This is a genomic window from Parapedobacter defluvii, assembly GCF_014642075.1.
GTDB lineage: Bacteria > Bacteroidota > Bacteroidia > Sphingobacteriales > Sphingobacteriaceae > Parapedobacter > Parapedobacter defluvii.
Genome location: NZ_BMIK01000007.1, coordinates 173014 through 230684, shown reverse-complemented (window position 1 = coordinate 230684; position 57671 = coordinate 173014). Strand labels below are relative to the sequence as shown.

Annotated in this window: 51 protein-coding genes and 1 riboswitch (2 of these 52 only partly in view); of the genes, 26 read left to right on the top strand and 25 right to left on the bottom strand. The window is 49.9% G+C overall.

The genetic code is table 11. The features are described from left to right. Window positions 1-99: the beginning of a S41 family peptidase gene (locus IEX60_RS12420; protein WP_188751084.1), read on the bottom strand. It extends 1635 nt beyond the left edge of the window; the window shows 99 of its 1734 coding nt (coding positions 1-99); it begins with the start codon at window positions 97-99; the stop codon falls past the left edge of the window. A 163-nt stretch (window positions 100-262) separates the two neighbouring features. Between IEX60_RS12420 and pdhA the strand changes: the two genes are divergently transcribed. The 6 genes from pdhA to dnaA all read left to right on the top strand — a co-directional run bounded on the left by pdhA (window position 263) and on the right by dnaA (window position 8870). Then, the gene (gene pdhA, locus IEX60_RS12415; protein ID WP_188751082.1) at window positions 263-1258 is read left to right on the top strand and encodes a pyruvate dehydrogenase (acetyl-transferring) E1 component subunit alpha; all 996 of its coding nucleotides are present in this window, start codon (window positions 263-265) and stop codon (window positions 1256-1258) included. 42 nt (window positions 1259-1300) lie between these two features. Next, complete coding sequence (locus tag IEX60_RS12410; protein ID WP_188751080.1) at window positions 1301-2983, top strand: pyruvate dehydrogenase complex dihydrolipoamide acetyltransferase; 1683 nt, start codon at window positions 1301-1303, stop codon at window positions 2981-2983. A 114-nt stretch (window positions 2984-3097) separates the two neighbouring features. Then, a complete protein-coding gene (locus IEX60_RS12405; protein ID WP_188751078.1) occupies window positions 3098-3592 on the top strand; it encodes a hypothetical protein in 495 nt (164 codons plus the stop codon). A 117-nt stretch (window positions 3593-3709) separates the two neighbouring features. Continuing rightward, a complete protein-coding gene (gene gcvP, locus IEX60_RS12400; protein ID WP_188751076.1) occupies window positions 3710-6592 on the top strand; it encodes an aminomethyl-transferring glycine dehydrogenase in 2883 nt (960 codons plus the stop codon). A gap of 47 nt (window positions 6593-6639) precedes the next feature. After that, window positions 6640-6736: riboswitch (TPP riboswitch) on the bottom strand. A gap of 77 nt (window positions 6737-6813) precedes the next feature. Beyond that, on the top strand, window positions 6814-7197 hold the full coding sequence (locus IEX60_RS12395; protein WP_188751074.1) for a transmembrane 220 family protein: 384 nt from the start codon (window positions 6814-6816) through the stop codon (window positions 7195-7197). Between the two features lie 245 nt (window positions 7198-7442). After that, window positions 7443-8870 (top strand): chromosomal replication initiator protein DnaA, encoded by a 1428-nt coding sequence (gene dnaA, locus IEX60_RS12390; protein ID WP_188751072.1) that lies wholly within the window; start codon window positions 7443-7445, stop codon window positions 8868-8870. A gap of 63 nt (window positions 8871-8933) precedes the next feature. Here the strand turns inward: dnaA and IEX60_RS12385 are convergent, their stop codons facing one another. The 5 genes from IEX60_RS12385 to lpxK all read right to left on the bottom strand — a co-directional run bounded on the left by IEX60_RS12385 (window position 8934) and on the right by lpxK (window position 12790). Further along, the gene (locus IEX60_RS12385; RefSeq protein WP_188751069.1) at window positions 8934-9329 is read right to left on the bottom strand and encodes a DUF4890 domain-containing protein; all 396 of its coding nucleotides are present in this window, start codon (window positions 9327-9329) and stop codon (window positions 8934-8936) included. Between the two features lie 110 nt (window positions 9330-9439). Then, window positions 9440-9979 (bottom strand): 5' nucleotidase, NT5C type, encoded by a 540-nt coding sequence (locus IEX60_RS12380; RefSeq protein ID WP_229717547.1) that lies wholly within the window; start codon window positions 9977-9979, stop codon window positions 9440-9442. Window positions 9980-10090: 111 nt separating this feature from the next. After that, window positions 10091-11020 (bottom strand): NAD-dependent epimerase/dehydratase family protein, encoded by a 930-nt coding sequence (locus IEX60_RS12375; RefSeq protein ID WP_188751067.1) that lies wholly within the window; start codon window positions 11018-11020, stop codon window positions 10091-10093. A 68-nt stretch (window positions 11021-11088) separates the two neighbouring features. After that, on the bottom strand, window positions 11089-11703 hold the full coding sequence (locus IEX60_RS12370) for a Crp/Fnr family transcriptional regulator (protein ID WP_188751064.1): 615 nt from the start codon (window positions 11701-11703) through the stop codon (window positions 11089-11091). A gap of 16 nt (window positions 11704-11719) precedes the next feature. Beyond that, window positions 11720-12790, bottom strand: coding sequence for a tetraacyldisaccharide 4'-kinase (gene lpxK, locus IEX60_RS12365; RefSeq protein WP_188751063.1), 1071 nt, complete (start codon window positions 12788-12790; stop codon window positions 11720-11722). Window positions 12791-12846: 56 nt separating this feature from the next. Between lpxK and mqnB the strand changes: the two genes are divergently transcribed. From mqnB to IEX60_RS12345, 4 genes are all read left to right on the top strand, one after another. After that, window positions 12847-13458, top strand: coding sequence for a futalosine hydrolase (mqnB, locus tag IEX60_RS12360; protein WP_188751061.1), 612 nt, complete (start codon window positions 12847-12849; stop codon window positions 13456-13458). A 100-nt stretch (window positions 13459-13558) separates the two neighbouring features. Further along, window positions 13559-14545, top strand: a complete 987-nt coding sequence (locus tag IEX60_RS12355) for a pyruvate dehydrogenase complex E1 component subunit beta (protein ID WP_188751059.1) — start codon at window positions 13559-13561, stop codon at window positions 14543-14545. A 171-nt stretch (window positions 14546-14716) separates the two neighbouring features. Then, complete coding sequence (locus IEX60_RS12350; protein ID WP_188751057.1) at window positions 14717-15151, top strand: DoxX family protein; 435 nt, start codon at window positions 14717-14719, stop codon at window positions 15149-15151. A gap of 64 nt (window positions 15152-15215) precedes the next feature. Beyond that, window positions 15216-16382 carry a trans-sulfuration enzyme family protein gene (locus IEX60_RS12345; RefSeq protein ID WP_188751055.1) on the top strand — a complete coding sequence of 389 codons (1167 nt, stop codon included), beginning with the start codon at window positions 15216-15218 and terminating at the stop codon, window positions 16380-16382. A 2-nt stretch (window positions 16383-16384) separates the two neighbouring features. Here the strand turns inward: IEX60_RS12345 and IEX60_RS12340 are convergent, their stop codons facing one another. From IEX60_RS12340 to IEX60_RS12305, 8 genes are read right to left on the bottom strand one after another with little or no spacing between them, the layout of a single operon-like run. Continuing rightward, window positions 16385-17539, bottom strand: a complete 1155-nt coding sequence (locus IEX60_RS12340; RefSeq protein WP_188751053.1) for a DUF5005 domain-containing protein — start codon at window positions 17537-17539, stop codon at window positions 16385-16387. A gap of 16 nt (window positions 17540-17555) precedes the next feature. Further along, window positions 17556-18716 carry an MFS transporter gene (locus tag IEX60_RS12335; RefSeq protein ID WP_188751051.1) on the bottom strand — a complete coding sequence of 387 codons (1161 nt, stop codon included), beginning with the start codon at window positions 18714-18716 and terminating at the stop codon, window positions 17556-17558. 11 nt (window positions 18717-18727) lie between these two features. Then, window positions 18728-19891, bottom strand: a complete 1164-nt coding sequence (locus IEX60_RS12330) for a DUF5005 domain-containing protein (protein ID WP_188751049.1) — start codon at window positions 19889-19891, stop codon at window positions 18728-18730. Beyond that, window positions 19878-21389: a RagB/SusD family nutrient uptake outer membrane protein gene (locus IEX60_RS12325; protein WP_188751047.1), complete on the bottom strand. Its 1512-nt coding sequence runs from the start codon at window positions 21387-21389 to the stop codon at window positions 19878-19880. The genes IEX60_RS12330 and IEX60_RS12325 overlap by 14 nt, the downstream gene beginning before the upstream one ends. 11 nt (window positions 21390-21400) lie before the next feature. Continuing rightward, window positions 21401-24499 (bottom strand): SusC/RagA family TonB-linked outer membrane protein, encoded by a 3099-nt coding sequence (locus IEX60_RS12320; RefSeq protein ID WP_188751044.1) that lies wholly within the window; start codon window positions 24497-24499, stop codon window positions 21401-21403. Window positions 24500-24521: 22 nt separating this feature from the next. Continuing rightward, window positions 24522-27269 (bottom strand): GH92 family glycosyl hydrolase, encoded by a 2748-nt coding sequence (locus tag IEX60_RS12315; RefSeq protein WP_188751042.1) that lies wholly within the window; start codon window positions 27267-27269, stop codon window positions 24522-24524. 14 nt (window positions 27270-27283) lie between these two features. Then, window positions 27284-28138 (bottom strand): hypothetical protein, encoded by an 855-nt coding sequence (locus IEX60_RS12310; protein WP_188751039.1) that lies wholly within the window; start codon window positions 28136-28138, stop codon window positions 27284-27286. 13 nt (window positions 28139-28151) lie between these two features. After that, entirely contained in the window at window positions 28152-30806 is a 2655-nt protein-coding gene (locus IEX60_RS12305; RefSeq protein ID WP_188751037.1) for an ROK family protein, read from the bottom strand. A 291-nt stretch (window positions 30807-31097) separates the two neighbouring features. Here IEX60_RS12305 and IEX60_RS12300 point away from each other — a divergent pair, with 291 nt between their 5' ends. The 3 genes from IEX60_RS12300 to IEX60_RS12290 all read left to right on the top strand — a co-directional run bounded on the left by IEX60_RS12300 (window position 31098) and on the right by IEX60_RS12290 (window position 33090). Then, window positions 31098-31832 carry a GntR family transcriptional regulator gene (locus IEX60_RS12300; RefSeq protein WP_188751035.1) on the top strand — a complete coding sequence of 245 codons (735 nt, stop codon included), beginning with the start codon at window positions 31098-31100 and terminating at the stop codon, window positions 31830-31832. A gap of 7 nt (window positions 31833-31839) precedes the next feature. Further along, window positions 31840-32256, top strand: coding sequence for an OsmC family protein (locus IEX60_RS12295; protein WP_188751033.1), 417 nt, complete (start codon window positions 31840-31842; stop codon window positions 32254-32256). A 303-nt stretch (window positions 32257-32559) separates the two neighbouring features. Then, window positions 32560-33090, top strand: coding sequence for a YceI family protein (locus tag IEX60_RS12290; RefSeq protein ID WP_188751031.1), 531 nt, complete (start codon window positions 32560-32562; stop codon window positions 33088-33090). A 31-nt stretch (window positions 33091-33121) separates the two neighbouring features. Here IEX60_RS12290 and IEX60_RS12285 read toward each other — a convergent pair whose 3' ends face one another. Together IEX60_RS12285 and IEX60_RS12280 are read right to left on the bottom strand one after the other, a co-directional pair. Further along, a complete protein-coding gene (locus tag IEX60_RS12285; RefSeq protein ID WP_188751029.1) occupies window positions 33122-34186 on the bottom strand; it encodes a DUF2157 domain-containing protein in 1065 nt (354 codons plus the stop codon). 35 nt (window positions 34187-34221) lie between these two features. Further along, on the bottom strand, window positions 34222-35412 hold the full coding sequence (locus IEX60_RS12280) for an aspartyl protease family protein (RefSeq protein WP_188751027.1): 1191 nt from the start codon (window positions 35410-35412) through the stop codon (window positions 34222-34224). A 127-nt stretch (window positions 35413-35539) separates the two neighbouring features. Between IEX60_RS12280 and IEX60_RS12275 the strand changes: the two genes are divergently transcribed. From IEX60_RS12275 to IEX60_RS12260, 4 genes are read left to right on the top strand one after another with little or no spacing between them, the layout of a single operon-like run. Then, on the top strand, window positions 35540-36469 hold the full coding sequence (locus IEX60_RS12275) for a CPBP family intramembrane glutamic endopeptidase (RefSeq protein ID WP_188751024.1): 930 nt from the start codon (window positions 35540-35542) through the stop codon (window positions 36467-36469). Then, a complete protein-coding gene (locus IEX60_RS12270; RefSeq protein WP_188751022.1) occupies window positions 36450-36671 on the top strand; it encodes a putative signal transducing protein in 222 nt (73 codons plus the stop codon). Before IEX60_RS12275 ends, IEX60_RS12270 begins: the two co-directional genes overlap by 20 nt. A gap of 6 nt (window positions 36672-36677) precedes the next feature. Continuing rightward, entirely contained in the window at window positions 36678-37499 is an 822-nt protein-coding gene (locus tag IEX60_RS12265; protein WP_188751020.1) for a phosphatidate cytidylyltransferase, read from the top strand. A 19-nt stretch (window positions 37500-37518) separates the two neighbouring features. Further along, window positions 37519-38187 carry a DUF2461 domain-containing protein gene (locus IEX60_RS12260; RefSeq protein ID WP_188751019.1) on the top strand — a complete coding sequence of 223 codons (669 nt, stop codon included), beginning with the start codon at window positions 37519-37521 and terminating at the stop codon, window positions 38185-38187. A gap of 19 nt (window positions 38188-38206) precedes the next feature. On the opposite strand, the gene IEX60_RS12255 is transcribed toward IEX60_RS12260, so the two are convergent. Then, on the bottom strand, window positions 38207-39409 hold the full coding sequence (locus tag IEX60_RS12255; protein ID WP_188751015.1) for an anhydro-N-acetylmuramic acid kinase: 1203 nt from the start codon (window positions 39407-39409) through the stop codon (window positions 38207-38209). Window positions 39410-39480: 71 nt separating this feature from the next. On the opposite strand from IEX60_RS12255, the gene gcvH reads away from it, so the two are divergent. Together gcvH and IEX60_RS12245 are read left to right on the top strand one after the other, a co-directional pair. Beyond that, window positions 39481-39861, top strand: a complete 381-nt coding sequence (gene gcvH / locus IEX60_RS12250) for a glycine cleavage system protein GcvH (protein WP_188751012.1) — start codon at window positions 39481-39483, stop codon at window positions 39859-39861. A 60-nt stretch (window positions 39862-39921) separates the two neighbouring features. Beyond that, window positions 39922-40476, top strand: coding sequence for a VanZ family protein (locus tag IEX60_RS12245; protein ID WP_188751010.1), 555 nt, complete (start codon window positions 39922-39924; stop codon window positions 40474-40476). Here the strand turns inward: IEX60_RS12245 and IEX60_RS12240 are convergent. Continuing rightward, window positions 40423-41088, bottom strand: a complete 666-nt coding sequence (locus tag IEX60_RS12240; protein ID WP_188751008.1) for a ComF family protein — start codon at window positions 41086-41088, stop codon at window positions 40423-40425. The two genes, IEX60_RS12245 and IEX60_RS12240, sit on opposite strands and share 54 nt — an antisense overlap. Before the next feature lie 13 nt (window positions 41089-41101). After that, on the bottom strand, window positions 41102-42166 hold the full coding sequence (rlmN, locus tag IEX60_RS12235; protein ID WP_188751006.1) for a dual-specificity RNA methyltransferase RlmN: 1065 nt from the start codon (window positions 42164-42166) through the stop codon (window positions 41102-41104). 136 nt (window positions 42167-42302) lie between these two features. On the opposite strand from rlmN, the gene IEX60_RS12230 reads away from it, so the two are divergent. After that, complete coding sequence (locus IEX60_RS12230) at window positions 42303-43478, top strand: amidohydrolase family protein (RefSeq protein WP_188751004.1); 1176 nt, start codon at window positions 42303-42305, stop codon at window positions 43476-43478. Window positions 43479-43504: 26 nt separating this feature from the next. Here IEX60_RS12230 and IEX60_RS12225 read toward each other — a convergent pair whose 3' ends face one another. Both IEX60_RS12225 and IEX60_RS12220 read right to left on the bottom strand, forming a co-directional pair. Further along, window positions 43505-44077 (bottom strand): phosphatase PAP2 family protein, encoded by a 573-nt coding sequence (locus IEX60_RS12225; protein WP_188751002.1) that lies wholly within the window; start codon window positions 44075-44077, stop codon window positions 43505-43507. A gap of 109 nt (window positions 44078-44186) precedes the next feature. Beyond that, window positions 44187-46505 carry a hypothetical protein gene (locus IEX60_RS12220; RefSeq protein WP_188751000.1) on the bottom strand — a complete coding sequence of 773 codons (2319 nt, stop codon included), beginning with the start codon at window positions 46503-46505 and terminating at the stop codon, window positions 44187-44189. 273 nt (window positions 46506-46778) lie between these two features. Here IEX60_RS12220 and IEX60_RS12215 point away from each other — a divergent pair, with 273 nt between their 5' ends. Together IEX60_RS12215 and IEX60_RS12210 are read left to right on the top strand one after the other, a co-directional pair. Continuing rightward, window positions 46779-47237 carry a VOC family protein gene (locus IEX60_RS12215; protein ID WP_188750998.1) on the top strand — a complete coding sequence of 153 codons (459 nt, stop codon included), beginning with the start codon at window positions 46779-46781 and terminating at the stop codon, window positions 47235-47237. A 24-nt stretch (window positions 47238-47261) separates the two neighbouring features. After that, window positions 47262-47576 carry an MmcQ/YjbR family DNA-binding protein gene (locus tag IEX60_RS12210; protein WP_188750996.1) on the top strand — a complete coding sequence of 105 codons (315 nt, stop codon included), beginning with the start codon at window positions 47262-47264 and terminating at the stop codon, window positions 47574-47576. Here IEX60_RS12210 and ligD read toward each other — a convergent pair. The 3 genes from ligD to IEX60_RS12195 all read right to left on the bottom strand — a co-directional run bounded on the left by ligD (window position 47573) and on the right by IEX60_RS12195 (window position 52110). Beyond that, on the bottom strand, window positions 47573-50263 hold the full coding sequence (gene ligD, locus IEX60_RS12205) for a DNA ligase D (RefSeq protein WP_188750993.1): 2691 nt from the start codon (window positions 50261-50263) through the stop codon (window positions 47573-47575). The genes IEX60_RS12210 and ligD overlap by 4 nt on opposite strands. A 63-nt stretch (window positions 50264-50326) precedes the next feature. After that, window positions 50327-51052 carry a LytR/AlgR family response regulator transcription factor gene (locus IEX60_RS12200; RefSeq protein WP_188750991.1) on the bottom strand — a complete coding sequence of 242 codons (726 nt, stop codon included), beginning with the start codon at window positions 51050-51052 and terminating at the stop codon, window positions 50327-50329. Then, the gene (locus IEX60_RS12195) at window positions 51049-52110 is read right to left on the bottom strand and encodes a sensor histidine kinase (RefSeq protein ID WP_188750989.1); all 1062 of its coding nucleotides are present in this window, start codon (window positions 52108-52110) and stop codon (window positions 51049-51051) included. Before IEX60_RS12195 ends, IEX60_RS12200 begins: the two co-directional genes overlap by 4 nt. A 242-nt stretch (window positions 52111-52352) precedes the next feature. Between IEX60_RS12195 and IEX60_RS12190 the strand changes: the two genes are divergently transcribed. From IEX60_RS12190 to IEX60_RS12175, 4 genes are read left to right on the top strand one after another with little or no spacing between them, the layout of a single operon-like run. Then, on the top strand, window positions 52353-53675 hold the full coding sequence (locus tag IEX60_RS12190; protein WP_188750988.1) for a TolC family protein: 1323 nt from the start codon (window positions 52353-52355) through the stop codon (window positions 53673-53675). After that, on the top strand, window positions 53672-54889 hold the full coding sequence (locus IEX60_RS12185; RefSeq protein WP_188750986.1) for an efflux RND transporter periplasmic adaptor subunit: 1218 nt from the start codon (window positions 53672-53674) through the stop codon (window positions 54887-54889). The genes IEX60_RS12190 and IEX60_RS12185 overlap by 4 nt, the downstream gene beginning before the upstream one ends. A gap of 2 nt (window positions 54890-54891) precedes the next feature. Next, window positions 54892-55644, top strand: coding sequence for an ABC transporter ATP-binding protein (locus IEX60_RS12180; RefSeq protein ID WP_188750983.1), 753 nt, complete (start codon window positions 54892-54894; stop codon window positions 55642-55644). 18 nt (window positions 55645-55662) lie between these two features. Next, on the top strand, window positions 55663-56889 hold the full coding sequence (locus IEX60_RS12175) for an ABC transporter permease (protein ID WP_188750981.1): 1227 nt from the start codon (window positions 55663-55665) through the stop codon (window positions 56887-56889). Here the strand turns inward: IEX60_RS12175 and IEX60_RS12170 are convergent. Further along, window positions 56864-57671, bottom strand: the end of a protein-coding gene (locus IEX60_RS12170) for a hypothetical protein (RefSeq protein WP_229717546.1). Its footprint extends 968 nt past the window's final position; 808 of the gene's 1776 nt are visible here — the last part of the coding sequence; the start codon falls outside the window, past its right edge — the gene reads right to left on this strand; its stop codon occupies window positions 56864-56866. The two genes, IEX60_RS12175 and IEX60_RS12170, sit on opposite strands and share 26 nt — an antisense overlap.

Here is a 57671-nt window from a genome sequence, read left to right as displayed (position 1 = left end):
CAAATCATCTTTGACCGCAACGAAAGCAGAAAGAAACAGTACAGCAACAGCCAAAACCGTGATGCGCTTTACATCGAATACATGCTTGCTCGGATTCATTTGTGGTTACCAAAAAGTCAAAAAGTAAATAAAGTTAACACAATTTGTAACGAATACCAATAGTCAACCGCAGGAAAATAGATATGCTGCCTTAGCCGATTGCATATCACAACAATTTTATCTAAGTTTGCCTTCCAAAAATCTGTAATCTATAAATGTTGAAATGAGTTCGACACCGATAAAGAAAGAGACCTACTTGGAGTGGTATAAATTGATGCTACTCATGCGTAAATTCGAAGAGAAGGCCGGGCAGTTATACGGGCAGCAAAAAATACGGGGCTTTTGCCACCTCTACATAGGTCAGGAAGCCGTTGTGGCTGGGGCCATGTCGGTGTTGCGGCCAGAAGATTCGATGATTACCGCCTACCGTGACCACGCACACGCCATTGCAAAAGGAGTGTCACCGAATGCCGCAATGGCGGAACTTTTCGGTAAAAAAACGGGATGTTCCAAAGGTAAGGGAGGTTCGATGCACTTTTTCAGCAAGGAACATAAGTTTATGGGAGGGCATGGAATCGTTGGGGGCCAGATTCCACTCGGTGCAGGCATTGCATTTGCCGAAAAATATAATGGGACCGACAATGTGTGCGTGTGTTACATGGGAGATGGAGCGGTAAGACAGGGTGCTTTTAATGAAGCCCTAAACATGGCTATGTTGTGGAAGTTGCCTGTTATTTTTGTTTGCGAAAACAATGGATACGCCATGGGCACTTCGGTGGCCCGCACCACAAACATGATTGACATCTACAAAATGGGGCTTGGTTTTGATATGCCCAGCGCACCCGTTGATGGTATGGATGTCGTAGCCGTACACAATGCAATGGATGAAGCGGTTCAGCGCGCACGCAAAGGCGATGGACCTACCTTCCTGGAGATGCGTACATATCGCTATAAAGGACACTCCATGTCCGATCCGGCAAAATACCGTACCAAAGAAGAGTTGGAGGAATACAAAGGACGCGACCCGCTGATTACCACGAAGGCCGCCATCGCAGAAAAGAAATATGCCAACGAAGAATGGTTTGCCGAAGTAGAAGCAGCGGTAAAAAAGACCATTGATGAATGTGTTAAATTTGCCGAGGAATCACCCTATCCCGAGGTGGAAGAACTGTACAAAGATGTTTACGTACAGTCCGATTATCCCTATATTACGGATTGAACGAGTTGAAATACAAACGTAAAAGAATAACCGCAATACAACATGGCTGAAGTAGTAAAAATGCCAAAGATGAGCGATACCATGACCGAAGGGGTGATCGCGAAATGGCACAAAAAAGTAGGCGACAAGGTCAGTTCCGGTGATCTGATAGCGGAGGTGGAAACCGATAAAGCCACCATGGACTTTGAATCTTATCAGGAAGGAACATTATTATATATCGGCCCCAAAGAAGGGGAAGCTGTACCTGTAGACGCAGTGATCGCTGTTCTAGGTGAAGAAGGTGAGGATTACAAGGCATTGTTGGAGGGTAAAAGCAGTACGGATAGCGATAAAAAGGAGAAAGAGGAAGCTACACCCAAACAGGAAAAGCCGGAGAAAGAGGAATCTGTGCCGGATGGAGGAGAATCGGTAACAGCCGAATCATTGGGGGCTACGGTGATTACCATGCCGTTATTGAGCGATACGATGACTGAAGGCGTGATCGCCGAGTGGCATTTTAAGGTGGGCGACACGATTAAAAGTGACGATGTCATCGCCGACGTAGAAACGGACAAAGCCACGATGGAGGTAACTGCTTACGCCGACGGAACATTGTTATACATCGGCGTGGAAAAAGGGCAGGCAGCCAAGGTAAATGACATCATCGCCATCGTAGGTAAAGAAGGAACAGATATAACACCGTTATTGAAGAACCCGGCTGCCGCATCCGGTAAGACGGAAAAGCCTACCGAAAAAGGAACAGATGAGCCCGCCTCAGCATCTGCTGAGTCCAAAGCGCCACAAGCCACAGAAAGAGAGGAAGAACCCCAGGTAGCGTCGTCAGACGATTCACGGGTTAAGGCATCGCCTTTGGCCAGGAAAATAGCAAAAGACAAAGGTATTAGCCTCAATGCGGTAAAAGGTACGGGCGACGGTGGCCGTATCATTAAGAAAGACGTCGAGTTGTATAGTCCGGCTGCTAAGACCGAGGCTGCTCCCGCGGCGGCAACCAAAACCGAGGCTCCGGCAGCCGCAACAACGATCAGTATCCCGCAGTATGTGGGTGAAGAGCGCTATACCGAAAAGCCCGTTACGCAGATGCGGAAGACCATCAGCCGAAGGCTTTCCGAGACGTTTGTTATCCCACACTTTTACCTTACCATGAAAATTGATATGGACAACGCTATCCAGGCAAGAGCCAAAATCAATGAAGTGGCCCCCGTAAAGGTATCCTTTAATGACCTCGTGATTAAAGCTGCAGCGGTAGCACTGAAACAACATCCCGCTGTCAACGCTTCATGGCAGGGAGATAAAATCCGCTATAACGAACACGTGAACGTAGGTGTGGCCGTCGCTGTTGATGAAGGGCTGCTGGTGCCTGTCGTCCGTTTCGCAGATGGTAAATCATTGTCGCACATTTCGGCCGAAGTAAAGGAGTTTGCCCAACGTGCAAAAGCCAAAAAATTGCAGCCCGCAGATTGGGAAGGTTCCACATTTACGGTTTCTAACCTGGGTATGTTCGGTATCGATGAATTTACGGCGATCATCAATGCGCCCGACTCCTGCATTTTGGCGATTGGTGGCATTGACCAGGTGCCTGTTGTAAAAAATGGACAGATTGTGCCGGGGAATATCATGAAAGTGACACTTACCTGTGATCACCGTGTGGTAGACGGTGCTACCGGAGCCGCGTTCTTGCAGACGCTTAAATCGCTGTTGGAAGAGCCGGTACGGATATTGGCTTAATCTTAATGAGACACAAGGACTTATAGGCTGCCGGCTAAGAAACGGCAGCCTTTTTTTGTTGCGAAAAGTGCAAATACTTCGTTATTTCATCAATCTGGTTTATAAATTTGGATTATGTCACCGGTGAAAAGAGTATTTTTAGTGCTTGTCGCAGGATCGACGATAGCATCCGTCTATTGGGGGTGCAGTAAAAGTAATCATGCGTCGGTAACCAGGCCGACCATATCGCTTCGTATGTTAGCCGGTTGGTGTGCAGCAAACGATAGCCTTTTCGTCGATAAGGACAACACCCGGTATATCGTGTACGAAGGATGCAGCGATGACATTCGGTATACGAATGAAATAGTAACTACCGAAGCCGACTATCAAGAGCTAATAGGAATTCTTGGAACGGGTGATTTTAGGAGGTTGGATATCCAAGAGGGCGGCCTCGCTTACGATGGTTATGCTTACATCATCACGGTACGGGACAGAACCTGGGAGCACACTGTTAGTTTGGAGTCCGAGACCTCTGAAGCTGCACAACAACAAAAGGCGTTGGCCGTTAAACTGTTACGTAAGCTGAAAGACATTCAGAGCAAGTTGGCTGTGCCCGGTGTGGCCGACTAAATTTATCGCGACGTCTCTTTTTATTTCCATTTCCAAAATCCGTATCTTTGCACGCGAAAAAACTACCGTCTGCTTGCTGGTAAGCAACATGGCTGCACCAGGTAGTGACATGCCCCCATGAGTGAGATACATTTTCAGGAAAAATTTGAAGAGCGGCACATTGGCCCTAGCACCGATGAAACCGAGGCGATGTTGGAAACTATTGGTCTCCGGCATCTCGATGAACTGATTGACGAAACGGTGCCTGCGCGGATCCGGGTTACCCATCCGTTGCAGCTGCCCGCTGCGCAGACCGAAGTAGCTTACCTGCGTAAGATGAAGGCAGTAGCAGACAAAAACAAGGTGTTTAAATCTTATATCGGACAGGGTTATTACGATGTCATACTACCGGGCGTCATCCAGCGCAATGTGTTTGAGAACCCCGGTTGGTATACCCAGTACACGCCTTATCAGGCGGAAATCGCCCAAGGGCGGTTGCAGGCATTGTTGAATTTCCAAACGATGGTTATTGACCTGACGGGTATGGAGATCGCCAATGCGTCTCTGCTCGATGAAGCGACGGCTGCCGCCGAGGCGATGTTTATGCAGTATGGATTACGCAAAAATAAGTCGGCCAATACGTATTTCGTTGTAGAAACGGTTTTTCCCCAAACACTTGATGTGCTTCGTACCCGTGCACTTTCATACGGTATCAATCTGCAAGTGGGCAATCCGTTTGAAATACCGGACACCGATACAATTTTTGGTGTATTGGTGCAATATCCGGATGGAGACGGCGCCTTGTCTGATTACAAAGCACTAGTGGAACAGTTGCATGTCCGTGATATCTCGGTATGTGCAGTGGCCGACTTGTTGAGTTTGACACTGCTGACTCCGCCCGGAGAATGGGGAGCCGATGTAGTGGTGGGCAGCACACAGCGCTTCGGCATTCCAATGGGATTCGGTGGCCCGCACGCAGCCTATTTAGCTACCAAAGAAGCCTATAAACGCAATATCCCCGGGCGTATTATTGGGGTAACGGTCGATTCCAATGGCGCGTATGCACTCCGTATGGCGCTTCAAACCCGTGAGCAGCATATCCGCCGCGATAAAGCTTCGTCCAATATTTGCACGGCACAAGCACTGCTCGCTATTATGGCGGGGTTCTATGCCGCTTATCATGGGCCAAAAGGCCTGCGGAAAATAGCCGGACGCATACATGGATTGGCAACCTTGGCAGACCGAGCCCTGCAACAATTGGGATATCGGCAGCTTAATGCTAGTTATTTCGATACTTTGCGGGTTGAAGTAGGGGAACTTTCCGGTCCTTTACATGCGGAAGCGCTCAATAACGAAATAAATCTGTTATACCGGGGAGCGGTCGTAAACATTTCAATGGATGAAACGACCACTTATGAAGATGTTGAAGCGCTGATACGGGTTTTCGCGAAGCTAAAGGGTAAATCCCTTAACGACATAGACCTGGCAGCGTTAGCAGAAGATAACCTTTCGGTCATACCGCAAACGTTGCTGCGCACATCCCGATACCTTACCCATCCCGTGTTCAACAGCTTTCATTCTGAACATGAAATGCTGCGCTATATCAAATCATTGGAAGCGAGAGATCTGTCATTATGCCATTCGATGATTCCCTTGGGGTCCTGCACGATGAAATTGAATGCGACGACTGAAATGGTGCCGGTAACCTGGCCGGAGTTCGGTGGGCTGCATCCGTTTGCCCCAGCAGACCAAACGGGGGGATATATGCAGATAATCAGCGAATTGAATGGATGGCTGAGTGAAATTACAGGGTTTGCGAAAGTAAGTTTCCAGCCCAATTCGGGCGCTCAGGGCGAATATGCCGGACTGATGGTCATCCGTGCCTACCACGAAAGTCTGGGAGAAGGCCATCGGAACGTGGTGCTGATTCCCGCATCAGCGCATGGCACTAATCCGGCATCCGCCAGCATGGCGGGCATGCAGGTGGTGGTAGTCAGGTGCGATGAGCGTGGAAATATCGACGTCGGTGATCTCCGTGCCAAGACAGAAGCGCATGCCGCTAATCTCGCGGCAGTAATGGTTACCTATCCATCTACACACGGTGTATTTGAAGAGCCCATTGTCGAAATATGTGACCTCATCCACCAATATGGGGGGCAGGTATACATGGATGGTGCAAATATGAATGCACAGGTAGGACTTACCAGTCCAGGCCTGATCGGGGCAGACGTCTGCCATCTGAACTTGCACAAGACTTTCTGTATTCCCCACGGCGGTGGCGGTCCGGGTATGGGGCCTATTGGCGTTGCTGAACATTTAGTTCCTTTTCTGCCAAACCACCCCGTAGTGGAGGTGAGCAGTGCACAGGGCATCAGCGCGGTTTCCGCGGCTCCCTGGGGTTCGGCTTCCATCCTTTTGATTTCCCATGCCTACATTGCAATGATGGGCAGTGAGGGGCTTACCCGCGCAACCAAGTTTGCTATTTTAAATGCCAACTACCTCAAAACGAGACTGGAGAGTCATTATCCTATCTTATATGCCGGTGTCAATGGACGTTGTGCGCACGAGCTGATTCTAGACTGCCGTGCCTTTAAAACAATAGGCATCGAAGTTGGTGATATTGCCAAGCGGCTGATGGATTACGGTTTTCATGCACCTACCGTATCTTTTCCGGTGGCGGGTACACTAATGATTGAACCCACGGAGTCTGAATCCAAAGCGGAATTGGATCGATTTTGCGATGCCCTGATCGCGATCCGAGGCGAAATTGCCGCCATTGAACAGGGTCAGTCTGACCGGGAGAATAACCTGCTGAAAGGTGCCCCGCATACCATCGCTATGGTGTGTGCCGATACGTGGGATAGACCCTATACACGGTCCCAGGCTGCCTTTCCGCTTTCCTTTGTACGTGACCACAAGTTTTGGCCAAGCGTGGGACGGGTCAACGATTCACAGGGAGACAGAATGCTTATTTGTGCCTGCCCACCGGTTGATGCCTATGACCAGGTAGAAGCATACTAGAAAAACCCTATTCCAGCCATAGCCGGAATAGGGCTTATACAACGATTGTTGTATGTGATGTGCTTTTCCTGCGCTGGCATTATCCAGATCAGGTTCGGGGATGTAATCTCAGCCTGATTGGCTCAAGCACTCCCTGCACATCTTGTTTTATTAAACAAAGAACCAAAGAAAAAGTTTTTCAAAGTTTTTGTTTAATTTTGATTGATTTATTCCCCCCAATTATGAAAATTTTTAATTTCTTATTTTGTATCCTATTTTTAATCAGTGCGGCGCTACAGTATAACGATGAAGATCCTTATATCTGGATTCCCATTTATTTATATGGAGCCTGGATATGCTATATGGCCATAAAAAGCCGGTACCTGCCCGGGGCGTATCTGCTAGGTATCCTAGGCTACTTGGGGTTTGCCGCCTATTACCTGATCGCTAAGCACGGTGTGGTTGATTGGTTTCAGCATCATCATGCTGGTGACCTCGTGCAAAGCATGAAAGCGGACAAGCCTTGGATAGAGGAAACACGGGAGGTTGGCGGGTTGCTGATCCTGGTGGCGGTATTGGCTATCAACTGGCTAGTGGTTGGCAGGAAAATCGCGAAAGGCCATTGAAAAATGTAGGGGTTCCCAAGTGAAAAGCCATTGAAAAAAAACGGATGTTGACAATTTTTCGGAATGTTCTGTTACACGAAGTATTTTACAATAAAATACACTTAACTTATTGATTTATAAGTTGATGTTTGATATTTTAATTTTTAATTTTTTAGCTGATTTTTTTTTGCCATCTTCGTTTCACGGAGAAGTTATCAACATTTTTTCGATCATTTATTGTAAATCAACTTATTAAGAAGTAACGAATGGAAAAAACGAGCACGAGTGTATGGAATAGTTGTCTGCAGATCATCAAAGATAATATTCCTGCACAAAGTTATAAGACCTGGTTTGAGCCCGTTAAGGCTGTACGATTGGAAGGCAACGTTTTGACTATTCAAGTACCGAGTTTGTTTTTTTATGAATGGCTTGAAGAACACTATGTGGGATTGCTTCGCAAAACAATAAAGAAACACCTAGGCGAAAATGGGCGGTTAGAATATAACATCGTTGTCGAAAAATCATCTACAAGCAACCCCTATACCACCAACATCCCTTCAAGTGGTAATGGAGCGGAGGCAAAGAAGCAATCGATCCCCATTCCCGTTGCACTGAATAAAGACATCAAGAACCCGTTCGTCATTCCGGGGCTAAAAAAGCTGCAAGTAGATCCCCAATTGAATCAGCATTACACATTCGATAATTTCATTGAGGGAGAATGCAACCGCTTGGCCCGGTCTGCGGGTTTTGCTGTGGCGAGCAAACCGGGAGGCACATCGTTCAATCCATTGATGATTTACGGTGGCGTGGGGCTGGGTAAAACACACTTGGCACAGGCAATAGGTAACGAAATCAAGCGTAACTTACCCGATAAATTGGTAATCTATGTGTCCTGCGAGAAATTCTGTCAGCAATTTGTCGACTCCCTGAAAAACAACACCATCAATGATTTCGTTAATTTTTATCAGGCAATGGATGTTATCATCATGGATGATGTACATAATTTTGCCGGTAAAGAGCGGACACAGGATATTTTCTTTCATATTTTCAATCATTTGCATCAATCGAGCAAACAGATTATTCTTACCTCAGACAAACCACCCAAAGATCTCGCCGGATTGGAAGAACGCCTCTTAAGCCGGTTTAAATGGGGGCTTTCCGCAGATATGCAGGTGCCAGATCTGGAAACCCGCATGGCCATTCTGAAAAAGAAAATGTATACGGATGGAATTGAGTTGCCCGACAATGTGATCGAATATGTAGCCAACCAGATAGATAACAGTGTCCGCGAACTCGAAGGTGCAATGGTCTCCTTGCTAGCCCAGGCTACGTTAAACAAAAAGGAGATCGACCTGAACCTCGCTAAGTCCATGCTGAAAAATTTCATTAAGAATACCCATAAGGAAATTTCGATGGATTACATTCAGAAGTTGGTATGTGACTATTTTGAGGTGCCAGTAGAAATGGTCAAATCGAAGGTAAGGAAACGGGAAATTGTACAAGCCCGGCAGATTTCCATGTACCTGGCCAAAAACCATACAAAGACCTCATTGAAATCCATCGGAGCCTTTTTTGGCGGCCGCGACCATTCTACGGTTATTTATGCTTGCCAGACGGTTGAAGACCTGATTGAAACCGACAAGAAATTCAAAGCATACGTGCAGGATATCCAGAAAAAACTAAAGACCAGTTGAGAAAACAAAAAGGCGGTCCGTTTTTTTCAGTTGACCGCCTTTTGCTTTTTAAGTAAGCCGGGATCATCTGTTCCCGCCGCCTCTGCGACCACCCCCATCTCTCATCCGATTCGCGCGTTCTTCGATTATTTTTTTGTACGCTTTCTGTTGATCGGCGTTCAGTACCGAAAGAATTTTCTGATCGGTCTGTTCCCGCAAATCCCGCATCTTGCTCATCGATTGCTGTCGGTCGCCACCTTGGTTTTCCTGAAAAATTTGCTGCATGTTTTTTCCTTGTTCAAGGGTGTAGGCATAAACCGAATCCTTTTGATCTGCGGATAACCCGAGTTCTTTTTCAAGCCGTTCGCTGGTCCGTTTGGCGTTTTCTTCCGGGGTGCCAAACCCCCTGTTGCTCCGTTGGCCGAATGAACTGCCGGCGATTAATAAAAACACCGCCACGGCCAAAAATTGTTTTTTCATTGCATATTTTTTTGGTAATGAAACTAAACTTGCAAGCATTGTTTACACATTTCCTTTGGTAAACAAACCCACGTATAAGACGGGTGGCGAACGAGGAGGTTTAAGTGTGCCTAAAGTAACAATTCGGCTACTTCTTGCCAGTTGTTTACCCGCTCGTATGCGGTAATAAGTAAATTATGAGGCGAAGAAAAAAGCAGCTTCCGTCCGGAAAAATGGGCTAGGTTCTTTATGCGGTCATCAATCATGATATCAGCCGCAACGATTTTATCTCCTGTAAACGCAATGTTGGTCCAGGGAATAAACGGAAAATGTTGGGCCAGCCAATCCAACTTATCCTCCAATGAATTCCGGAATTCGATCGCAGCCGATACCACATAGATGTTATAGCGGTCCTGTAGTGCTTTTACGGTTTCGATGGCACCAGGCATCGGCGGGATGTCTTTGAAGAACCCCTTTTGGTGGGCATAAATTTTCCATTGACCGTTAAGATGTTCCGGAAGATTTTCATGCAGTTCCTTTCCAGGCGCCTGGCGGATGTCCATTGCGATTCCGTAATCGCGGTTATAAAGGGTCAGAAATTTCTGCAGGGTATCGGCCAAAACCTCATCCATATCGATAACCAAACGGGGCTTTTCGTCACTTATATTCATTAGAAAATAATTATTCTTTATTAGCCTAATGGAACCTGTATTTTCATCGCCTTTTGTGTAGGCGCTGACATGGCAGGTTTCATAGGGACAAAAATAGCCTTTATTCGGAAATCACCGAGGTTCCGATGTAACAATTTCCGACAGGGCCTGTGTGATGGGGGTCGCTGTTAGTCCGAAAGTTTGTTCGATATCGCTGCTATCAAAAAAATAATCGCATTGGTATTGGTAGCTCGTTTCCTCCACCTCACGCATAAAAAGGACCACCAAACCTGCAAGCTTCAGTAGCCACCGCTTCAGGACAAACAACTTTGGTTTGACCTGAAGTTTTTCGGCAAACAGCCTGACCCAATCCGATCCGGTGAGTTTGTCATGGGCCGTAGGTAGGTGCCATACCCGATTGTAGGCTTCATCACGGTTTCCCAATACCGCGATTGCCTTTCCTGCATCGGGCGTGTAGGTGAAGCTGTGTGTTTTGGTGGCGTCACACAGCCATAATGCCTGCCTTCCTTTTTTGAGATTCTTGTAGACCAATTCAAGCAGGATGCTGTTGCGGATATCCGGTCCGTAGAAATCAGCCGATCGGGCAATGAGAGCCTGTAGCTCACCTCGGTTTACAGCCCCCAACAGCATATCGACCACCTGCTTACGTACCCTGCCTTTTTTGCTTGTCGGTTTGATGACCGATCTTTCGGTCATGTGGGGTAATGCCTCCGGTGCATACATGTATACGTTGTCTACAAAAACCAATTTGGTGCCATGTGCCTTGCAGGCATCCAATACATGCTGCATCAAGCGGGGCCATTCCCGCGCCCATAATTTGGCTTTATAAGGTAGTCCCACACATAAGTAGGCCACCGCCGATCCCGCTACCGCACGATGCACCGCATCGGCGTCCAACAGATCGGCGACAAACAGTTCGTCATCGGGGTTTACTTTTTCCGGTTTCCGTCCCACGATACGTACCCGTTTTCCGTGGATTTCTTTCAGGTTTTTGGCCAGCGGAGTACCGATTGCTCCTCCAGCTCCCAATATGGTATGCATAGTCGTCATTTTTGTCAGAACAAAACTGGCAAGAATAATTTGAAAAAAAATTGACGAACGTCAAGAAATCAGTGGGATGCAGGCAACGTGACGATGCGGCTACGAATGCGGCTGAGGCTCTCCGGACTGATTCCGAGAAAGCGGGCAATGTACTTCTGCGGTACCGCTCGGATGATATCGGGGCGTGTGGCCAAAAGTTTTTGGTAGCGCATTTCAGGTTGAAGGCTAAGCAGATCTTTTGTCCGATTGATGTTATGCATCGCGATCGTTTCTATGACGCCCATCACATACTTGTTGAATGCGGGTGACTCTTGCATGAGTGACACCGTCTCTTTGCAGGAAATGCTGAGGCACTCCGCAGCGGTCAATGTTTCGATAGCGTTTCCCGCAGGTAGTTGCTTGGAAAAACTTTCCAAATCGGTAGCTAGTTCGCCCGGCATGAAAAAATTGCATGAATACGGTTGCCCCCGTTCATCCGTATAATACATGTGTAGGATGCCACTCACTACGAAATATACACGATGAGCCGTTTGCCCCGCCTGCAACAACGTGGACTTCCGTTTGAACAGATCCCGTCTAAAATATGTGCCGATTACTTGTGTTTCCTGTTCCGTCAACCGGTGGTGCCTCCGGATTGTTTGGAGCAGTGTATCCACAGATGCCGTAGGGTCTTTCTTTGCCATCTTCAAAGCTAACGATTTAAACCGGATCCGTGCCTAAGGTGATGGCACAATACTGTAAGATCATCCGCTGGAAGATTCGTTCATCGGGTTCGCTAAACTGCGCTTGGATGGGTATGATATAAATCGGTAAATCAGTCAGCTGTGTAGCAAGTGCAGGCGTAAGCAGTCTTTGAGCGTCTTTCTCGGTGGTGACAATGAATTTAGATGGATTACCGATCCCGTGGAACCGACTCGTAATCGTTTGCAGGGTTTCGGGTGTGTACGGATGATGGTCTGGATAACGGAGGTGTATCATCTTCTTTACCCGGTTTTGGAGGTAATCGCATAGCGATGTGGGGTTGGCGATGCCGGTCACAAGCAGTACCGTATGGTCCCTGCTTAGTCTAGCTTCCTTTGGGTGCCTATCCGGTGATAAAGGGACGAGCGGCCCGTAGTGGATGGCAGAAAACAGCACGGGTATCTGCCGGCCTGTGTCAAGAGAACGGCGGATCCGTTCTTTTGCTGCTTCGGTTGCTGTGGGAGGTGTTTTGGTGACGATTACCAGGTCGGCGCGGCGGCGTTCTCCGAAACTGTCGCGGTAGTTGCCTGCCGGTAGGAGCCACTTGGGTTGGTCCATAGACCGGTAGTCAAAAAGCAGGATCGCGAAACCCGGGCGTAATGCCCGGTGTTGATATGCATCATCCAATAGGATGACCTCATGGCCTCCTTGAAACAACCGACGTACGCCGTGGACGCGATTTTCGTCTACCGCTACCGCAACATGCGGGAACTTGCGTTTAAACTGAAGGGGCTCATCGCCACATTGCTCCGCCGTGCTATCCGCGTGCACTTCCAAAAAACCACGGGTCTGACGTCCATACCCTCGGCTTAAGGTGGCTACCCGGTACCGGCCATTCAGTAACCTGACCAAGTACTCTGTCATGGGGCTTTTCCCCGTGCCACCAACAGCGAGGTTGCCAACCACGATGACAGGCTTGTTAAATACCGTGGCTTTCATCCATCCCCAATCGTAAAGTCGGTTGCGAATCCATACAGCCAATCCATACAGCAATGAGAAGGGCAACAGCAGCGCTCGAATGTAAACCATGGTTAGCAAACTTAGCTAAAATGTGTTGATTTTTGTATATTAGTCGTCAAAAGCGGATGAACACATTGCTGATAGCAGCTACCGAAAGCGAAATCGGTCCTTTTCTTAAATTACCGGAACAGCAGGATAGCGAAACGGAGGTATTGGTAACCGGTGTGGGGATGGTGGCCACCGCTTTCGCGTTGGGAAAAAAACTGGCTACCGCCCGGTATGATCTGTTGCTCAATGTCGGCATCGCGGGCAGTTTTGACCGTTCGATTCCACTGGGCGACGTAGTATGTATTTACCAGGATACCTTTGCCGAATTGGGTGCCGAAGACGGGGATGATTTTCTGGACAGTGATCAGTTAGGGCTAGGGCAGCATACCTTTGAAGGGATTTCTCAGGGGTATCAGGCGCTCAACAGCCTGCCAAAATGCCGGAGTATTACCGTTAACAAAGTACACGGCAATGCGGCGGCGATTGCGGAAACCGTGCGGCGGCTGAAGCCACAAATGGAAAGCATGGAAGGGGCCGCCGTGTTCTATGCCGCCCATCAGGCGGGTATACCAGCCATCCAGGTGCGTGCCATTTCAAATTACGTCGAGCGCCGCAACAAAGCCAGTTGGGAAATTCCGCGGGCGATCGAAAATCTCAACAGCTGGTTGCGGGCATTTTTCAACCCATAGCAGCGTTAAAACACAAAAATTTGACATGGACAGGTGGTTAAAATATCAATAATTTATAGTAGGTTTGCGTGCTGGAAAAATAGTGACAGGAACACAACGGATGAGAGAAATACAATTCAGAGAAGCACTTCGCGAAGCCATGAGCGAAGAAATGCGCAAGGATGAGAAGATTTTCTTGATGGGAGAGGAAGTGGCGGAGTACAATGGGGCATACAAAGTCAGCCAAGGCATGTTGGATGAGTTTGGTCCCAAACGGATAATTGACACACCCATTGCCGAGCTTGGGTTTGCGGGCATCGGCATCGGAGCCGCCATGAACGGTTTAAAACCAATCATCGAGTTCATGACGTTCAATTTCTCATTGGTTGCCATTGATCAGGTAATCAATTCCGCTGCCAAAATGTATTCCATGAGTGGAGGACAATTCCCCATTCCGATGGTATTCCGTGGCCCTACCGGCAATGCAGGTCAATTGGCCGCCCAACACTCCCAAAATTTTGAAAACTGGTATGCCAATACGCCCGGGCTCAAGGTAGTGGTCCCCGCGAATCCTTACGATGCGAAGGGATTACTGAAACAAGCCATTCTTGATCCGGATCCGGTCATTTTCATGGAATCAGAAGTGATGTATGGGGATAAAGGAGAGGTTCCGGAAGAGGAATATTACCTTGAATTGGGGAAAGCTCAGACGGTGAAGGAAGGCAAGGATGTTACGGTGGTGACGTTTGGAAAAATGCTGCCCCGGGTGGTACAACCCGCCGTGGAAGAGTTAACCAAAGAAGGAATAGACGTGGATCTCATTAACCTGCGCACCGTGCGACCCATTGACTACGGCGCAATTATCAATTCGGTAAAAAAGACCAATCGGCTGGTCATCGTGGAAGAAGCATGGCCCTTGGCCTCAATTTCTTCAGAGATTGCCTACAAAGTGCAACGCGATGCATTTGATTATTTAGATGCCCCCGTTGTACGGATTACTTCCGCAGACGTTCCATTGCCTTACGCACCTACCCTATTACAAGCCGCATTACCCAGCCTAGAGCGGGTAGTGAAGGCAGTAAAGGAAGTGATGTACATAAAAAAGTAGACGACACAACGTTCGATTTAAAAAAAATAATGAGCCTGTCTTCAAACAAAAAGACGGGCTTTTTTGTTTAATCCCTAGATTATGTAGCGCTTGAAGCATTCATATTTTTCATGAACATCAGTTAACGTTAACATACATAATTGCCAATTTAACCTGAAAGGAGGTTAGCTTATGAATGTCATCGAACGAATCGAACATTGGGGAGACACCCATCATCCCCGGTGGTTGGACGTACTCCGCATCGCATTGGGTATTGTTATATTCCTTAAAGGAGTCACGTTTCTTGCCGATACTGAATCGTTACGACAGCTTATCGAACAAACCCCGGTCCAGATTTATACGTGGGGAATTGTGCATTACATTGCCTTTGCGCATTTGGTAGGAGGGATTTTGATTGCCCTCGGATTACTCACGCGTGTCGCTGTCGGCTTTCAACTGCCTGTACTGATCGGGGCGGTATTTCTTGTTAATATTACGCGTGGGCTTTCATTCCTCAATTCCGAACTGTGGATTTCGCTTGTGGTTCTGGTCCTGTTACTTGTGTTTTTTGTGATCGGATCGGGGCCGTATTCACTGGATCATCAGATGCGGGAAAAGAGGGCATAGCTGGACTTCATCCGATTTGCATATCCCCGCGACTTTGGCTAATTTTGTCCGACGAAAATTGGACATGAACGAACAGACAAAGGCCATCCGGGAGCAGGCCGACCGTACTCCCTACCGGGAACATGCCGTACCGCTTTATTTAACTTCCAGCTTCATTTTTGATAGTGCCGAACAGGGACGGGCCATCTTTGCCGAGGAAGAAACAGGTAACGTATATTCCCGGTATTCCAATCCCAACACAACGGAGTTTATCAACAAAGTCTGCGCCATGGAAGGTGCGGAGGCAGGTTTGGCTTTTTCTTCGGGAATGGCCGCCGTGTTCGCTTCTTTTGCAGCCTTGCTTAAAAGCGGTGATCACATTGTGTCCTGCCGGGCGATATTCGGCTCTACGCATCAGCTGTTTACCAAACTGTTTCCCCGTTGGGGAATTACCTCGACCTATGTGGAGGCTTCCAAGCCGGAAGATTGGGAAAAGGCCATCCAGCCCAATACACGGATGATTTTTCTGGAAACTCCTTCTAATCCGGGATTGGAGTTGGTCGATTTGGAGTGGTTGGGTACATTCAAAGAAAAATACCCCGATATCATTCTAAATGTGGACAACTGTTTTGCCACGCCTTATCTGCAAAAGCCCATTCAATACGGATTTGATTTGGTGAGCCACTCGGCGACCAAATACATGGATGGCCAGGGCCGCGTACTGGGTGGCATTGTGGTCGGAAAACAAGCGCTGATCGATGAGCTGATGTTTTTCATACGGAACACGGGTCCGTCGTTGTCACCGTTCAACGCGTGGGTGCTTTCCAAAAGCTTGGAAACATTGGGGCTGCGGATGGACCGCCATAGCAGCAACGCGCTGCGTGTAGCCGAGGCGCTGGAGGCGCATGCCGAAGTAGAATCCGTACGCTATCCCTATCTGCCTTCCCATCCCCAATACGAATTGGCCAAAAAGCAGATGAAAGCAGGGGGAGGTGTCGTCACCTTTGTCATCAAAGGCGGGTTCGATCGTGCCAAGCGATTCCTCGATGCGTTGGAAATGATCCGTATTACGTCTAATTTGGGGGATTCACGTACCATTGCCACACATCCGGCATCTACCACCCATTCCAAGTTAACGGAGACAGAACGTTTGCAGCTTGGTATACAGCCCGGCAGCATACGGATATCCGTGGGATTGGAAGATGTGGAAGATATCATTGCCGACATTACGCGGGCGTTGGACAACGCTTAAACTCAATACCGTATCCGTAAAAAATAGGGCCGGTAGGTGTCGGCGTTGGTGAATTGGTCTTGAAAGTTATTTGTGTTGATGCAATACGAAATAACCAATTCCCCTTGTTTTGAAAGTTCCGGATGAACCAATGCATTGTACGTAAACGTTTCGGGAAACTGAGTAGGGATGTTGTATAGTATCCGCTTGTTTGTAAATGGACCCGAGGGACTGTCGCCCTCATACAGGAATAAGCGCGTCCCAAAAAGAATTTCCTGGGTAAATAGGTAATAGGTATCACCCACCTTAAAAACACTGAACTGATCGGATGCATCCAGGTCGGGCATTGTGTAGTCGCTGGGTGAAGACTGCCACCCTGTACCGTTCCAGAATTCCCAGTCGGCTGTTAAATCCCCTTGGGGTGCACGGGCAATGCTGACCCGCTTTGATAGATACCCCGATACCGTTCCGTAAATGTAGGTATAGTCGCCATCTTCCAACAGACAGGAGCCGAAAGTAGCCTCCCCCTTGTATTTGTCGGCGATGATCGTGTCCAGCGACAGCTCCGGTAAGGAAAAAATTGCTAGGTCTGACCCCACTGTTTTGAAACCCCACATTCCGCCCTCCTCCGTCTTAGTCACATGGCTGATCAGGAAATGCAGCTTATTGTCGTGGACGGTCGCATCATACGGCCAGTACCAATGGTCGGGATCCTGTTTGTGCAGCAAAAGTGTCTTTGCTGATTGCGGTCCATGGTCATTTAATGCCGAAAAACAATCGAAACATTCCCCATGCTGTACCATGGCTGCATTCCGTACAAAAAAGGAAGTAGTGGCGTCGCGGCTTCGGTTTGCGCTTACTTTCCCAAACCAGGAATCACCGAACGACCAGAAAATATCGCCGTTTGGAAGCAAGGTGGAATATGCAGCATCCGCCCCTGTAAACCCTTCAAAACGGGTAAAGTAATGGTCATAGGTATCATCCCGGTACACAATGACGGAGCTGTCCCACGATCCGTCGTTCTCCTGCCGGGTCAGTCCCGACTCATCAAACTGACCGGATGGATCCGAAGGATCCCCCTCATCCGCAGGCTTTGTGGATTTATCACTGCAGGATGCTGTAAAGAGTAGGAAGCCTAGCAACCCGGCCATCAAAAGGATATGTTTTTTCTTCTTCATCACAGTATAGGTAATGTCAAGTTGTGGTGCGGGGTTTCAATAGGAATGCACAGGCCAACAGGTAAACGGAACAACACATAATGACGGCAACGGCTCCTAGCTGACTGCCCCAGTGGTCCGTTATGACGCCCATTACCAGTGGGATGAGCGCACCTCCCGCCACACCGGTCACCATCAATCCCGATATTTCATTGGCTTTGTCAGGAAGGGTGCCCAATGCCATCGAGAACAAGATCGGGAAAACATTGGCTCCGGCAAAACCGACGATGCCTACCAACAGGAAGATCGTCATTTTGTCCGATGCAGAGAACAAGAGTGCCAACGCTGAAACAGCTACTAACGTGCTGATTTTAAGTAAACCCGATGCAGAATAGCGGGCCAGCAAAAAGGCGCCGATAAACGTGCCTATCGTACGGCAGGCAAAATAAACACTCACGCCATAGCCGGCTTCTTGCAGTGGGAGCTGGCATCGTTCCATTAACAATTTAGGAGTGGTAATGTTTATTCCGACATCCAGCCCTACGATAAACAGGATGCCCAGAAAAAGCAATAAAACTGTTTTATTGGATAATAGACCCCATACTTCCGGAAAAGTGGAGGGTTGCTGATTCTGTTGTTCCCTGGGAATCGGTGACACCTGCAGCCAAATGGATGAGATCAGCGTAATACCCGCAAAAAGGGGAAACATGGTTTGCCAGCTGCCAAAGTAGGAGGCTGCAAATGCCGCGATAAACGGCCCTGAAAACGATGAAATGGCTTTGATGAACTGGCCGGTGGTCAATGCGCCGGTCAGTTGTTTGCCCGACACCACGTTGGCCAGTAACGGATTCTGGGCTACTTGGAGCATGGTATTGGCAATGCCCAGCAAGCCAAAGGCTAGCAAACAGGAGGCGTACGAATAGTATACAAAAGGGATCATCATGGCAACGAGTGTGATGCCATTGCTGATCTGTACGGTTGTCTTGCGTCCGACCCTGTTCATCAACATACCCGTGGGGATGGAAAAGATGAAGAACCAGATGAATACAGCGAAAGGCAGGAAATTTGCCATCGTATCGCTGAGGTTGAAATCACGTTGGACATAACTGGAGGAAATCCCCACCACATCGACAAATCCGGTGATAAAGAAGCCGAAAACGATCGGCAGGAGTGCGAAGACTGTTTTTGCTCTGTTCATGTTCGTTCTGTTCAGTCGCCTAAGATCGCTTTGATCGGTACCCAAAAGAATCTCGGCTTATAATACGAAGCATGATTAAATAAATCTGCTTCTTCATAGCAATTCACATTATAGCACATCAATATACGATCCTCTTTCTGAAATTGCGGATGGACCATCGTGTTATATGCAAACATTTTTTTCTCGGCCAACGGTTCGGACACCTTGAAAATTTTCTTCTCTTGGCTGAAAGGCCCCGCAGGATGGTCCGAAAGGGCGACAAATACCTCATTTTCCTGGCTGCGTGTTTGGGTTACCAATACGTACCGCCCCTTTAACTTAAACACGTTGAACTGTTCCGATACGTTGGTCTGTATTCCCTGCAGTGGGGTGGAGGCAGCTGGGTTGTCTGCCCAGTTCCCATCCGAATAATACTGCCAATCCTGCAATACACCGTCTGTCAGGGTTGCCCTGGCTACATGTACCCGGGCAAAACCCGTCGAATCCGTCAACGTGCCATAGTTGTAAACATACGTCCCATCGTCCACCACAGCATGCCCATAGTGGACACCCTTGACGTTGGCAGCCGGAAAATTATGTTTTTCAAGGGGTTCCAGTGTTTCTGCATCCAGGATGAAGTAATCACAGCCCACGTATCCGAAATCGAAAATCTGATTGCCCGTGCGACGGAATTCAGACATAAATAAGTGCAGTCGTTTATCGCGGACAAATCCATTTCCCGGCCAATACCAATTTCCGGTACCTTTCGTCGTATCCGGAACCAGCCACGATTCCGGATGTGTGGCTGTCCCCCGGAAATACGACAGCACCGTGTCGTGCGACAGTACGGTAAAGATGTTTCCGATCACCAGTTTGGAGGTCTCCCGGGGTCGTTTCCCGTCAATCACTTCTCCAAGGAAGCTATCGCCCCACATAAAGAGGCTTCTGCCATCCTGTAGGTCGATGGATATGGATCCATCGCCACCCGTTACCCCGCTACCTCGTTCGGGCATCAGCCTGTCGGTAAACTGCGGAAATAGTTCGACCGCATTGGGTTCCTGTTTCCGCTGTGCCAACGTATCCGCACGTTTGTCCTGCACATGGATCTCAACGCCGTTGCAGGTAGTTGCATAGACGGGTACGGCCAATAGGCAGTACGCCACGCCCCAGGTCCCAACGTATTTAATAACCTTCATTTTGGGTCAGCTTTCCGTTGGTGATATCCCGTTCCCGCTGTGGGATCGGAAAGAGCAGATTGGCTGCCTTCGGTTGCGCGTTGGGTTTAGCAGCTTTCACCAGCGTGCTCAGCTCTTCCAGGGTGCACATCCGCACGAGGTCGTGCCAGCGGTGACCTTCTCCGGCAAACTCCAGTCTTCGCTCCGCCAGTACCGCTTTCTTGAAATCCGCATAATTTCCGGCAGGTGTATCTCCCAGCCCGGCCCGGTGACGGATGGCGTTGAGGGCAGCCTTTGCCTCCCCGTTAGGGCCGTTGTTAAGCTCGTTGAGTGCTTCCGCTTTGATGAGGTACATTTCTGCGGTGCGTAGATACGGGTAGGTTGCGTCCGATTCGTTGCCGTTCGGCTCTGCCACGCGGTCCCAGTATTTGCAGAAGTACGGGTCACTGAAATTTTCCGTCGTGTTGTCGCTGTAGGTGAAACTTTTGAATAAAGTAACGTCCCGCCGCGCATCCATGGGGTCGAAAGCGGAATACAGTGCTGCTGTAGCAGCATCGTATCCCTGCCCGTTGGCCGGTCCACCTTTGCCAGTGTCCATCTGTGGCAGCAGGCGTACCAGAAACTGGTTGCCTTTCCATCCCTGGCTCAATGTGGCGTTGAAGTTGACCTCCCAGATGTGTTCGCCCTTGAAGCGGTTGCTGAGTTTGAAGATATCGGCATAGCCGGTGGGCCCACTGAACAACGGGAACTCGGGGATGACCAGGTCGGCTTTTTCAACCGCCTGCGTCAGGTAAGTGGTGTTGCTCTGCTTCACCCCCAGTGTCAGGTAAACACGTGCGAGCAATGCGGACGCAGAGCGTGCATAGGGCCTGCCGAAACCCAATCGGTCGGCATAGGTCAGGTTTGCTTCGGCGAAAGCCAGGTCTTCCAAAACGACAGGGTAAATCTGATCGGTTGGCGTACGTTCGATGTTGGCGGCGCTGACGTTCTCCACGGGCGCGGTATGCAAGGGTACATCACCGAAAAAGCGTGTAAGCTCGAAGTAGCATAACGCCCTGAAAAAGCGGGCCTCGGCAACCAGTTGATTCTTCAATACCTCATCCATCGGGATGTCAGGTACTTTTTGGATGACCGTATTGCAGGCATTGATCGTCTGATAGAAATCGCGCCATAGAATCCGTATCCGGCTGTTGAATGCGTCTATCTGGAAATTGGATGTAGAAACGAAGTCAACAGACGATTGCTTGCTCGTCATATTGTCAGACATCAGTTCCGGCAGCTCCCAAAAATCATTGAAGAACAATCCGCCGAAATTCTCATCCCACAATCCCCCCGGTGCATAACCGGAAATCAGGTAGTCGTATATGGCATCGGTTGCTGCAATGGCATCTTCCCGGGTCTTGTAGTAGTTTTCGGAGGTGACGGTCGATTTCGGCACTTCGTCTAAAAAATCTCCACAGGCCGTGCACAGGCAGGCTGAAAGCAAGGCAATCCGAAGTTGAGTGGTTAATGCGTTCATATCTTCTCTAATTAAAAATTAGCCTTCAAACTAATGGTGTATAATTTAGGCATCGGATAGGTACCGTAATCAGCACCCATACTCAAGTTATCGGCACCAAAGCGGCTCACTTCCGGGTCAAACCCCGAGTAGTTGGTAAACGTATATATATTTTTGGCGCCCACGGCGATCTGCAGGGCAGAGCTCCGGATGTTGCGTAACCAGGTATTCGGCAGGTCGTATGCAAGCGTCACGTCTTTCACCCGCAGGTATGATCCGTCCTCTAGCTGATGGTCTGACATCACGGCCGCCATCGGCGTAGCATTCGCCCGCGGATACCGGTTACTGGGATTGTCGGGTGTCCAGCGCTCCAACGCCGTTGTCGTATTGTTACGGGTACCGTCAAAGCTCTCCAGCGCAAATTTGTTGAAGTTAGCGATCTCATTGCCGTATACGCCCTGCAAGAACAATGAAAGGTGTATGTTTCCTGCCCGTTCACCTAGATTGAAACTGAAGGTGTTGTTCCAGCCGTAGGTAAAATCGGGATTCGCATTGCCGAGTACAAACAGGTCGGCTTCATTCAATCCGCCATCCCCGTTTTTATCTACGTATTTGCGGTCTCCGTACAGGATGCTCCGTCCCGGAAAATAGGGGATCTCGCCAAGGTTTTCATTCAGTTGGGCAATGCCATCGGTTTTATAGCCGTACATTGTGCCGATGGGTGTACCCTCTTTTACCCGGGTCCAGTTGGAGATGCCCATGATGGAGGCACCGATCAGCCCCTCTTCCGTACCCACCAGGTTGGTCACCTTGTTGCGGTTAAACCCGAAGGTTAGGTTTGCGTCCCACTTAAACCGGTTCCCGTCAACAGGTACGGCATTCAGTGCCACCTCAAACCCTCGGTTTTCCATATCGCCCACGTTCTGCATCGCCAGGTCGTATCCGGTATGGAATGCAACGGGTACATTGAGCAACAGGTCGCTGGTTTTCTTGATGTAGAAATCAGCGGTAAGGGAATACCGGTTGTTGAACAGTCCTACGTCCAGTCCCACGTCAAACTGGGCCGTTGTTTCCCATTTCAGTTCCTTGTTGTTCAGGGTATAGGGGGCCTGTCCTTTGATAATTTCGCTATCGCCGATATAGGCTTCCATGTTCAGCAACAGGCCCTGCGAGCTGTAGGGCGGAATTCCTTCGTTGCCGACCACCCCGTAGCCTACGCGGATTTTCAGGTCGCTCAGGCTTTCCCAGTCCTGCAGAAACTGTTCTTCCGATGCACGCCATGCAACCGCTGCCGAGGGGAAGAAACCGTACCGGTTGTTGGCGCCGAACTTGGAAGAGCCGTCCACCCGTCCGGTCAGCGTAACCAGGTACCGGTTGGCATAAGAGTAGTTGGCACGGGCGAGGTAAGACAACATCTGCCAGCCGGAATAACCCGAATTGGTGATCTGCCTGCGGGCACCCGCCTGAATGGCGTAATATCCCAGACGGCCATCGTTGAATTCCGAATTGGCTACCGCCAGGTTCTGACCTTCAAATGCCTGTACCGTCATACCCGCCACGGCATTCAGCTGATGCTGGGTGCCGAACCTCCGGTTATAATTCAACGTGTTCTCCCACAACCAGGTATAACCATCCACCGTACCTACACTGGCACTGCCACCGTTGCTTTCGCCCCGCTTGATGTCCTTGGAAGAAAAGCTCTGTTCCTTGACCTGATAATAGTCAATCCCGACGCTCGACTTGAAGTTCAGCCCCTCTGCCAGGGTCAGGTCTGCGTAGAAGTTGCCCAGGGCCCGTGCGGTTTTGTTCAATTGCTTAAATTCGTTCGCATCCTGTACCGGGTTTCCCACTGCAGGGTTGGAGGTGTTGTTTTCGTAGACATACGAACCATCTGCCTGGCGCACAGGCAAAGCTGGATTCATTTCCAGCGCCCACGAGGTAATGCTGGATGCAAATGCACCCTCGGAGTTGGTTACGACACCGTTCGATGAACTGTGCGACACATTTAACGAAGTACCGACTTTCAGCCGCGAGCCGATCCGTTGATCGAGATTAAGCCGGACGTTCGCTTTGTTGAAGTCCGACCCGATGATGATCCCGTCCTGACCCATGTAATTGGCCGATAAAAAATAAGCTGCGGCGTCATTTCCACCCGAAAAACTCAATTCGTAATTTTGGATGGGCGCTATCCGGAAGATCTCGCTCTGCCAGTCCGTGCTCCGTTTCCGGAGGTTGTTCAGGTCCGCAAAAATCAGTTTCCGGTCAATGTTTGCATTATCGGCCGCTTCGTTGCCCAGCATGGCCAGCTGCTCTGCGTTGAGCATATTCATCGTATTGGCCACCTGCTGCAAACCGTAATAAGCATTGAATGAGGTCTTGACACGTCCGCTTGATCCGCGTTTGGTAGTAATCAGGATCACGCCGTTTGCACCCCTTGCGCCATAGATGGCGGTGGCGGAGGCGTCTTTGAGGATCTCGATGGACTCGACGTCGCCGGGATTGATGCTTGTCAACGAATTGAGTGCCGGACTGTGGAACATGCCCGTACTCGTGGAACCTTCGCCGATTACCGGGATACCGTCTATCACATACAGCGGTTCATTTGTACCCATAATGGAGCTGGTCCCCCGTATGCGGATGGAGGTTGCCGCGCCGGGCTGGCCCGATGTATTGGTTACTACCATTCCGGCCGCCCGTCCTTGAAGGCCCTGATCGAGTGAAGTGACCGAAGTTTTCACTAGATCCGCTGCTTTTACACTCGAAATAGCGGAAGTAAGGTCGCCTTTCCGCACCTGCCCGTATCCCACCACAACCATTTCTTCCAGCAGATTCACCTGCGGACTTAGGACGACGTCTACCGTCCGGCTTTCGCCGAGTAGGATTTCCTGCCCTTCGTAGCCGACGTACGAGAACACCAGGTAATCGCCGCGTTTCGCCTGTATCGTAAATGAACCGTTACCATCGGTTACCGTGCCCGTTGATGTTTCCTTGATCGCGATGCTCACCCCGGAAAGTGGCGCACCATCGGTGTCTTTAACATTCCCTTGGTAAGATTGCTGCTGCGCCTGGACCCGTGGTCCGGCGAGCACGAAAAGCAGGGAACCGAATAATACCCATAATCTATGTTTCATGTCAGAATAATTGGTTAATCACTTATTGTTTTTGAATACCCCAGTTTTTGTTGGGAGTGGGACCCAGCCACATCTCCAGTTCGCCTCCCTGGGCGAAATCGGAATGACTCAATTGAAAATGACTGAAATCCGTCCCATTCAATGCCGTCCGCTGGATATAGCAGTTATCTTTCGAATTGTTGTTTACCTTGATTTTGAATGCGGTCCCTTGGTAATAGTCCGGATGGAGCTTGATGGTGACCTCATCGAAAATCGGGCTTGTGAGGTCATACCGGGGGTTAATGCCGCTGTTCCCCTGGATGTTGAACAGCCCGATGGCCATCAGGGCACTTACGCCACCCATCTGTCCCTGGTCTTCGTCATGCCCCCCATATCCTTTATCCGGGGTGATGGCGCCATAGGCCTGTTCCTTCACCCGCCTCACCCAGTATTGGGTCAGCCACGGTTGGTCGGCATGGCTGAATACGTGCGCATTGGAACAGCCCGGTTGGTTGGCATAACTTACATACCCGTTGCTGTAGCCGAAAACAAAATCGTCTTTGGCGGATTGCTCGAAGGCATGATTCAGCTTTTTGCAGAATGCATCGTTTCCACCCATCAGTTGTGCCAGCTCCGGGACCGCGTGCGACAGACCCCATGTAGCCTGCCAAGCATTGGCTTCGATCCAGCCCTGGCCGCTCAACGGGTCGTCATGCAGCCACCGGCCGTCCGCATCCTTAGGGAAAATTAGCTGCTGATCCGGCCGGAATAGCTTTTTCCATCCCATGGATCGTTTGGCGTAGTAAACAGCGTCTTTTCCTTTTCCCATTTTCTCGGCCATTTGACTCAATGCCCAGTCCTGAAAAGCCGCCTCTATGGTAATACCTGCATTTCCGGGATAATAGCCGTTTTTAATGTAAAACGCTATTTCTTCTTTGGGACCCAGCATTCCTCCCGGCTTGTGGTTTTCCACCATCGCAAGGTAGGCATCTGCGGGGTCCATCTTGGTCAGCATGCCCTTTTGATAGGCACTGGTAATTAAATTGGTTGCCGGGCAACTTGTCATGATAAAGGAATACCCGCCCACATTGGGTCCGCGGGGCAATAGCCCCCCATTTTTGGCGTATTGTACCAGGCTTGCCGCGAAATCATCGAGTACTTCTGGCCATGCCAGGCCCCATAATACGTTGAGATTCCACTGTGTCAGCCAGAAGGCGTCCGAATTGTACATGTGGAAGCGTACGCTGCCGTCGGGATTCTTGGGAAGTGTCCGTACAATCAACCGGGCATTTTTGGTAAACCGCCCTTCACGGTCACCCTGCGTATAGTCCGGATAATCGCCAGACACATCGTCGATTTTGTGTCTTCCCATCAACACATGCCATAGATCGGTATAGAACTTCACCCGCTGTGCCTCGGTTCCCCCTTTCACGTCGATCCGGCCCAGGTATTCATTCCATACTGCCCTCGATTGAGCTCGTACCGCGTCGAAGTCCCAGTGATCGCATTCCGCATTCAGGTTGTTCCGCGCGTTTTCCACGCTGGTATAGGAAATGGCAAATTTCACCTGGATTTGTTCGCCTGCTGCTACGGCATAGCGTGCCGATACCCCAGCGGTGGGAGCGTCGACGTAAGACTCACCCGCATTCTTCGGATGTACCTCGCTGCTACCTTTCAGGCGGGTCACCTGGCTGTAGGTTTCACTGCCGTTCCACCCATCAAGTGTGTGAAAGGGTTTGTCAAACTTCATCACGAAGAATATTTTTACCTTGTCCGGGCCACCCCAGAAACGCCCCGTGGATATCACCGATCCTTCCAGTTCGGTATCGCTTACCCTGCGTACATCGGCATCTGTCATCGTCGTTTCGCCGAGGTACCCGCCAAGGTTGAGCAGAATATCGGACGCGGTATTTTTGGTATAGCGCAATCGGTAAAAACTCACCCGCTCAGTGGCGGTCTGCTCTACCCAGATGCCGTAGTCTTCCAGAAACAGGCGGTGGTAGGCGGGCTGTACGATTTCACCGTCGTGGCTGAACTTCGATTTCCAATACTGCTCCCCTTTCCTTGGGTCTACCGTACCGGTAGTCGGCATCAGGGTAATGCCCGAAAGCATCCAGCCATGCACCTGCGGAAAGCCGAGCACTTCCAGCGAATTGTAATTATAACCACCGCCGTACTGGTTTTTGTTACGTGTCAGCGGGGCCGCACCGATCATGCCAAACGGTTGGTTGCCGGTCACAAAAAAGAAGTAACGGCCACGGGCCGATTCGATATACGGATCCACCTTCGATACAAAATCAACAGTATTGCCGGCTGTGGGATATACTTCCATTTCCGACAGGCCCAGCTGTAAGCCATCACCGTCTGTTACCTCAAACCGGACCCATACCACCTCTTTCTCGGGGAAATCTATCGTTTTTGCCCGACCGTCGTTGGGAATAGCACTTACCGCTAAGCTGCTTCCATCGCTGAAATACAGGGTACCACCTGCGGTATGGCTATCCCGGGTCGCCCGGTCATACAGCACGATGCGGTTGATCCGTTGTGGCTGGTTCCAATCCAGTTGAACCCAGGGATAATCAATCGCACCCCAGGAAGTCAAGGTACTCTGCGATGACCATTCTCCTTTATTTTCGATCCCGATAAGCCCGTCTATCAGTCCCCGCTCCAAAGCCTTTGGGCTGTTAACCGAAGAAGCGGTTACTTTTGCAGACGGCGCGATGTTGTCGGGGCCTGCCATCAGCTGGCCGGCTATCACCAAACACAATGTCGTAATTACATACCTCTTCATAAACGTTATGTTGCTTAATAGGCACCCGGTGTACAATTGCCCCATGAGTAGTCTGCCGGATTGGCACCTCTATACGGTGTGAAATCGCTCGATTTTGCGATACCGATGTATTTTTCAATCACCGGTGTCTCTGCCGATAATCCAAGCCACGACAGGTCCATCGTGGTTTCCAACCACAGATCCTCGCCCTCCAGCTTGGTTACTTTGTATCCTTCCAAGGTGGGAGTTGCTGCCAGGAACCCGAATTTGATCAGATAAATGGAATCCACCTGCGATTCGTTGCCGATGATCTTCCAGGCACAGTACTGATTGAGATCCTCAAAATTGGTGGGGCCGCTGGCACCCCAATCGTATTGCCAGGAATAATCGGCATTGAGGCGGTACACATTGTCCCGCATGGCGTCTGTGAGCGTGTTGTCTCCCCCGGTAATCTGCTGGGCGAGCCGCCAGTCATAGCGTGTGAGCAGCGGTACACCCGAAAGGCGTACGGAAACAGCAAGGTCCGAAGCGTCTATCAGTGCCCCTGAACCATTAAAACCGCTGAACGTGTAAACCAGGGTTCCCTCCTCGTCTCCCGCTAGGATCATTTGCGAGAATGGATACGAATCATTTCCTGCAGTTAGGGGGATTTCCACCGAAAAATCCGGCGCGGGGACGCCATTGATTGATTTGGTGACCACTAATTTTTGAACATCACTTCCTTTCAACGTCACATTTGCGGTGATGACGTCTCCGATTTTCCCGGATGTCGTTGTCTTGTCCAATGCTACTTTTGACTCAATAGCGATGCTGCTGTCTTCTTCGCAGGCTAGGAGGGTGGCTAGGCCCAACCCAACGAGCGAAAGGAGTCTAACGATACTGTTTATCATAATTCATCTGGTTTTAGTCTTTTAGGAAGGCTTTGACCATCAAAACTCTTCCATTACTTTCATTGGTTATCGTATATGCTTTTGCGGCAGCGGGAATCACGAATGTTTCCGCAAAGTTGAACCGCTGTTTCATTCCGTCTTCCGTTTCGACCCATACCGACTTCCCTTCTACAAGCATCCATACATGGCATTTGTTGGTTGTTTCCACGGCGATCTGTTCGTGAAAGGAATAGCGGTGGATATCATAGAAATGGTCCGGGTGGGTCGGCAAATGTTCCAGTACATAACCGTCTGTTTCCGCTAGCACATAGGGTTTGCTGATAAACTCACGTTGGATCCGGTCGCCCTGACGGTCAAAATATACGTTGCGCATCCCGTGTTCGATGTTGATGGGGCGGGGCCTGCCATCCAGGTCCAGCCGGAGCCAGTCATACATCTTGAATGTAAAGATATATGGGGCACTGCTGATTTCAAGTACCAGATTGTTTTTTCCCGAGGCATGTATAGTGCCGTTGGGGATTAGGTAGAGCGCATGTTTCTCCGCTTTGAATTTTTGAACATACCGCGCTACATCCAGTGCTACATTTTCGGTTTGGCTACGGATGAGCTGATGGTGGAAGTCAGCAGCGTCCACTCCTTCCTGGAACCCGAGGTATACATCTGCGTCTTCTTCACAATCGAGAATGTAGTAAGTCTCATCCTGGGTAAAGGGCATACCGAACTGCTCTTTGATGTAATCGGGGCGCGGATGACACTGAACCGAAAGGTTGCCCCCGTCAAACGTATCCAGAAAGTCAAAGCGGATGGGAAACTCGTATCCGAAGCGTGCAGCGCCGTCGCCCAGTACTTCACGGTGGCTTTGGTACATCAGAAAGTCAAAGGATACTTCCAGGCGGTAGCCATCGCTTTCGAACATCAATCCATTTTCCAGTACCATTAATTCGAACGACCAAGCTAGGTTGGTTACCTCGGTATTCAACCCCGTAAAATGTGCTTTCATCCATTGCCCGCCCCAAGCACCCGGTTCAAACCAGGGGCGTACGCGGAAGAAATTCCGGCCCATGGCTGCCAATCCCCGGCGTAGGTTTTCTCCGGACATAGATAGGTAGGCATCGGGGCGCTGTTCGTCTACAATCAGGTCTATTCGTGGCAACAGCCCGCATTTATGTTGGTTGAGCACCCGCCAGTCCACGAAGTAAGCCTGTTTGTACATCTGCCGGTCGTCCGCATAAGTTTCCATTCCCAGGTTGGTGACCGCATGTGCGCGCATCCGGAACTGTAATTCATTTTTGGGCACATCTACATAAACTAACGGCGCGTCCCATCCCGCCAGGCTTGATCCGGCACCTACCAAAATGTTGATGTCAGCGCCCGGATCGGGTTGAAGTTGCCTGAGTTTTTCGCTGTCAAACCAGTCGGACAATTTCTTGTCGGTAATTTTCCCAAAGATGTCGTCGGGATCGCCCAGGGAAGGTTGTATCAGGTGTTTTATGTCAGCTTCTGGAAGAAGCGCGGCGTCGACATGAAACCAGCGCACCCGCTTGTTCTGTTTGCGCAACTGCCGATCTATCGAAGCAATGAGCTTGTCCCAGAAAACCCCGGTATAGCCCTCGATGACAACCCGCGGGTATTCGGCAAGCCAATCCGCCAGGGCCTCGGCCCCCGGCATGATCTGACCGGATCCGATGGGAAATCCCGGATAGATGTCGTATACTCCCTCCGGGGTCGGTGCTGTTTTCGCAGGAGCCAGGTATTGTTCGGTTTTCCGCAGTGGCGTGTCGTTATTCGGTTCAGCCGGTACAGACAGCGCTGCACCTATGATCGGTGCTTCATCCCACAGTTCACTCACGCGGAAGAGTGGGTTAGAACCGATACCCCATACCAACCGATCGAAAAACAGGTCGGCCGCTTTGGAAATATTGCCACCCAATACAATCCGGTCTGGTCTGAATCGTTCGATCCAGGGAGCGATGAATTCAGCCAAATTATCGGCAAACCGATTAAAAATATCGCTTGCGGTTTGGTTGCCGGTTCTTGCTAAATCAGCAATTTCTTTGACATCTGAGATGGAATGGCCAGTGCTTTTTTGCCATTCCCCCACAAACCAACGGGTGGCAAAAAAATCATCCGCAATGCTGTCGCCATACGGAATGTTGTATAAAAATCCGCCCTCGGGAACTCCCTCCGCCCCGCCCGGCAATATTTCACCATCCAGCAGAAATGTGCTGCCAAATCCGGTTCCGAATGTCAGCACGATACTTCTTGTGCTACCTTTGGCCGCGCCGGCAACGTATTCACCACATGCATATGCTGAAGCATCATTGATGAATGTAATGGGACACTCAGCAGGAATGTGCCCCCTGATAAACTGCCTTAGGTGAAGGCCAAATATCCGGTCAAACTTGTTGACTCCCGTAATTTTCGAAATACCCCGGATGTAATCAAAGGGTCCAGGCACGGCAATCCCTATTCCAGCGATGTTCCCAGATGCTGTAGGGAGTTTGGCTAATATACCGGCCAATACATCCAATATTTGGGTGGCCGATCCATTGGAATCAATGTCCGCTACCTGTAACGATTCTGGCAGCAATTTGCCCGTGTCACGATTTACCAAAGCACAGGATACGTGTGTACCCCCTACGTCTATTCCAACGTTAAATAGGTTCATTTTTTTGCCGATTGTCTTAAACTGAATGATTAAATGTTATCTTTTTGTAATTGGTTTCATATGTATATACATATGAACATATATATGTAGATACAAATTAAATCTCTTTTTTCTATAAATCCAAGAAAACAATAAAATTTATTGTAAACACCGTGAAAAGCAAGGGAATATAAGTATTTTGGTTTTGATGAGCAGAATACTATTTTTGTGGGGACATACAATGGGTTGTATGGACATATGAAACAGGCGTCAGCCTAGGCATCAATATTTTATTCATTGCCAGTAAGAAACATGAAAATATCATTGGATCACGACAGTCCTCTTCCTTTATATGTGCAGATTGAGGAGCAGCTTCGGAAGGCAATCCGATCAGCAGATTATAAAAACGGAAAAAAACTTCCCAATGAGGTAGACCTTTCGAAACAACTGGGCGTATCGCGGAGTACGTTGCGACAGGCTATTAATAAAATGGTGTATGAGGGACTTTTGATCCGTAGAAAAGGAGTCGGTACGGTGGTTGCCAATACAGCGATTACGTCAAAAGCTAATAACTGGATGAGTTTCACCCAGGAAATGAGGGCCCTTGGAATTACGGTTAAAAATTATGAACTTTATATCGGTTGGGTTAAACCCACTGAGGAATTGTGCACATTTTTCGACATCGGGCCGGACACCAAGGTGATGAAACTTGAGCGGCTGAGGGGCAATGAGGAACGGCCTTTTGTTTATTTTATATCGTACTTTAATCCCCGTATTGGCCTCACGGGCAATGAAGATTTCTCAAGACCACTTTACGACATTCTGGAGAACGAACACAATACCATTGCAAAATTATCCAAAGAGGAAATCAGTGCAATGACCGCCGACGCGCTGTTGGCCCAAAAATTGGAACTGAAGGTCGGTGATCCGATCCTGAAACGAAAACGTTATGTGTATGACCCAGGCAGCCGCCCTATAGAATGGAACGTAGGATATTACGGGGCTGATAGTTTTGTTTATACGATTGAATCGACACGAGATATTTAATACAACCATGCATATATCACTCCAACGCGTAAATGACGCGGTTCACTTCGAAGGAACCGGCGATTCCACAGATGTACATGTACACATCGATGGCTCTCCGGATATAGGTGGAGAGGGTTTGGGTGTACGCCCCATGGAGCTGGTGCTGATGGCACTCGGTTCCTGCAGCGCTCTAGATCTGGTTACTATCCTTAAAAAGCAACGCCAACAGATCGACGATGTCAAAATCGATGTAAAAGGAGAACGCCGGGAAGAAATCCCTCATATCTTCACCGATATTCATATCTCTTTTTACCTGAAAGGGGATATCGATCAGACGAAGGCCGGGAAGGCAGCCGAACTGGCCGTGAAGAAATACTGTTCCGTACACGATATGTTGGCGGCGGGCGGCGTAAATATTACGTATAGCGTCGAAATCCACTAGTTTTTTCAACATTCCATTATACTTGTGGAGGAGGAGCCACCGCCTTGTCATGCTAAGGATATCTTCTTATTTTTTGATAGGGAGGTAAAAGGATTTTTATAGGTATTTACCCCTATAATGTCCCTATGAAGTCCCTATAAAATCCTTATTATAACCCAATAGCCTAAAGTAATAATGACCCATCAATAACGGGATGATTTATGCACAACAGGGTGCGATTTTTTCAAAAAAATTAACTTAATTCAATGAATGTTTAAACATTGATACGTATTTTTGTGTTAGCTAAAAAAATAAAGGAGGACTATGGCAACTACATGGAAATTGGATCCTACCCATTCAGAGGTAGCATTTAAAGTAAAACATTTGGTGATCACGACTGTTACTGGTTATTTCCGCTCGTTTGATGGAACGGTTGTAACAGAAGATGAAACGGATTTCACCACAGGGAAAGTCAATTTCAGCATTGATACATCCAGCATTGATACCAATCAGCCGCAGCGTGACGAACACCTGAAATCTGCCGATTTCTTCAATGCCGGTCAATACCCCCAAATTACATTCGTTTCCACGTCAATTGACAAAAAGGGTAATGACGAGTTTTTGCTTCACGGCGACTTAACCGTTGGCGACATTACAAAACCCATTACCTTGAATGTAGAATTTGGCGGTACGGTGACCGACCCGTATGGTAATTTTAAGGCCGGTTTTGAAGTAGCCGGCAAGATCAGCCGGAAGGAATTTGGGCTTACCTGGAGTGCGGTAACCGAGGCCGGAGCAGTCGTCGTAAGCGACGAAGTGAAGATACAGGCGAGTGTCCAGTTCGTAAAGCAATAATCGCTATGCGTTTCAAGCCCTTATAAGTTTGTCAATCCACAGACTTATAAGGCTTTTTTTCTTTTCCGCTCCATATCCGCTCGGCCCAACGGCCGATGTACCAAAACGAAACGGACAGGAGTAGGAAAAACACTGTCCGGTTGATGTTATCCCACAGGTATTCGAAAAACCGTGTATAGAGATTGATGATCAGAAAGACGATGCCGAATTCCCGGGCGATGTAATCCTGCCGTTTCAATCCGTACCATGCGACCCCCAGGGATATGGCGGTAGACAGCAGGCCCCAATAAAAAATATGCCATTGCCGTACCTCAGACCATTTATCCATATCGCTGTAGTTGCCGAAAATAGACAACAGCCACAACGCAACCATCAGGTAAGTAAGACCGATGATATAGGTCAGTGACGTAAAAGGGGCTATCGGTTTGATGCGTTGCTGCCAGACCAGTGCAAACGCCGTAAGCAATGCTCCGAACAAGGTGAAACGAAGGGGATAATTCATACCCCAGAAACGAAACCCCCAATTGCTGTGATAGGCCGTTTCCGTGGCAAACCAGATACCAAAGCTGACCAGTGTAAATATCCAGATGAGTTTAGACGATAATTTTACAGACAGCACGCCATATATAATCACGGAAGCAAGGAACAGCAGCGAAAAATGCCCCGATCCGTTGTCGATGATTTTGCCGAGATAGCCGATGAATGCTGCCGTTGCGAATACACCCAGTGTCATCAACGCCTCATTGCTGAATGTTTTATGCGGATATTTGCGCTTGTTCCGGAAACCCCAGCTATAAAATAGGATCGCCAGGGCCAGACAGAAAAAACAAATCACTACATCGGGCGTGTCATAAATCTTCTCAATCCATTGCAATACCATCTTATCGGCAAACAGCGAAAGAAAAGCAAGGACGATACACGAAAGAGCGATCCAAAAAGCATATTGGGCCAGCCGCTTCCAATCAAATCCTTTCAATTCATAGGACTCATTGAGTTGTTTGGCCTGTACTTCTTCAAGCAATCCCTGTTCGCGCCAATGGCGGATGGCCTCATCCAAGGTTTCTTTCTCGTGTCGGTTAACATCCAATTTTTTCATAAGCATTATGCTACACGAAGATAGGGATTTTGATTTTACAACACGCTTAACAACTTCAGCGGAATCTCAATGAGCTCGTCCTGACGGCGGATGATCAACTTCAGCCGCTTTTTTGCTGACATCAATGCCTTTTTATACTGTGCAAAATCCTGACTGGCATTGTTGTCAATGGCAATCACGATATCCCCTTCTTTAAAACCGCATAGGTCGGCCGGAGAACCTTTGACGATGGAACCGATAACAATTGCATTATTGAGATAGTAAAGCTCCATACCGGAATACGAATATTCAAAAGGTTCCCGGTACAGTGTGTTGGGCTTCAGGTAAATCTCCCGCTGTGGATAATTGAAAATAACGTTGAACCGTTTCAGGATCTGGTTGCCGATGAGCCCCCCGAGATAGGGGTAGGAGGTCACGTTGAACTCGTCTTCAAAAATCATGGTAGGTACTTTCCGGAAGCGATATGGACCCAGCCGGAAGTCTTTTACGAGTGTCATGTCCATCACAAGCTTTCCGCCTACTCCGTGGGCCTGTATGGGAAACCGTTTGCGTTTCTTGCGGAGAATCAGGCTGTCTTGCTCGAAATCCTGCGACAGAACCAGGGATAAGCCGGCTCCGATATCAAATAAAAAACGGGAAGTGACCTTATGATGGTCCCGTACACGGGCTGTTTGGACAGGTAGCGTGCGGATAAACGGTTTCAATAAATGTCCTCCCCGTGGATACTTTAATGTACCCGGGGAACAAATTTCAATTTCATGAGTATCGTAGTCTATTTTCAGAATATACCGGCTAAGCAGGGAATATCCGATGACGCCATCGATACGGGTGCCATACACATAGGACAGGAATTCATAGTCGTTGATATGAAAATTCAGACTGTCCACGGTTAATTCGTTTAACTTCAACCGTTCGTTGTAAACAAATTCTGCTTTCCGCATGCCGGCAATTCCGCGTATGTTTATTTCCGAGGCGACCGGAACCAATCCCAGTGAGCTTGCTGTGGCAGAGTCTAGCGAGATACCGCTGCTGCCGGTGTCCAGGATAAAGGTCAATGTATCGGCATGACCAACCAGTATCGCCTTGATAAGTACCACACTTTCCACAGCCAGTGAGAAAGGGATGGTTGTCAATGTCTGCGAAGGGGGGGGAACGTATTCTTCCTGAGCAGCCGCCGGGAACCAGCTGACCACCACTAAGGGAATTACAGATAATAAGGCTTTCATGTTCCCTTGTTATTTAACATAAGTTATTTCAAACTTACGCTTTCCCACGATTATACACAACAATCAGCCAAGGTTTCCTAGTATCCACCGCAATCCGTATCTTCATCCCCAAATTGAAGAAAGCCCGATGATTGAACAACGTACTTTTCCTCCTGTTAAATCCTTAATCTTACTCTTGCTTTTGGTATTTTCGGGAGCCATTGTAATGGGGGCGATTTCTGTTTTTATCGGTCTGCTTGCCACAGGTGTTTCCATGGGAAGTGTGGAAGAAACCCTATCGGACAGCATTTCCAACATCGGTTTTCTCAAAATTGTGCAGGCCGGATCAAGCATTGGCATGTTTGTCTTGCCTGCGCTGCTGATGGGAGTAATTGAGAAGCATCGGCACACCTATTTGGATTTCCGCACGGGGGTAAACCCTTCCCTGTGGTTTTTGGTCGTCGCGATCCTCTTTTTCTCCGCACCGGTTTTTGAACAGGCTATTAAGCTAAATGAACAGATGAGGCTTCCGGAAGCACTATCGGGGGTAGAAAATTGGATGAAGGTCAAGGAGGCTGAGCAGAAACGATTGACCGATCTGCTGCTGTCTGACACCACATATACGGGGCTGCTGACAAGTTTAATTGTCGTTGCAGTCATTGCCGCCATTGGCGAAGAGTTTCTGTTCCGGGGATGTGTGCAAGGTATTCTGACCCGCTGGTTTAAAAACCCTCATACCGCTATCTGGCTTACTGCCATTATCTTCAGTGCCATCCATCTTCAATTCTACGGCTTTCTGCCACGGCTGCTGCTGGGGGCTCTTTTTGGATACCTTTTATTTTGGGGTAAAAGCATCTGGTTACCCGTGTTGGCACACTTCATCAATAATGCGACGGCCACCGTATATGCATTTTACCTAAAACGGCAGGGTAAATCACTCGATGAACTGGACTTTTCACAGCAGATTCCCGATTACCTTTATTTTATTAGTTTTGTACTCACCGCTGTCCTGCTATATCAATACTATAAAACTGCCATCAAGCAAAACACACGGAGCTATGGAAAAACACTGGATTAAACTGTTTGTGACACCCAATCCCATCCAGGCGGAGATTACCAAACAAATGCTGGAAGAGCATCAGGTGCCGGCGGTAATTATCAATAAGCAGGATTCATCGTATCGGTTCGGACAGGTCGAATTGTACGTGCACGAATCGCAGGAATCTTTTGCACGGGAGTTGTTGGCGGATGGCGGGTACGATGCTAACAACGAAGAATAAGCGGTCATGAGAACACGTGCAATTACCGGCCTTTTCTTTGTTATCGTGGTGCTTGCTTCGATCGTATTCAATGCCTATCTATTTACCGGCTTTTTCCTGGTGCTGAATGCGTGTTGCCTCTATGAATTTTATCGGATTGTGGGAGATGCCAACGGTAAACCGAACGCTTTATTGGGGTTATTGTTCGGTGTGCTTGCATTCGGAGTGTATGGGGGATATCAACTAGGCGATCTTTCTCCAAATTGCCTGTTGCTGGTTATTCCGTTGGCTGCGCTAGTATGGATCGTTCCGCTTTACCAGAAAGATCAGGATAATCCGTTTACGGGTATCGCTTACACGTTTTTGGGAGTTATATATATTGTTTTACCCTTTGTATCGTTTCTTTCGTTGGGTTTTTTGACCGGCGCTTATAACTACCGCTTACCCCTGGGGTTTATGCTGATCCTTTGGGGAAACGACACAGGCGCCTATCTTATGGGCAGGTTCTTCGGCAGACGGCGCCTTTTTGAGCGCATTTCTCCCAAAAAAACATGGGAAGGGCTCATTGGAGGTATCCTGCTTGCGTTGGTGGTATCGTCGGTATTGGCGCTTTACTATCCGGTGATAAGCGTTTGGCAGTGGGTGGGTATGGCCCTGCTTATTTCGGCGTTCGGCACTTTTGGCGACCTGGTGGAGTCTATGCTCAAGCGGAGCCGGCAGGTGAAAGATTCGGGGTCCATATTGCCGGGACATGGGGGCCTGCTCGACCGTTTTGATGGATTGCTGTTAGCTGCTCCTGTGGTATTCGTATGGCTCAAGTTGCTGCTATCGCTACAAACCGTTAACTAATTTCGTTTATTATCCATTTATGCAGTTCATACATTCTGACACTTTTGACTTTCTTACAGCAATCGGGAAAAATAATAACCGGGAGTGGTTCCAGCAGCACCGGGAAGCTTATGAGCATGCTTGGCAAAACATGAAAGATTTTACCCAGGCCGTTATTAACGGACTTGCTGAGACCGACCGCTATATTTCGGCAGATATTCCGACATCGAAATGCCTTTTCCGGATTTATCGGGATACACGGTTCAGCAAGGATAAAGCACCCTATAAGACCTGGCTCGGCGCCGGTATATCCACCGCCGGTCGTAAACTGAACGGTCCGGAATATTATCTTCATATCCAACCAGGTAACAGCTTTGCTGCGGGCGGTTATTGGCGGCCGGAAAAAGACCATTTGGCGGCAATCCGGCAGGAAATTGATTATAACGGGGCCCAGTTGTCGGCCATCCTGGAGGAAGCTTCCTTTAAAAAAAATTGCCGGTTGGATGTCCAGGATAAGCTGAAACGGCCACCGGCCGGATACGATGCGGATAATCCTTACATCGAATGGATTAAATTGAAAAGCTTTACGGCATCCGAATCCTTTGATGACAACGAATTGGCTGGCCCCGATGGGTTGGAAAAGGTGCTTCAGGCCTTCCGCCGGATGTATTCCTTTAAATTGTTCCTGCATCAAGCATTAGACGAGTAGAAACGGCGGCTTGTCGCAGCTATTCGGGGAAACTGATCTTCCCCATGCATACCGCCGGAGCGTTAGCGATGGCTTTCGCATTGGCGGCATTTCCTGCGAGGGTTTCATTGGCTAGTAATGCAAAGAGCGCTGCTTCCTTTGCATCGGGAAGTAGTCCCAGTTCATTGAACGGAGAGACGGTCAGCTCACCCAATCCCGTTTTGATCCGACGCATAAGTGCCGGATTATGCAGTCCGCCGCCGCTTACATAGACCCGCGTGAGTAAGTTACCCGCTTCGCTCAGTGTCTGCCGGATGGCGTCTACGATGGCAGTGGCCGAAAAAGCACACAGTGTAGCCATCACATCGCTTTCCGTTAATCCGGTCGTCCCTGTAGCTTTTTGTGCATCGAAAAGGTAGTCGAGATTAAACAATTCGGGTCCGGTGGTTTTCGGAAAAGGTAACGCAAAAAAATCAGGACTGAGCAGCGCTTTAAGTAAAGGGGGGCAGACGGTCCCGGCAGCGGCTAAGCGGCCGTCCTCATCCATTTCCCTACCCATTCGCATTTGCATGTATTGATTCATCAGGGTATTCCCGGGTCCCACGTCTGTCGCAAAACAAGGCTTTCGGGAGGCGGCGGCGGGAAGGAAGGTGAAATTGGCAATGCCGCCGATATTGAGTAAAATACGTGTTTCGGTTTTAGCTGTAAACAGCAGGTAATCGCCATACGCTGCGAGGGGGGCACCCTCTCCGCCCGCTGCGATGTGCTTTTGCCTGAAATCGGATACGGTGATGATTCCGGTAGTCACGGCCAACTGATCGCCATCGCCGATCTGCAGCGTGCTGTTTGGATAATCGGTGTTTCCTGTAAGTGACTGAGGGGCGTGAAAAACCGTCTGTCCATGACTGGCTATGAGATCGATTTCGCCCGGGGACTTACCCCATTCCTGCAACATTTCGTTTACAAATGTGCCATGTACCTGTCCAACCCATGCGTGCAGTCCGCTGAGGACTTGCTGGTCAACCGTCCGTTTGGCAAAGATTTCGCGAATGCGGCTGCGGAATTCATCGGTATAGGGTTTGGTATCGAAGTGTGTAACGGATAGTTCGGTATGAAGGCCCTCTCCGGTAATGTGGCAAAGGGCGATATCCAATCCATCGAGCGAAGTGCCTGACATGAGGCCAACGATGACCCGCTGTTTTCGGCCAGCGATTGCATATAATTTTTCTATCCAAGGGTTCATTGGGAATAAAGGTAGGCATTTTGCAGTTTCGTGATATAATTCTATTTTTGAGAAATTTTAGTTACTACTCCATGACGTTTCCCACAGATTTGAAATACACGAAAGATCACGAATGGATTCGTGTAGAAGGCGATGAAGCCATTGTTGGTATTACCGATTTTGCACAACGTGAACTTGGGGATATCGTATTTATTGATGTCAATACAATCGGCGAGGAAGTGGCTCAGGACCAGGTATTCGGCACCGTAGAAGCGGTGAAAACGGTATCGGATCTTTTTATGCCTGTATCGGCTACCGTGCTATCTGTCAACGAAAAGATAGACAGCTCGCCTGAACTGGTTAATCAAGATCCGTATGGCGAGGGATGGTTGGTGCGTGTGAAGCTGAACAATCCTGCCGATGTGGATGGGCTACTCGCTGCCGCCGATTACGAGGCGCAGGTGTCGGCCTAATTGCCGCTGTTGCTGTACTTTTGGCATTAAAATGGCTGGATAGCGGTCAAAATAGAAAATATGAAGCATTACAGCTGGGCGATATTGTGGGCAGTGGTTGTGTTGGTCCTGTGCAGCATTCCGTCGGAGAGCACCGAAAGTATCCCTAAGTTTGCGGGAATTGATAAGCTGGTACATTGCGGTTTCTTTTTCGTGTTTACAGTACTTCTCTATTACGGCGCCATCCGGAAAGCGGGCACATCGAGGCCGTCTTGGGGAATTTCCATCCGGGTTATCGTTTTTTCATTTCTGTTTGCTCTGTTTACCGAGTTTTTGCAGTGGAAAATATTTACGTACCGTTCTGCCGAAGCCTGGGATCTGTTTGCCGATGTCGTGGGTACCGGAATGGGGGTATTTGCTTACCTTTTGTTGCATAATTCGTATCGCATAAGGGCTAGCGCTGTTCCTTTAACGGTAGGAGCAGCAATCGCGGTCAGTTTATCGAGTTGTGGTGTGTTCCGGAAGGGTTGCAAATGTCCGCCTGTCCATCGGCACGAATCAACTGCTACCCATCCATTCCTATCACAACGCTTTGGCGATGGTAACGGCGTTTACCTGGATCGCCCCGGCGGTTAGGAGTACCGTGGAACATGCCTCCAGGGTAGCTCCCGTGGTCAATACATCGTCTACTAACAGCACGTGTTTTCCGGCAATGGCTTCTGCTTTGGCTAGCCGAAATGCGGTTTCCATATTTTCGTACCGCTCGTAACGACTTTTTTTGGTTTGGCTTTCGGTAGCGCGATGCCGTACCAGACACTGCATCGCTGTGGGCTTTTGCATGGAGTGGGAGAGCCCCTCGGCAAAAAATGCGCTTTGGTTATATCCCCGCTTGCGGAGTTTCGTGGGGTGCAAAGGTACAGGTACAATCACATCGGCTTCCTGAAAGGGTGTCCTTTCCCGCAGCAGAGATCCATACTTTTCACCCAATAAGGTGCCGATTTCGGGTCGGTTATTGTATTTCAGCTGGTAAATAATCCGCTGTATGCGGGAAGAATCCATTAAATAGAAAAACGAGGCAGTCTGTATGGTGTGTAGGTTGGCGGTTTGGTCGTGTGCAGGGATAACAGGTAGGTGATACCAACAGGATGTGCAGATGAGTTTTTCGCCATACACCAATGGCGTGTCACACCCCGCACAGGTTTTTGGGAAAAAGAGAGCGGCCAGGTCTGTTAGGTAACGGTTGATCATCGTAGGTGTGTTTTTAAACCGCTGGGCTTGCCGTTTCCTTGATGGCCAATTGGCCGCAAGCGGCATCAATGTCCTTTCCCCGGCTTCGCCGGATATTGGTAACGATGCCCTTCTGACGTAGTAAGGCGGCAAAGCGGTCTATTTTGTCTTCCGGAGCATTTTCAAAATCGGCAAAGGCAATCGGATTATATTCAATGATGTTGACCTTGCAGGGAAGATGCTTACAAAAGGCAGCCAGTTCCCGGGCATCGGCAGGATCGTCGTTGAATCCGTTAAATACAATGTATTCGTAGGTAACGGGATTCTTGGTCTTTGCGTAATAATATTTCAACGCTTCTGCCAACGCCCCCAATGAATTCTGTTCATTAATGGGCATGATTTCATTGCGCTTTTGGTCATTGGCTGCATGCAGGGACAGCGCGAGGTTGAACCGAACCTGGTCATCTCCCAGTTTTTTGATCATTTTGGCGATTCCGGCGGTGGATACCGTAATTCGTTTTGCCGCCATATTCAACCCGTCGGCGGCAGTGATGCGCTGTACGGATGCCAGTACGTTGGCATAATTGAGCAGTGGTTCCCCCATTCCCATATAAACGATGTTGGTGAGCGGCTGTCCATAATGCTCCTGAGCCTGTTTGCCGATGAGTACGACCTGATCGTAAATTTCGTCAGCATTGAGATTGCGCTTCCGGTCCATGTAACCCGTTGCACAAAACTTACAGGTAAGACTACATCCTACCTGTGAGCTCACACAGGCCGTCATGCGGTCGGGTGCCGGAATCAATACGCCTTCGACAATGTTGCCATCATAGAGCACAAAACTGCTTTTGATCGTTCGATCCGCACTGTACTGGGCCTGGCGTATACTGGCCGCATTGATAACGAAAGTTTGTTTCAGCAGATCACGCAGGGGTTTGCTGAGGTTGCTCATGTGGTCAAAATCGGTACACGACTTCTTCCAAAGCCATTCATGGATCTGCTTGGCCCGGAACGCCTGCTCTCCCAGGGAAGCCAACTGGCTGCGAAGTTGCTCAAGCGTCAGCTTGCGGATATCGATTTTGGATTTACTGTCAACCACGGTACAAAGATACGGCTTTTTCTATTTTGTTAAACTTTTGGTTAAACACCAAAAAAAATACATATTTGTAGTCGTTTATTTTTCAAATTAAACCTATCCTGAAGGACGCGATACATATCAAAAAACCTAGCATGCTATGAACACTTTTTTTTCTGCGGATTATATTGTGCCGGTTACCAGCAATGCAATTAAGAACGGTGTTGTTGAGATCGGGAATAACGGCATAATTGAGGGGATTTACCCACCCGACCATCCCAACCTCTCAGGTCAGCAGATCAACCGGAAAAAAGGCATTATCGTACCCGGGTTTGTCAATACGCATTGTCACCTGGAACTTTCTCACATGGCAGGCGTCATCCCGCAGCATACCGGGTTGGTGTCGTTTCTCCAACAGGTGATTGCGATGCGCAATGCTGACGAGGAACGGATTCAGCAAGCCATGGAGGCGGCTGATCAGGAACTTTATGAAAATGGCATCGTAGCAGTGGGCGACCATGCGAATACAGGTATTTCGGCCTCGGTAAAAGCCCGTAGTAAAATGTATTACCATACGTTTGTGGAAGTACTTGGATTTGAGCCGGAGGTGGCTTCTCAAAAGCTGATGGAGGCGCGGGCGATTGCCTGTCTTTTTCAGAAAGATGCCGCTTCCATTACGGCACATGCGCCTTATTCCGTATCGAAAGAATTATTCCGGTTACTCAACGAAGACGCGGTTATATCCAACATGCCGCTCAGTGTGCATAACCAGGAAAGTGAGGAAGAAAACCGATTATTTCGGTACAAGACCGGGCAATTTTTAGACTTTTATCGGGCAATCGGCAAAGACATTTCCGGCTTTAAAGCGCAGGCACGGAACTCCCTGCAAACCGTTATGTCTTATCTATCGCGAGACACGCCGGTCCTGTTGGTGCATAACACATATACTTCCTCCAAAGATATTTTCTTCATCGAACGCCAGGAGCGGAATGTCTTCTGGTGTTTTTGTCCCAATGCGAATCTTTACATCGAAGGGGTGCTTCCGAAAATGAAAAATTTTGTCACGTACCGTCATAAAATCACACTGGGTACGGACAGTCTCGCTTCCAACGACCGGCTATGCATATTGGCCGAACTGAAAACGATACACAAATATTTTCCGGAGATTCCCTTTGATGAAACCATCAAATGGGCCACTATTAATGGGGCACAGTTTCTTGAGATCGCGGAAAAATACGGGTCGCTAGAGACGGGGAAAACGCCGGGACTTAACCTGCTTACGTCTACCGATGGGCTTCGTGTTACTGCTGATACCGAAGTCATCCGTTTGGTATAGCCGCAAAAGACGGGAAATCGGTTCGGTTAATTCACCAGCCAAAAGGTGGTTCCCAAAACGGCACCTAGAATCACACCGACAATGATTTCTTTCCATACATGGCGTTTGAGATGGATTCTAGACCAAGCCAGTAACGGAGCAAACATCAGGAAAACGATTCCGGCAATCACATTGAAATGAAGAATCAAAAAGCCGAGAAAGACATGGAACGCAAGGTGCATGGAAGCTTTCACGCGCGTATTGACCACCTGTGCCGTAACTAACAACACCAATGCACACGTTACCGCCAGCCGGAGCGTCCTATCCTGGTTGGTTAGCCAAATAATTACGGTAACTACGAGCAATAACAGGGTCGTGGCAATAAACCACTTCTGCCGTTGGCCCTGATCTGAAACATCCAGGTTGGTATAGGTCCCTTTTCGTACGCCCCAAAGGGTTCTGATTCCGATCGGAACAAAAATACCACCGATAATCAGCAGCGAAAGATAGGCGGCTTGTCGGGGAGATTCGATGCTGAATAATAAGAAAATGACAAATACCGGAACGGTCAAAAAGGGATGACCTACCGTAGAAATCAGTTTTGCGATCGTTGTTTTCAAGTGTATACCATTGATAAAGCGATGAACTGCCCGACTTTGCGAAGGTAACCAAACTTTTGTAAGTTGACAATTTTACCGATCCGATCCATGGGAATAGCCGGGGAGGCGGTTACTTCATCGCGCGCAGGGATACATACATGGTATCGATTGCCGCAGATTGGAGCATCCGGGTGAGCGGCACCGGTTTATCCAACGGAAATGAGTACGCGGTGTCAGGGGCGATAACCCTCCTTAAGATATTCCGATAGCTAAACTGTTCATGTCCGCCAAAAGGACTTTGAAACGCCGCGGTGAGCGTATTGAGCACTGAGGCCGGACGGAAGCGAACGTCATCCCGTACCGCATCCATATTGGTATTTACTAGGTTGATGCAGACAAACCTGACGCGGTAAGGGGCATCGGGTTTCGCGGCGAGATGGCGCCTCAAGGTTTCGTAGATTTCCAGCGTGGTAGCGGTACCGGAATTCTCGTAGATTCCGCCATCGATCAGCCTGCCGGCGCCATCCAGGTAGTTGTAGGCATTGATGATGGGGAACGCCTGACTTTGGTTTACACAGGCTATTAATGGGATATTGTAATGGGGGTTGTATCGCTTAAACGACGCATATAGATCGGTGCCGAGGCTGAAGCTTGCTAAATCCACCGGAGCGAAGACACCCCGTTGCCCTGTTTCTACAATGGCACTGTTGATGAAGAAAAGGGGTAATGCGGTATGGAATGTGATCGGATCCGTGGCCGATCGGGATTGACCCGTATCTGCGGTCAGCACGTAAGGTTTCAGATAGTCGGTTTTGAAAAAGCCATCGATTTCTTTCCGGTGCAGTGAAGGTGTTGCTTCCGTGTATCCCTGTATTTCTTCCTGTTGGAAATAGTAGTTCCGGTCTTTGGGAAACGCGCGGCGATCCGATAACCTGCCGACTGCTTCGTATTTGATCCCTTCGAAACCATCGCCAATCAATGCGCCCCAAAATGAGCTGCTCAGGTAATTCCGGGCGTACAGCGTTTTCATGCGGGGAACCACCGACATCGGCTGCGGGGATACATTTAGGTAGCGATCGGCCAGGTACATGGCGGCACCCGATGTAGAGCCGGAAACCGTGGAGATTGAAAACACGTGTTCCGAAAATCGGCTGGATGGAGTGCTTTTCAAGCTATCCAGGTAGTTCATAGCCATAAAAAACCAGACGGCAGCGCGCGATCCGCCTCCTTGCCCGGAGATGAGGTATACATTGAGTGTATCACGATCACCTGTCACACGGTCTTGCACCCATCGGTCAAAATAGGCTGTGAGCGAAGGCCTCATGTCTGCCGTAAATACCCGATCGGGTGGGGCGATCTGTTTACGGATCCGGTGCGAATTGACTGAATTAAAGAAAAATAAAAACAAGAATCCCAATGCAAACAACCGGATCATGGGATTATACCATGCCCATACGGGTTGTCCCGATGACAGCCCGTTATATACCCAGGTGATGTTCAACTGGGCGGTAATCAGAACATCCGTTAAAAAAAGAAAGAGGGAGATGGCCGTAATTAAAATGAAAATAGGGGAGAAAAAGCCAATTTCGACGGGCCACTTGCTGCCGTTGCAGAATTGAAGAAAGATCGCCAGCAGCAGTGTACACGATAACGAGCAGATATGGATGTACTTACTGACGAAGTACGACACCTCCCTGTTTTTTATATCGACGTTTTCTGCAAATTTCATATAAGCGTAGTTGGCCAGGATACTGACAAAGTGGGCACTAACAATCAGTAGGATCACTCCCGTCCGGCTGGAACGCAGCCCATATCCGATGCCACCGATTAACGCGAGGAAAAGCAAGAAAAACAGGGTCATGAAGGCGACATACCGGAGGGCTTTTTTACGGGCTGCCGCAGTATTTCCGTCGGCGGCATTGTCCCATAATTGTTGAAAAACACGTGGCACCCGCTTTCTCCGATATTGCCAGTCAAGCAGGAAGATTCCGGCTACCAATAAGACAAGAACACCTATTCCGACGAAGGTTTTCCCGGGAAAAAAGGAGGTAACCGTTACATACAGAAAGATTACCCAAGGGAGACTCGCGAAATACCGTATGGGAAATTGTCGCTTGCCTTCCACCGAATCGCCGTTGTACAACGAGATGAGACCGCTGTATAACGATTGGGAGTTCACGCGACGCCGGGTGAGGGCACGCCAGATATCGATTGCCAGCACTGGAATGGCCCAATTGCTCAGGGCTAACAATGAAAATGAAGCGATCAACAATGGAGTGTTGAGGTAGCTGTGCTGCGAAGACTCCGCTAGACTCACTACGATGTCCCGGCCAACCTGTACTTTCCACAGAATTACGGGCACCAATAACGACAGCAGCACGTAGAAGAGGTTGAGTTTGATGGTATTGTACAATCTCAATAAAAAACCATAGAGTGTTTTCTTTTTCATCGTCAGGATTTCATATGGGGACCATGGCCTGGTTTTATGGGCGAAAGGTTAACTAAAACTGGCCGGTGTTTCCACCGACCAGTGGGAATTACCCGGTTAGGGTCTCGCAAACCAACAAATGTTTAACTGTCAAGACAAATACATTAAATTCAATGTAAAAATAGCCGATAGCGAGCTTGAAAGCAATACCTATAAATCGGTATTTTAGTGGGCGGTAAATAACTCACAAAGAATTAGTTTCGATTGGAACCTAAATATAACTAAGTTTGCTTTATGAAGAATATCACGCTGACTCTCTTGTTTATCTGTGCAGTTGTTGCGGTGCTATCGGCACCGGCATCGGCCCAGGAAAAGAAATCGAAACTGAATCACATGGCCTTTTCAGTCTATAATCTTGAAAAAAGCACGGTGTTTTACCGCGATGTGCTACAGTTGGATACCGTACCGGAACCTTTCCACGACGGCAAGCATACCTGGTTGGAAATTGGGCCCAATAGCCATTTGCATTTGATTGAGGGGGCAGCTGAGATCGTTGCTCATGACATGGCGACACACCTGTGTTTCAGCGTTCCTTCCGTTACGGATTTCATCGCCCGCCTTGACCGTTACGGAATTCCGTATAACAATTGGCAGGGAGAAAAGCAGCAGGTAACCCTCCGGATAGATGGCGTCAAGCAGATTTACCTTCAGGATCCGGATGGCTATTGGATCGAAATCAATGACGACTATTAGTCAAAAAGGCGGCACGTACAGAGCATGATCAATGGGAATACATTTGCCGAAATGGCGCTGTCTTTTCCGGGGACGGAGCAAAGGCCGCATTTTGACCGGGTGGGTTTCCGTGTAACCGGAAAACGCATGTTTGCCACCTATCTGGCGAGTGACAACACCGCCAATATTTTCCTTACCCCGGGCGAGCAGGCCCTGTTCTGTGCGATGGATACCGTTCATATTTACCCGGTTCCCAATAAATGGGGTGAAAAGGGAGCAACTACATTCAATTTGAACGGGGTTGGCAAAGAGCTGGTCCTGGAAGCACTGATTTCTGCCTACAACGATGTACGACGTTAGCTAGATTGTGCTTTCTGAATCGTCTTTTTTAAGTCGATACCTTTTCCGAGCACACCCTTAAACAGGTCGCCGGTTTCTTTCAGGCGGTCGTGGGCATTGTGAATGGTAAAGTTGCTCATCTTTAGGCCGGGCTTTACTTCCTCCCATGTCAAGGGCATGGACACCGTAGCCCCCGGTTTCGGGCGCAGCGAATACGGCCCGGCGATGGTAGCCCCCGGTCTGTTCTGGAGGAAATCAAGGTACATTTTCCCGTTCCGGCTGCTCACCTTCCGCTCCAGGGTGGTGAAATTCGGCAACTGTTCATGCACGAGGTTAACGATTACCCTGGCAAAAAGCTGTGATTGGTCGTAGGTGTATTTTGCACCTAACGGAATATAGATGTGAATACCTGTGGAACCCGATGTCTTCGGATATCCGGGCACGTCCAGGCCATCCAGCACCTTTTTGACTTCCTGCGCAGCCTGGATCACCTGCTCAAAGGTGTTTTTATCCGGGTCAAGATCGATCACACAATAGTCGGGATTATCGGGAGACTGGACACGGCTGAACCAGGGATTCATCTCGATACAGGCCAGCGAAGCCATCCACAGCAGGGTGGCTTCGTCGTCGCCTACCAGGTATTCCTTATGTTCACCCTCGCCGGTTACATAGGGATAGGTCTTCGTGATCCATTCCGGAGCTTTTCCCTTAATATCCTTCTGATAGAAGCTGGGCCCTTTGATGCCGTTTGGAAAGCGGTTCAGCGATAGGGGGCGGTCTTTCAGGTATGGAAGGATGTATTCAGCCACGCGGTAATAATAGTTGAATAGATCCCGTTTGGTGATGCCCTCGCCCGGCCAGTATACCTTGCTTAGGTGCGTAAATTTCAGCTCCTTGCCATTTATCTTGCGCACCTGCGTTTCCTCACGCGGATTCAGTAGGGTACGCCGATCTTTGGGAGCTTTGTTTTCTGCTTCCGCCACCGTGCTTTCGGTATCAGCGGGCTTTTCCAGTACCACCTCATCGGCGTCTTTATCTTCCCGCATGCCTTTAAAGGAAGCCTGGCGGAATACCCCCTCGCTGGTCACTTCGGCATAATTGACCTCGCAGACCAATTCCGGTTTCAGCCAGGTGGGTTTTGCGCCAAGGCGCTGTGGACGGAAGCGGGAGGGCTTATTCACATCGGGTACGGTGTCAAAGGGGCTTTTGGGGGTGATCAACGGTTTGAACCGTTTCATCATGTCCTGTTGCTGTTTGTCTGAAAAGCCGGTTCCTACTTTGCCCGCATAGCGTAGGTTTTTACCCTCATACACGCCCAACACAAGTGCACTGAATGCTTTGGAAGTACCCGCATTCCGGGTGAAGCCCGCAATCACCACTTCCTGCCGACGTTGCACCTTTATCTTCAACCATTCTTTTGACCGGAGATCGGAAGTATACCTGCTGTCGGCTTTTTTGGCCATGATCCCTTCCAGTCCTACCTGTTCGGCGGCATCGAAAAACTCAATGCCCCGTGCGGCGAATACCTTGCTCAGGCGGATGCGCTTGTCGTCCGTCGGCAGGATATCCTGCAGGATGGCCTGCCGCTCGGTAAGCGGTAAATCCATCAGGTTTTTCCCTTCGTACCACAGGACATCAAAAACGTAGTAGACGAGATTTCCGTCTGCCTCACTCCGCCAGTTCTGCAACGCACTGAAATCGGACAGCCCTTTGTCGTTCAGTACCACTATTTCGCCGTCAATCACGGCGTTGATACGCCATGTTTTCAGCAGGTCTATGAGCGGATAATATTTATCAAACGGAATGCTGTTGCGGGAAGCCAGTTTTACATCGGTCTTGCTCACCCGGGCAACGGCGCGGTAACCGTCCCATTTCACCTCGTATACCCAATCCGGATCGTCAAAAGGCTCGTCAATGAGCGTAGCCTTCATGGGTTTGATTTTATCCGGAGCGGGGGACTTCGGGGCATTTTTCAGCAGGGCTTCGACATCCAATTTTTGAGGTTCGGTGCTTTCGTCCACTTCCTCCGCGAGGTGCTCGTCGGCCTCCTTGGGCGCTTTCCGAACGGCTTTCCCGGGGGCTTTGGCCTTCTTGGCATCCGCTTCGCGGCCGTTACGCCATACCTTGTCACTGCTTTTTTCCACGGCCGCGATGGTTTTTCCTGAAAGCACCGATTTGTCTTTTTTGGTGACATCGGATTTGCTGGCAAACTCATCTTTATGTTTGATCAGCAGCCAGCCATTTTCCCCCATGCCGGATGTTTTGACCAGGGCATACTCCCCCTGCAGTTTCTGGCCATGCAGCCGGATTTTCAGCGACCCTTGGTTGAGCTGTTCCAACAGGTGTTTTTCCTGTGCTTTCTTGGTTTTCAGGGGCTCGATCGGCTCGTACGTGCCTTCGTCCCATACAATGACGGTACCACCCCCGTACTCGCCTTTGGGGATGATACCCTCAAATAACCGGTAATCCATCGGATGATCCTCCACTTTCATCGCCAGCCGTTTGGTTTGCGGGTCGGTGGACGGACCTTTGGGTACCGCCCAGCTTTTCAGCACGCCGCCCATTTCCAGGCGGAAATCGTAGTGCAGCCGCGAAGCATCGTGCTTCTGCACCACAAACGTGAGCAGCTTCTTGTTAGGACTCTTGCCCGCTTTCGGTTCGCTGGTCTTTTTGAAGTCTCTTTTTTTCCGGTACTGATCGAGCGTCATAGCTTCTAAATAACACCCATAAGCCGATTCAGTTTTAAGAAAATGTGTATATGGTCCTACGGATCAGGCCCAGCGGTCCACCAGTCGCTGGAACGCCTCCCGGTACTGGTCGCCCACGCTGATTTCCTGCCCGCCGATGTGGACGGTATTTTTGCCAATAGCATGGACCTGTGCCATCGAAACGACAAACGATCGGTGGATGCGGAGGAAGCGGTCTGCCGGCAGGCGGTCTTCAATAGACTTCAAGCTCATCAGGGTTTTAATGGCTTTTGCTTCCCCTGTCAGGTGAATGATGACATAGTCCTTCAACGATTCGATGTAGGTGATTTTCCGCAGATCAATCCGCACAGTTTTATAATCGGATTTGACATACAGGTAGGGTTCGTCAGCGTTTACCGTTTCAAAGGTTGCCTGGCGTTCGAAATAGTTGACCCCTTTAAGGGCCGCCTGCAGGAATTCCTGATAGTTGAAAGGTTTGAGTAGGTAATACAGTGCATCCACTTGGTAACCTTCGATGGCGTACCGATCGTAAGCGGTGGTGAAGATGACACGGAAATCCGAAGTCGCGTTGCTGCGTTGCAGCATTTTGGAAAATTCAAGTCCGCTGAAGTCGGGCATCTGGATATCGAGGAAGACCAACTGGATACCGCCGGCCAGCAAAACCGGCAATGCTTCCATGGCGCTGGAATAGGATCCTTTCAGCGACAGAAAAGGTGTCTGCCGGATATAGCCTGCAATTAAATTGAGCGCCAGCGGCTCGTCGTCTACGGCAATGCAGTTAAGTGTCATGCAAGTTCGATGGTTAAGTCTACAACATAAATCCCCCGGTCGGCATCCTCGTAGATGGCCAACGTATGTTTTTCAGGGTAGAGTAGTTCCAGCCGCCTGCGGGTGTTGTCCAGTCCGATTCCGCCCCCGGATTCGTGCGAAACACCGCTGCTTCTGACAATCGTATTTTCCACGGTCATGGCAAGGCGGTTCCCTTGAATGGCCAGTGCGATGCGGATCTTGCCGGGGGTAGTGGCCGATACGCCGTGCTTAAACGCATTTTCGACAAATGGCAGCAGCAGCATCGGGGCGATCAGCCACTCTCTCGTCAGCTCCGGTTCGGCAAATTCAACCGTCGTATGGTCGTGGAGCCGCAATTTCATGAGTGATACGTGGTCTTTCAGGAAGCTGATCTCCCCCCGCAGGCCGACCTGGTTTTGCTGGGTTTCATACAGCAGGTACCGCATCATACGCGATAGGGTATGCAGCGCCTCCCGTGCGAGCTGTACATCGCCGAAGGAAAGGGCATAGATGCTGTTGAGCGTGTTGAAGAAAAAATGGGGGTTGATCTGTGCTTTCAGATAGGCCAGTTCCGCGGTAACCTGCTGCCGCTGCAGTTCCTCATGTCGCCGCTGGTCGCGCTGCCAGCGCTGTAAGGCCGCGATGCTGGTGCTGACTGCCAGTACCAACAACCCCGAGGTAAATAGAAAACCATCAAAAGCGTTGCGCGCGCGGGGTACTTTGATCATCAGTCTGCGCTCAATCTGTGCGCGTACCGGCAGAGCCTTCTCGGCAAGCCGGTTGGCAAAAAAGGAAAGGAATATCGTTACCGAAACGATCCAGATAACAAACCATACACTTCGTCCGCGAAACAATAACCGGGGTACACAGATTAGGTAGTTGAAATAGAAAATCGAGAGCATCAAGAGCACCTGAAGCCCCTGCCGCCACCAAAATCTATCGGGGAGGTCCACCCCCCAGGAAAGCGGCTGGTAGAAGAACATCACAAAGACAAAAAGTGCCCACATGAAAAAGTGAGTGAGAAATATGCCTGCTTTGCTCTTCCTGCGTATTTCCATTTTTAAATGCTCAGTGACGAATTAAGAGCCAAGATACCATGAAAATCAGGAAGAAAAAAGAAAAACGATGGCGGTGCGGTTTTTCACGGCGTAGACTGTTTTTTTCCCGACGAAGCTTTCTTCCAACCTTTGTATCGGTAAATAAACGCCTTTTATCGCTGAAAAGGAGCTATACTTCGAGGAGGGTCGGGATGTTTGCAGCGGATGAGATTGTTTTGCCTTCGGTTTATCGAAACAGACATATGCGAACGATACGGCTTATAGGCTTACTCATCACCCTGTTCCCGCTGGTAAGTGCGGCGCAGGATACGGTCGCCACGGCAATACCCGCCGGTGGATGGACGCTGGAAGCATGCCTGGAATACGCCAAAGCACATAACATCACGTTAAACACGCTGCGCCTGGCGAAAGCCACAGCGGGTCAGGATGTGATTCAGGCCAAGGCTGCCGTGCTCCCTGATCTGGCAGCGTCCCTTTCTGCAGGGGTGAACCATACCCAGGGGGTTACGCATCCGCTCGTGGGAGCCAGCGGCTCGGGAAGCGTGGGATCGTCCATGACCCTCTACAGCGGAGGAGCGCTGCGTGCAAGAATGGCGGAAAGCCAGCTGGCGGAGACCAGCAGCGAGCTGGACATCCTGGAGGCCGAAAGCGGCCTCTACCTGCAGGTTATCCAGGCATACAATGCCATTCTGTTGGATAAGGAAACCATTAAATATGCAGAAGACCTGGTGGCCACCACCACGCAGCAGAAAACGCAGATGGAAGCCATGTACCGGGTCGGCACCGCAGCCCGTAAGGAACTGGTCCAGATCGAAGCGGTACTGGCCAACGATCAGTATACGCTCACCGCGGCCCGCAACGCCGAACGGCTGGATAAGATCAATCTCAAACAACTGCTGCAACTGCCCGTGGAGTCAGATTTTGACATTGTCGAACCCGATACCTCGCTGCAACCGGGAGCGATTGCTTCGCTGGAAAGTACATTGGAAGCGGCTTTGGCCAACCGGCCTGAGGTGGAAAACGGTAAAACGGCCGTAGAACTCGCCAAGACGGGGTTGCGCATTGCCAAGGCGGGTTACCTACCCACAGTGGGTCTCAACGGCGATATCGGAACCGGGTTTTCCAATGGAAACGGCAGTTCCCTAGGCACACAACTGGATCGCTCCTTCTACCAGCAGGTGGGCGTATCCGTCAGCATTCCGATTTTTACCAGGCAGGTCAACAAGACAAATACCGCGAAGGCAGATATCGCTGTCAAGCAGGCCGAGCTGAACCTCGCCAATACGGAACTGGTATTGTCGCAGGAGGTTGAGCAGGCCTACATTGCCGCACTGAATGCCTTTCAGCAGTTCGAGGCAGCCAAAGGGCAGCTCGCCTACGCCGAGGAAGCCTACCGCATTGCGCAGGAAGAGCTGCGTGTGGAAACCTACAACAGCGTGGAATTTGTCCAGCAGCGCAACACCTATGTGCAGGCCCTGCAGGCCTATACACAGGCCAAATACAATGCGCTGCTCGCAGTGGATACCTACGAATTTTATAGACAACAACGTAACGAATACCCATGACAAAGCAAAAGGTCATACTGATGAGTGCCGTAATAGGAATAGCGGCATTGACGGTTTTCCTGTATTTCCGGATGACAGGGAAACGGGAAGTGGTGCAATTGGAGACTACCGTGCCCACAAAAGGGCCCGTGGCCCGGATTATCACCTCTACCGGTACGGTACAGCCGGTGGACACGGTGGCCGTGGGCACCCAGATATCAGGTATCATCTCGGCGATCTATACGGATTACAATGCCGAGGTCACCCAGGGCCAGCTACTGGCCGAACTGGATCCGACGCTGATGCAAGCCAACGTAGATCAGCTCAAGGCCTCGCTTGAACAGGCCAAAAGCAATCTTGAGTACGAAACGGCCAATTTCGGCCGTCAGGAAGAATTGTACCGGGTAGGTGCCATCAGCAAGGCAAATTACGACATCGCCCGCAATTCGTACCAGGTGGCGAAAACATCCATCGCCAATATTCAGGCACAACTGAAAGCGGCCAACCAGAACCTGGCGTTTACCAAGATTTATTCGCCCATCAACGGGGTGGTGCTCAACCGCAGCGTGAGCGTAGGGCAAACCGTCGCGGCTAGTTTCAATACGCCGACCCTGTTCAGTCTGGCCAAAGATATTACCAAGATGCAGGTGCAGGCGAAGGTTGATGAGGCGGACATCGGTGAGGTGGCGGCCGGCCAGCGTGTTACCTTTACGGTGGATGCATTTGTGGATGACGTATTTGAAGGAAACGTGTCGGAAGTCCGCTTACAGCCTACGACCTCGTCCAACGTGGTGACGTATACAACCATCATCGAGACGAACAACGACGACATGAAACTCAAGCCCGGAATGACGGCTACGGTGACGGTATATACACAGGAAGCAAAGGATGCGCTGCTGATCCCTGTGGCGGCCCTTAAATTCGTGCCCGATCCGCAGGTACTCGGCCCTAACTATCGCATCGTACCAGAGGGTAACGGGCCTGTAGGCAACGGCAGCGGAGAAAAGGTCTGGATCGTTAAGGGGAATACCGTGGTTGAGCGGCCCATCACAACCGGGATCAATGACAACACCGTCGTGCAGGTACTGTCCGGACTCACGCCGCAGGACTCCGTGGTTACCGGGGTCGCCACCGGGGCGGCAGCAGGAAGCGGGAATGGCGCAACCGGCACAGGAAGTCCGTTCATGCCCAGGCCACCCGCCAGAAGATCATCGTCGGGAGGAAGAGGAGGTTAATCATGACGAAGGACCACATCATTGATATTCAGGAGCTCGCGCGTGAATTTATTGTCGGGGCGCAGACCGTACGTGCACTCAAAGGCGTGTCGTTTTCCGTCTCGCCGGGCGAATTCCTGACGATCATGGGCAGTAGCGGCTCCGGCAAATCCACGCTGCTCAACATACTGGGATGCTTGGATAAACCCACTTCGGGTACCTATTTCATCGATGGGGTGGATGTACGCAAGCGCGACCGCAACGAACTGGCCACGATCCGCAACCAGAAGATCGGCTTCGTGTTTCAGGCGTACAACCTCCTGCCGCGTACATCGGCCGTGGAAAATGTAGAACTTCCTCTGCTGTACCGGCCGGGGCTGGGACACCGTGAGCGGCGCGAACGGGCCATGCATGCGCTGGAACAGGTGAAGCTGGCCGACCGGTTCGATCACACGCCAAGCCAGCTGTCGGGCGGGCAGCAGCAACGTGTAGCCATCGCACGGGCGTTGGTGAACGAACCGGTCATGATCCTGGCCGATGAGGCCACGGGAAACCTGGATACACGGACATCCTACGAGATCATGACCCTGATGCAGGAGTTGAACCAGCAGCAGCAAAAGACCATTGTCTTTGTAACCCACGAACCCGATATCGCCGCTTTCAGCGGACGCACGTTGATGCTCCGCGACGGCCGTGTACTGCGCGATGGCCCCAATGAAACCGTCCGTTCGGCCAAAGAAATGCTGGAATCGCTGCCTCCGGCCGATGATTATTAGTTTTTTCAACACAGGATTATGAATTTCGCAAACCTCATACGAATCGCACTCATCGCCCTGCAGCGCAACAAGCTCCGGGCATTCCTGACCATGCTGGGCATCATCATCGGCGTAGCGGCGGTCATTACCATGATGTCTATCGGCGAGGGATCCAAACAGAGCATACAGCAAACCTTTTCCAGTATGGGATCCAACATGATCACCGTGATGCCCTATAGCAACATGGCCATGCCGGGCGGCGTGCGGCTGGGGGCTTCCAGCGTACAGACCCTCACCATAAGCGATGTGGAAAAGATCCGGCAGGAGGTGACAGATATCAGTGCACTCTCACCGGGCGTTTCTTCCAACGGACAGGCCATCAAAGGGGCGAATAACTGGCCGACCAACATCCAGGGCGTATCGCCCGATTACCTGCAAATACGGAAACTCAGTGTCCGCGAAGGCAGCAACCTAACCGAGGAACACGTACGTACCTCGGCCAAGGTCTGCGTGCTCGGCCAGACGGTGGTGGACAACCTGTTTACCAACGGTGAGGATCCGATCGGCCAGATCATCCGCTTCGGCAACATTCCTTTCCAGGTGATCGGCGTGCTGCAGCCGAAAGGGCAGAATACCTTCGGCCAGGACCAGGATGACATCATCGTGGCGCCCTATACGGCCGTGATGAAACGGGTGCTGGCAACCATTTATCTGCAGAACATTTACGCCTCGGCAACAACGGAGGCCGTGTCTGAACAGGCCACCGAAGACATCATCCGTGTGCTCCGCGAAAACCACCGCCTGCGTGAAGGACAGGAAAATGACTTTGATGTGCGTACGCAGGAAGAACTGATCAGCATGCTGAGTTCCACCAGCGGCATGATGACGACGTTGCTGACGGCTGTGGCCGGGATTTCACTCGTCATCGGCGGTATCGGAATCATGAACATCATGTACGTGTCCGTGACGGAACGGACGCGCGAGATCGGCCTGCGCATGTCCTTGGGAGCCAAGGGAAGGGATATCCTGCTCCAATTCCTGACCGAGGCCGTGATGATCAGCATAACGGGAGGCGTGATTGGCGTAGTGCTGGGCATATCGGCTTCGTTCGGCATCGGCTCCCTGCTTTCGTGGCCCACGATCCTATCACAGACATCCATGCTGATTTCATTCTTTGTCTGTGCATTCACCGGCATGTTTTTCGGTTACTATCCAGCAGTGAAGGCATCGAAACTGGATCCTATTGAGGCGCTCCGGTACGAGTAGTTGAAGTTTCCGCCGGGACGTCAAACCGGTAATCGATGACCGCATCGCCCGCCCATAGCTTGCCTCCTTCCTGCCGGATTTCAGCTCCCGCAGGCACTGCCACCAACACCGCTGCTCCCGCTGCAGGAAGCTTCACTTTTGCCTTACCAGATACGTTATGGGCGACGAAACGGGCCTGTACAGCATCGTAAAGGTCTACCTCGCCGCTTTTGAAAGGTAACGAAAGGATCACTTCGCGATCCTCGTCATAGGGGTTGTAGCAAAGGTAACTGGGGTAGGCCTTGTCCCGGAAGAAATCCGTGGCCAGCAGGTCGAGCTGCAGGATGCCTTCCACATCGGTACGTTGGATGATGCTGCCGAACACACCCGCGTGGGCACTTCCGTATACACTGAACTGCGATACTTCGGGGTTTTTGCCGGGAACCCAGTTGGGGCCATCGCCCTGGGCGACCGGCGCCGGGATGTGTTTGTACCGATCAAATGTCGATTCTTTCACCAGTCCTTCGTAGCCGATGACGCCTTTGGTCGTTGCAGCGAGTTGGGGAATCGTCTGGTGCTCGGCCGGCATGTATTGCGGATAGAACAAGCGGGCGGCATTGGCGGCATGGAGCATCCATTTGCCAATGGCGCTGGCATAGGATTGGTCATACCGGACCATCGGCACCAATGGGATGGCGGTATCAAAGGTATTCATGAGAAACCCATATCCGCCGTGGTCTACCGTGCTGCCTACGATGCCGGAGATATCAAACCCATTCCATCGGCCCACCAGAACGCCCCAG

What these genes read in the sequence shown, in the direction of transcription:
- IEX60_RS12310 (WP_188751039.1), bottom strand. Translation starts at nt 28,138, where the DNA reads ATGATAAACAGTATCGTTAGACTCCTTTCGCTCGTTGGGTTGGGCCTA.
- IEX60_RS12290 (WP_188751031.1), top strand. Translation starts at nt 32,560, where the DNA reads ATGGCAACTACATGGAAATTGGATCCTACCCATTCAGAGGTAGCATTT.
- IEX60_RS12345 (WP_188751055.1), top strand. Translation starts at nt 15,216, where the DNA reads ATGAACGAACAGACAAAGGCCATCCGGGAGCAGGCCGACCGTACTCCC.
- gcvP (WP_188751076.1), top strand. Translation starts at nt 3,710, where the DNA reads ATGAGTGAGATACATTTTCAGGAAAAATTTGAAGAGCGGCACATTGGC.
- pdhA (WP_188751082.1), top strand. Translation starts at nt 263, where the DNA reads ATGAGTTCGACACCGATAAAGAAAGAGACCTACTTGGAGTGGTATAAA.
- IEX60_RS12410 (WP_188751080.1), top strand. Translation starts at nt 1,301, where the DNA reads ATGGCTGAAGTAGTAAAAATGCCAAAGATGAGCGATACCATGACCGAA.
- IEX60_RS12320 (WP_188751044.1), bottom strand. Translation starts at nt 24,499, where the DNA reads ATGAAACATAGATTATGGGTATTATTCGGTTCCCTGCTTTTCGTGCTC.
- IEX60_RS12300 (WP_188751035.1), top strand. Translation starts at nt 31,098, where the DNA reads ATGAAAATATCATTGGATCACGACAGTCCTCTTCCTTTATATGTGCAG.
- dnaA (WP_188751072.1), top strand. Translation starts at nt 7,443, where the DNA reads ATGGAAAAAACGAGCACGAGTGTATGGAATAGTTGTCTGCAGATCATC.
- IEX60_RS12380 (WP_229717547.1), bottom strand. Translation starts at nt 9,979, where the DNA reads ATGAATATAAGTGACGAAAAGCCCCGTTTGGTTATCGATATGGATGAG.
- IEX60_RS12230 (WP_188751004.1), top strand. Translation starts at nt 42,303, where the DNA reads ATGAACACTTTTTTTTCTGCGGATTATATTGTGCCGGTTACCAGCAAT.
- mqnB (WP_188751061.1), top strand. Translation starts at nt 12,847, where the DNA reads ATGAACACATTGCTGATAGCAGCTACCGAAAGCGAAATCGGTCCTTTT.
- gcvH (WP_188751012.1), top strand. Translation starts at nt 39,481, where the DNA reads ATGACGTTTCCCACAGATTTGAAATACACGAAAGATCACGAATGGATT.
- IEX60_RS12255 (WP_188751015.1), bottom strand. Translation starts at nt 39,409, where the DNA reads ATGAACCCTTGGATAGAAAAATTATATGCAATCGCTGGCCGAAAACAG.
- IEX60_RS12335 (WP_188751051.1), bottom strand. Translation starts at nt 18,716, where the DNA reads ATGAACAGAGCAAAAACAGTCTTCGCACTCCTGCCGATCGTTTTCGGC.
- IEX60_RS12175 (WP_188750981.1), top strand. Translation starts at nt 55,663, where the DNA reads ATGAATTTCGCAAACCTCATACGAATCGCACTCATCGCCCTGCAGCGC.
- IEX60_RS12265 (WP_188751020.1), top strand. Translation starts at nt 36,678, where the DNA reads ATGAGAACACGTGCAATTACCGGCCTTTTCTTTGTTATCGTGGTGCTT.
- IEX60_RS12385 (WP_188751069.1), bottom strand. Translation starts at nt 9,329, where the DNA reads ATGAAAAAACAATTTTTGGCCGTGGCGGTGTTTTTATTAATCGCCGGC.
- IEX60_RS12210 (WP_188750996.1), top strand. Translation starts at nt 47,262, where the DNA reads ATGATCAATGGGAATACATTTGCCGAAATGGCGCTGTCTTTTCCGGGG.
- IEX60_RS12280 (WP_188751027.1), bottom strand. Translation starts at nt 35,412, where the DNA reads ATGAAAGCCTTATTATCTGTAATTCCCTTAGTGGTGGTCAGCTGGTTC.
- IEX60_RS12180 (WP_188750983.1), top strand. Translation starts at nt 54,892, where the DNA reads ATGACGAAGGACCACATCATTGATATTCAGGAGCTCGCGCGTGAATTT.
- IEX60_RS12185 (WP_188750986.1), top strand. Translation starts at nt 53,672, where the DNA reads ATGACAAAGCAAAAGGTCATACTGATGAGTGCCGTAATAGGAATAGCG.
- IEX60_RS12405 (WP_188751078.1), top strand. Translation starts at nt 3,098, where the DNA reads ATGTCACCGGTGAAAAGAGTATTTTTAGTGCTTGTCGCAGGATCGACG.
- IEX60_RS12370 (WP_188751064.1), bottom strand. Translation starts at nt 11,703, where the DNA reads ATGGCAAAGAAAGACCCTACGGCATCTGTGGATACACTGCTCCAAACA.
- IEX60_RS12395 (WP_188751074.1), top strand. Translation starts at nt 6,814, where the DNA reads ATGAAAATTTTTAATTTCTTATTTTGTATCCTATTTTTAATCAGTGCG.
- IEX60_RS12375 (WP_188751067.1), bottom strand. Translation starts at nt 11,020, where the DNA reads ATGCATACCATATTGGGAGCTGGAGGAGCAATCGGTACTCCGCTGGCC.
- IEX60_RS12325 (WP_188751047.1), bottom strand. Translation starts at nt 21,389, where the DNA reads ATGAACGCATTAACCACTCAACTTCGGATTGCCTTGCTTTCAGCCTGC.
- IEX60_RS12350 (WP_188751057.1), top strand. Translation starts at nt 14,717, where the DNA reads ATGAATGTCATCGAACGAATCGAACATTGGGGAGACACCCATCATCCC.
- IEX60_RS12295 (WP_188751033.1), top strand. Translation starts at nt 31,840, where the DNA reads ATGCATATATCACTCCAACGCGTAAATGACGCGGTTCACTTCGAAGGA.
- IEX60_RS12275 (WP_188751024.1), top strand. Translation starts at nt 35,540, where the DNA reads ATGATTGAACAACGTACTTTTCCTCCTGTTAAATCCTTAATCTTACTC.
- IEX60_RS12195 (WP_188750989.1), bottom strand. Translation starts at nt 52,110, where the DNA reads ATGGAAATACGCAGGAAGAGCAAAGCAGGCATATTTCTCACTCACTTT.
- IEX60_RS12245 (WP_188751010.1), top strand. Translation starts at nt 39,922, where the DNA reads ATGAAGCATTACAGCTGGGCGATATTGTGGGCAGTGGTTGTGTTGGTC.
- IEX60_RS12260 (WP_188751019.1), top strand. Translation starts at nt 37,519, where the DNA reads ATGCAGTTCATACATTCTGACACTTTTGACTTTCTTACAGCAATCGGG.
- IEX60_RS12200 (WP_188750991.1), bottom strand. Translation starts at nt 51,052, where the DNA reads ATGACACTTAACTGCATTGCCGTAGACGACGAGCCGCTGGCGCTCAAT.
- IEX60_RS12315 (WP_188751042.1), bottom strand. Translation starts at nt 27,269, where the DNA reads ATGAAGAGGTATGTAATTACGACATTGTGTTTGGTGATAGCCGGCCAG.
- IEX60_RS12240 (WP_188751008.1), bottom strand. Translation starts at nt 41,088, where the DNA reads ATGATCAACCGTTACCTAACAGACCTGGCCGCTCTCTTTTTCCCAAAA.
- IEX60_RS12285 (WP_188751029.1), bottom strand. Translation starts at nt 34,186, where the DNA reads ATGAAAAAATTGGATGTTAACCGACACGAGAAAGAAACCTTGGATGAG.
- IEX60_RS12305 (WP_188751037.1), bottom strand. Translation starts at nt 30,806, where the DNA reads ATGAACCTATTTAACGTTGGAATAGACGTAGGGGGTACACACGTATCC.
- ligD (WP_188750993.1), bottom strand. Translation starts at nt 50,263, where the DNA reads ATGACGCTCGATCAGTACCGGAAAAAAAGAGACTTCAAAAAGACCAGC.
- IEX60_RS12340 (WP_188751053.1), bottom strand. Translation starts at nt 17,539, where the DNA reads ATGAAGAAGAAAAAACATATCCTTTTGATGGCCGGGTTGCTAGGCTTC.
- lpxK (WP_188751063.1), bottom strand. Translation starts at nt 12,790, where the DNA reads ATGGTTTACATTCGAGCGCTGCTGTTGCCCTTCTCATTGCTGTATGGA.
- IEX60_RS12215 (WP_188750998.1), top strand. Translation starts at nt 46,779, where the DNA reads ATGAAGAATATCACGCTGACTCTCTTGTTTATCTGTGCAGTTGTTGCG.
- IEX60_RS12220 (WP_188751000.1), bottom strand. Translation starts at nt 46,505, where the DNA reads ATGAAAAAGAAAACACTCTATGGTTTTTTATTGAGATTGTACAATACC.
- IEX60_RS12190 (WP_188750988.1), top strand. Translation starts at nt 52,353, where the DNA reads ATGCGAACGATACGGCTTATAGGCTTACTCATCACCCTGTTCCCGCTG.
- IEX60_RS12355 (WP_188751059.1), top strand. Translation starts at nt 13,559, where the DNA reads ATGAGAGAAATACAATTCAGAGAAGCACTTCGCGAAGCCATGAGCGAA.
- IEX60_RS12330 (WP_188751049.1), bottom strand. Translation starts at nt 19,891, where the DNA reads ATGAAGGTTATTAAATACGTTGGGACCTGGGGCGTGGCGTACTGCCTA.
- IEX60_RS12270 (WP_188751022.1), top strand. Translation starts at nt 36,450, where the DNA reads ATGGAAAAACACTGGATTAAACTGTTTGTGACACCCAATCCCATCCAG.